Raw genomic sequence first — 57671 nt, 5'->3', positions numbered from 1 at the left:
GCTCGGGCCGGTTCCAGTAGCCGAGCGTGACGAATGCGCCGCGATGCACGAGTTCGCCGGGCTCGTCGGCCGCGCATTCGCTGCCGTCCGCGCGCAGCACGAGGATTTCCGCGTTCGGCACGGCCTTGCCGATCGACGTCGGGCGCAGCGCCGCATCCGCGGGCGGCAGGTAGGTCGAGCGGAATGCCTCGGTCAGCCCGTACATCAGGTACGGCGACGCGTGCGTGAACAGCGCCTGCAGACGGTGCAGCAGCGGCGTCGCGAGATGGCCGCCGGTGTTCGCGAAGCGGCGGATCCGCGTGCGCGCGGCGTCGCTCCAGCCGGCCGATGCGAGCTGCATCCACAGCGGCGGCACGCCGGTGATCGACGTGACGCCGAACGCGTCGCAATGGCGCGGCACTTCGGCCGGCTGCAGGAAGTCGAGCGGCGTGTAGCACGCGCCGGACGCCAGCGCGGTCGTCAGCTGGCTCAGGCCCGCATCGAAGCTGAGCGGCAGCACGCCGAGCACGACGTCGTCGTCGGCGAGCTGCTGGTATGCGGCGACGCTGAACGCGCCCGACACCAGGTTGCGGTGCGATACGACGACGCCTTTCGGCTTGCCGGTCGAGCCGGACGTGTAGAGCAGCGCGGCCGGATCGTCGTCGACCGGGCGGCCGGCGGGGGCCGCTGCCGACGCCGGCGTGTCGGTGCCGGGCGAATCGATCGCATCGGCCAGTTCCTCGATCAGCAGCGTGCGCGTGCCGACGAGCGCGGCGAGCGCCGGCAGGCGCTTGAGCCGCTGCGCACCGGTCACGAACAGCGCGGCGCCGCTGTCGGCGACGATGTGTTCGATCTGCGCTTCCTTCAACTGCGGGTTGACCGGCACGAAGATCGCGCCGAGCGCGTTGGCCGCGAGCATCGCGACCACGGTTTCGATGCGCTTCGGCGCGTAGATCGCGACGCGTTCGCCGGGCTGCACGCCGCGCGCCGCGAGTACGGCGGCGGCGCGCCGGACCGCGCGGGCGAGCTGGTCGTACGTCAGCGTGCGGCCGCCGTCGGCATACGCCGGACGATGCGGCCAGCGCGCGGCGCCATGTTCGAGCAGGTCGGCAATGCTGATCAATGCGTTCATGATCGGCTCCTCTGGTTCAGGCAGGCCGCACGTACACGTGCGCGGCTTCGTGGGACAGGAAATGCGCCATCGAGTACGTGCGGTGATACGCGCCGCAGCGTGCGAACACCGCGATGTCGCCGACTTGCGGCGGCGCGCCCGTGTCGTCGCGGCCGATCACGTCCGCGCGGCTGCAGGTGCTGCCGACGTAGAGCGTCGGTACGCCACGCGACGGCGGCGCGGGCGCGCGGCGCACGAGCGACGGCGCGGCCAGGCGGCGCATCACCGATTCGGTCTGCGCGAGCAGGAACGCATGGGACAGCCCGCCGTCGCAGACGGCGATCGTGCGGTCCTGCCACGCCTTCACCGCGACGACGCGCGTCGCGAACACGCCCGCATCGGCGAAGATCGCGCGGCCGGATTCATGGGCGAGCGAATACTGGCCGGCCAGCGGCGCGAGCGCCGCGGCATAGCGCTCGAACGCGGCATCGCCCGGATGATCGTCGGCGAAGCCGCCGCCGAGGCTCAACGAGCCGAGCGGCGCGCCGTTGGCCGGCGCGAGATCGCGGGCGAGCGCCGCGAGCAGTTCGGGCAGCACGAGCGTGTCGGGCTGCGCCGGGTCCTGGCGGATGAACGAATGCGGGCCGGAGAACACGTGCAGCCCGGCCACGGGCAAGCCGGCGGCCGCGAGCGTGCGCACCGCGTCGTGCGCCTCGTTCGGCGTCATCCCGAAGTGGTCGTGCCACTGCGCCCGCGCATGAACGCCGGCCAGCGCGCCGGCGTTCACGCGCAGCAGCACGGCGCCCGGCGTGCTGCCGCCGGCCGCCGCTTCGCGCGCGAGCGGCACGAAACGCGCGACCGCGTCCGGGTTGTCGAGCACGAAATGGCAGCGCGACGCGAGCCCCGCACGCATGAACATCTCGTCCATCGACGGATTGTTCAGGTAGCGCGGCGTCCTGATCCGGCCGATTACCGCATCGAGTTCGCCGCGGCTCGCGAGTTCGACGCCGTCCTCGTACGCATGCGCGCAGCGCGCGAGCATGTCCTGGTTCGGGTTCGCCTTCAGCGACACGATCAGCCGCGTGCCGAGCCGCGCCTTCAGCGACCGGTAGCGGGCGATCGCGACCTCCGGCTCGTACACGTAGCACGGCGTACGCAGGTCGGCGATCCACGCGTGATCGGCGGCGGGCGGAAGCGGGCGTTCAGGCGTCATGGCGGCCCACCGGATGAAGCGTGGCGGCCGCATACGCGCCGCAGTTCGACTGCATCACGCCGAGCACGCGCTTGCCGTGCGCGAGCGCATCGAGCCCGACGTCGGCCAGGTTGATCGGGAAATCCGAACAGCATGCGTGGCCGCGCGCATGGATGTTGTCCGCATAGAGCCGCTCGGCCGGCACGCGCATCGCGCGGCACAGCGCGTTCCAGCCGGGCAGGTCGGCGTTGTGCGGCAGCACGAGGTCGTACGCGTCGAGCGCGTGCGGCTCGAGCGCGACGGCCGCGTCGATCGCCCGGCGCGTGTACGGCCACTCCATCATGATCAGATCGGCCTCGTTCGCGGCGACCGTGTCCGACCCGCGATGCCATTTCGCGTGCGTTTCGATCGCGATGCCGCCGAGCCGGTTCTTCGTGCTGTTGCGCACGATCAGCATCGCGGCCGCGCCGTCGCACTGCACGCCCGTCATCTGCCGCATCCGGTAATCCTCGCCGTACACGCGGTCGGACGACACGACGAGCGCCGCGTCGAGCCGCGGATGGCGGCGCATCAGCGCGCGCACGGTTTCGATGCCGGCCGCGACCGACACGCAGTTCAGTTGCGCGACGGAGCCGAGCCACAGCGGCTCGATGCCGAACCGCGCGGCCACTTCGTGCGGCAGGCTGCGCGGCGCCGGCGGCACGCTGAATTGCTGCGTATGCACGTGCACGATCGCGCCGACGTCGGACGGATGCACGCGCGCGGTGTCGAGCAGCCGGCCGACCGCCGCGATCGCGAGATCGGTCTCGCTCGTGTCGAGCGCCATGTGGAAATAGCGGCTGCCCGACTGCGCGATCGCGGCCGCCCGCTGGGCCGGATAGTCGCGCTCGGCGGCCCAGGCCTCGATGTCGACGGGCGGGCCCGGCAGCTCGTAGGCCACCGCGTCGATGCCGATCCAGAAGCCGGCGTCGCGGGATGCGTGGGAAGAGGGCATCGTCATGTCAGTTGAGCGGCATCGCCGCGTAGTCGAGGACGTCGAGCTTTTCGAAGGTCGCCTGCACGGTCGGCGTGAGCAGGCCCATTTCGCGGATCGTCGGCACGAGGCGCCGGAAGATCGAGCGGCGGATCGAGCTCGACACCGGCGATTCGCGCACCATCGCGCTGCATTCGCGCTTGGACAGCCCCATCGGTTCCCAGATGTCGTCCGCGCACAGGTGCTCGTACAGCACGGCCGCGCCTTCGCAGATGAACTCCTCGCGCTCGCGCAGTTCGTGCGAACTCATTTCCGCGTACACGCGGCACAGCGTGATCCGGCCGACCGCGAAGTGGCGCGCTTCGTCGCGCTGGATCCGCAGGAACAAGTCCTTGATGAACGGGTCGGTGCTGTATGCGACGACGCTCTGGAAGATCGACAGCGCGATGCCTTCGACGAGCACCTGCATCCCGAGGTTCGTCATGTCGAGCGCGCTGCTGGTGATCGTGTCGTGCAGCAGCCCCTTCAGCGAGCGGCTCATCGGGTAGCTGACGTCGAGCTTCTCGTTGACGAGCTTCGCGTACGCCTCGACGTGGCGTGCTTCGTCCATCATCTGCGCGGCCGCGCACAGCCGCGCGCTCAGGCCGCTCTCGGCCGACGCGAGCTTCGACGCGCAGATCAGCGCGGCCTGCTCGCCGTGCAGAATCTGCGACAGCAGCCAGCCCTGCGCGTGATGGCGCACCTCGCGCTTGTCGGCGTCGGCGAGCTTGCCCCACAGCTCGGTGCCGTAGATCAGGAGCGTCGGGTCGGGCATGCCGAGCGGGTTGGCCGGATCGAGGTCGTGGCGCCAGTCGACGTCGGTCGCGACGTCCCACTGCGCGGCCTTCGCCTTCTCGTACAGCCGGTTCAGCGCCTCTTCGCGCAGTGCGTAGTCGTTCGACATCAGCGCGTCGACGGGCATCGACCAGCGGATATCGGCCGTGTCCTGCATCACGGTAAGCGTGTCATTCATGTCAGGGTCTCCCCGGCCGCGCGGCGGCGCCGGAATGATGGGCGGAATCGGTGAGCGGGGCGGCGGCGCGCGACGCGCCCGGATGCGGTTCGAGCCGGATCGCGAACGACGGCCACGCGCCGCGCAGTTGCGCGTCGAACGCGTCGGCGAGCCGCGCGGGCCAGATCGCGCAGCACACGCGGTTGTCGCCGGCGAATTCCGCATCGCGCAGGATGCGGTCGCCGATCCACACGACCGGTGCGCCGCGTGCGGCGTCGCGCAACGCTTCGTCGTACAGGTGCACGCCGAGCAGCACGTGCGGCGCGAGCAGTTCGGCCGGCAGCGCGCCGAAATACGGCGCGCACACGTCGATGAACACGCGGGCTTCCGGATGCACGGCGTCGCGGATCCGCGCGGTGACTTCCGCGAGGAATCCGAAATACTGCACGTGGTCGAGCAGCACGCGGCGCTCGCCGCCGGCCGCGTCGTACGCATTGCCCGCGTCGTACGCGTCGCCGGCCGCTTCCGCGAGCGCGGCGCGCGCATAGTCGGCCGGCGTGCCGAGCGGCATCCGGTACGCGCTGGCCGCGACCGCGACCGGCTGCCGCGCGTCGCGCTCGATCCGGTAGGTGAAATGAACGGGACGCACCATGTCATGCCTCGCCGTCGAGAGAGAACGTCGCGTCCGGCGCGAACGCGACGTCCGCGATCGCGTAATAGCCGTTCAGCGCGAGCGAGCAGACGGCCGCGCGGCGCGGCGTGTCGCCGTCGCGGTGCGCGAGCAGCACCGACAGCCACGGGTCGCTGCCGAACGCATGCCCGAACACGCCGTGGCCGTCCGGCAGCAGCGGTGTCTTGCCGACCGACGCGAGCAGCGCGCGACGCGACGTGGCCGGGAAGAACGGCAGCGCCGCGTGCAGCCCGGGGCGCGCCGCGCAGAACGTGCGGATGTCGCGGCCGAGCCGCACGACCGCGCTGGCCGGCGGCGCGGCGTCGGCGATCACCGACTGCGCCGGTTCGCGGCCGACGTCGACGAGCAGCGTGCAGACGCCGAAGCCCGAGCGTCCCCACGCGGGATTGCCGTGCCAGTACGTATAGCCGTGCACGTCGATGTCGACGATCTGCAGCAGCAGCGTGCGCGGCCCCGTCTCGGCCGCGGTCGCGAGCGTGCGGCGCAGCACGTAGCCCCAGCCCGCGCATTCGTACGAGCAGGTCATCCAGTCGGGCGTGTAGTCGTTCGCGCCGGCCAGCGCCTGCGCGAACACGCGATGCTGCGGCGAATCGTTCATCAGCAACATCGACAGGATCGTCGAGCTGACCACGTAGTCGTCCGCGCCGACCGCGCCGCACAGCCGCTCGCGTTCGGCGCACGCGAGCGTGCCGATCGCGCGGGCCGTGTCGTCGAGCGGCGCGGCCACGCCGTCGCGCGACGGCGCGACGCGCCGGTACGCGAGCGCCTGCACGGTCAGCGCAGTGGCCGGGGCCGGCTGGACGGCGGCGGCCGCCATGGGGGCGAGGGGCGCGAGCATCGCCGTGTCAGGCCGCGTGCTGCTGGCTGCGCAGTTGCGCGTCGAGCTGCTGCAGCGTCGTGTACTGCGTGATGTTCAGCGCTTCCGGATCGATCGAACCGTAAAGCTGTTCGCAGAACACGATCAGCTCGACGATGTTCAGCGAATCGATGCCGAGTTCGCCGATGCCGGCGTCCGTGTCGACGGTTTCGACGTTGAGGATCTTCGCGACTTCGCGGGACAGGATGTCGAGCGCGTCGGCCGGAACGTTCTGGGTCGTCATGAGAGGAGCTCCTGGAGTTGAGTGGGTTCGATCGGGATCGATCGGCCTGTCGCGTGGGTCAACTGCCGGCTTCGCAGCGCAGGCTCTTGCGAAGCTCGTGATAACAACGGTACGAACTGCCTTCCATCTTCGAAAACGCCAGCAGGTCGCGCTGGTCGTCGAACAGCTGCACCTTGCCGTCGCGCACGAGCGCGGTCAGGAACTCGTTCGACAGCAGCTTGATCGCGAGCACGCGCTGCACCTTGCCGAAGCTGTAGTGCGCGTCGTCGGTCTGGGCGCGCGCGGCGTCCGCGATGAAGCGATGCACGGCGCGCGCGTCGGCATCGAGCTCGATGCGGCCGGTCCGTTCGAGCCAGCCGACGTGCGCCATCAGCGCGCGAACGAAGTACGGCCGCACGACGGTCAGGTATTTGTTGAACACGGTCGGGCCGCCGATGCGCAGGCGATCCTCGGCGGCGACGCGCACCTGGCCGCCGACGTTCGCAAGCTGCAGGTTGCCCGCGAGGAACGGCGCGCCGCAGGTCGCGCGTTTCAGTTTTCGATACTCGTCGGGCCACACGAGATAGGCGGCCGGGAACATCACGCCCGGCAGGCGTGCCGCGACGACGGCCATGCAGTCGCGGTGCGCCTCGATGCCCCACACCTTGTCGACGGTCAGCGCGAGCCCGTTGTCGTCGCTGCGCACGACCGTGCGCCAGGCGGCGAGCGTCGGGCCGCCGCCGTCGCTCATCAGGAACGCGAAGTGATGGCCGGCGTCGATGCACTCGCATGCGCGGCGGTTCTGGTCGTCGGAGAAGAACAGCCCGAACATGATGCGGATGAACGCGCGCATGAACGGCTTGAACAGGTGATGAAATCCTTCGCGGCCGATCTGTTCGAGCAGCGCTTCGGTGAGCGGCGCCTCGTCGTGCCGCAGCGGTGTCGACGCGGACGCATCCGGCAGCACGTCCGGTGCGGCGGTGCGCAGCGCGATCACCATCTCGCTGTCGAGCAGCCGCACGGCGGCGGCTTCGACGAGCCGGGCCGCCGCGTGCGGCGGCGTGCCGATCGCGTCGAGGTGGCGCAGCACCGGATACGCGGCCTGGTCGGCCACGCGCAGGCGCAGCGGCGGTGCGATCGGGTTGGGGGCGGAAAGCGTGGACATGGCAGGGTTCCAGTCAGAAACGCACGCGCACGGCGGCGTCGATGCGGGTGCCGAGACCGACCATCCGGTACTCGGAATTGCTGTCGGAAAACGCGTGCGACACGGCGACATCGACGCTCACGCGCTTGTTCACGTCGGCGACGATCTGCGCGATCGCGAGCAGGCCCTTGTCCTGCGGCGAATAGACGCCGCGCAGCGAATACTCGACGCGGCCGATCTTCTTGCCGAGCCGCGCGAACAGGTAGTCGCGCAGGTTGCCGTCGACGCTCACGAAGTTGGCCGTGCCGCCGAGGCCGGCCAGCGCGACGCCGGGCGCGACGGGCAGCAGCGCGTTGTTCGCCTGCGCCGCGCCGACCATCCGGCGCCACTGGCTTGCGTCGTAACGCGCTTCGTCGTGCGACCACTCGACGATCAGCGACAGGTTGCCGGGCAGCGCGCTCTGCATGCCGACCGCGCTGCGCCACATGTACTGGCGGTCGTTGCGGCGATCGACGGCGTCGTAGGCCGCCGCCGAATCGAGCGGCGTACCGTTCGCGATGAAGGCCGGCAGCGGCCGCGTCGTGCCGCGTTCGACCCACGCGCTCGCGTAGACGGTGTTCGAGCGCGCGACGTCGAACGACAGCGTCGCGCCGACGCCGCCGCGGCCCGCGTGACGGCCGGCGAGCAGCGCGGCCGAGCCGCCCGACCCATTGTAGGCGCCGCGCACGAGCTGCGTCGCGCCGGCTACGTCGCGGTTGTCGACGTCGTTGCGCAGAGTGCGGTTCTCGCCGGCAATGAACTGCAGCGTGGTCTGCTCGCCCGCCCATTTCGCTTCGACGAGCGGCGTGCCTTCGACGTCGCCGTAGCGATCGTAGATGTCGGCCGTCGCGGCCCGTTTCTGAAAGAAGCCGAGCGGAAAGAACGCCTGCGACGTGTCGAGCGCGTCGATCCGCTTGCCGGCCGTGAGCGTGATGCCGTTGTCGAACGCGTAGCGCACGCCGGCTTCGTTGAAGCGGCTTGCCTGCGCGCCGAGCGAATGGTTGCTCGCGACGACGCGCGCATTCGCGAACAGGTTCTCGCCGTCGATGCGCGCGAGCAGCCCGGCTTCCTGCTGGTCGCGCGGCGAGTCGCCGATCAGGCGGCCGAGCAATGCGCGGCCGTCCATGCTGTCGACGGAGCGCGCGTAGCCGATGCCGTTGAGCGTGCCGAGCTGGTCCATCAGCGATTCTCCATGCGCGAGCGTGCAGCCGAGCGCGAGCGGGATCGCGAGCGCGACACCGGGCCAGCCGCGGCGGGCGCGATCGGGTGATGAGCGGAGGCGGTCACGATGAGCATCGGCATCGGCGTCGTACTCACTGGCCATCGGCGAGCGTGTCGGGGTTGAACCAGCCCGACGGAATCTTGCGCGGCTGACCGTCGAGGATGTCGACGACGCTCGCGCGCTGCTTCTCGACCTCGTTGCGATAGGTGATCTTGCGGATCACCTTGCGGCCGTTCGCGTCGACCGGCGCGGAGAAATCGGCGCTGCGAAACAGCAGGCCGCTCGCGAGGAAGAACTGCGCGCGCACCGGCACGTCGGTGTCGGGCGTGACCCACAGCTTGATCGTCGGATAGACGTTGTCGGGATCGGTCGCGCTCAGGTCGAGCTCGGTGGCCGGCTTGCCGGCGATCGTGGTCGTGCCGGGGGCGGCCGTCGCGCGATAGCTGTCCGCCCAGTGCGTGCGCGTGATGTCGCTGATCACGACTTCGCCCTGCAGCCGCTGCATCCCGTTGATGCGCACCGCGCTGCGCGTGTTCGGCACGTAGAACCAGTGCCCGCGCGTCGTCGCGAGGTACTTCTGGCCGTCGTTCTCGCCGCTGCGCGTCAGCGCGAGCGTGTCGCCGTTGCCGCGCGTGTAGACGAGATAGCGCGTCGCGTCGCCGGACTGTCCGCCGACCTCGTTGGTGATCTCGATGTTGGTCTGCGTATCGGCGGCCGTGCTGCGGTACGCGTCGGCACGGGCGAGCATGGTCTGGGCCGTCGGCGTGTCGGCCGCCTGCGCGGCGAGCGGCGCGCACGCGACGAGCGCGGCGAACGTCAGGCGAATGCGATTCATGGGGCGAGTCCTTCGAGGATGTTGCGTTTCGCGAGACCGAGCGTCGCGAGCAGCGCCGCGGCCACGCCGAGCACGACGAACGCGGCTTCGACGGCGGCCACGGCGGCGGGCGACACCGTGAATTCGAGCAGGATCGGCTTCACGCGGCCGGGCGGCGCGGGCAGGTGGATCTGCGCGTGATTGAGCGCGACCATCGTCAGCAGCGCGAGCGCGATGCCGGCGGCCGCGCCGAGCAGGCCGAGCAGCGCGGTTTCCTGGATCAGCACGCCGCGCACCGTCGCGGCCGGCACGCCGAGCGCGCGCAGCGTCGAGATCTCGCGGCGGCGTTCGACGATGCTCATCAAGATCCAGTTGCTCATCGACAGCAGGATCGTCACGCACAGGATCGCGCCGAACACCGAGAACTGGTTCTTGTACAGCGCGACGACCTGGTGATAGAGCGACACGAGCTGATCCCAGGTCCGCACGTCGAGCGTCGGCAGCGCGGCGCGCAGCGTCGCGGCGGCGGCCGGCGTGCCGGCGGTGTCGTCGAGGAACACCGCGATGCGCGACGCGCGGTCGGTGCGCAGCAGCGCCTGCGCGGCCGTGAACGTCACGTCGACGATCCGTTCGTCGACGTCCTTGTTGCCGGTGCTCATCACGCCGACGATCTGCGCGTCGGTCGCGTTGATGCCGCCGTGCGCGGTCGACGCCATCAACTGCACGACCGAGCCGACGTGCACGCCGAGCTTGCGCGCGAGTTCCGCGCCGACGACGACTTCGGTGCCGGCATTCGTCGGCGACAGGTAGCGGCCCGACAGCACCGTGTGATAGTCGAAGAAGCCGGGCGGCTCGCGGTTCGGCTCGATGCCTTCGCCGACGAAACCGTAGCTGAGGTCGCCGTTCGACACGAGGCCGTCGAAGTCGATGCCGCGTGCGGTCGTCGCGACGCCGCGCAGCTTTGCGATCGCCTGCGTGGCGGCGGCCTGCTCGTCGGCGGTCAGCCCGTACTGCAGCGGCCGCTCGCCGATCAGGTCGAGATAGCCGTGGTGCAGCACCTGCACATGGCCGACGCCGCTGTCGATCGACCCTTCGCGCACCGCGTCGAAGGTCGCGATCACGTAGCCGAGCGCGAGGCTCGACGCGAACGCGGCGACGCCGATCATCGCCATCGTCAGCACGGTGCGGCGCTTGTTGCGCCAGAGGTTACGCCACGCAAACGTCGACCAGTTCACGATTCACTCCCGGTACGCCGTCGCGCATCTCGATGCGGCGCGGCAGGTGCGCACACAGACGATCGTCGTGCGACGCAATCAGAAAGGCGGTGCCCAGTGTGCGGTTGGTGTCGAGGATCAACTCGGCGACCGCCCGCGCGTTGGCGCTGTCGAGGCTCGCGGTCGGCTCGTCCGCGATCACGATCGCCGGCTCCTTGGCGAGCGCGCGGGCCAGCGCGACGCGCTGCTGCTCGCCGCCGGACAGCTCGCCTGGGCGATGCCGTTCGCGCGCGGCGAGCCCCACCGCGTCGAGCATCGCGCGCGCGCGTTCGCGCCGCGTGCGCGGCGTGCCCCACGCGAAGCAGCCGAGCTCGACGTTCTCGAGCGCCGACATCACCGGAATCAGGTTGAATTGCTGGAACACGAAGCCGATGCGTTCGCGGCGAATCCGTTCGAGCGTGCCCGGCGCGTCGTCGATCCGGCGGCCTTCGAGCCAGCGTTCGCCGCTGTTCGGCACGTCGAGAAAGCCTGCGAGGTTCAGCAGCGTGCTCTTGCCGCTGCCCGACGGGCCGATGAGCGCGACGACGTCGCGCGGGGCGATCGAGATCGTCGCGCCGCGCACCGCGACGACACGGCCCGCGCCCTCGTACACGCGCGTGACGTCGCGTAGCTCGAGCACCGGCGAAAGCGACGCGGGCGTCATGCGAACGCTCCCTGGCCGGCTTCGGCGACGGCGGCCGATGCGGCGATCACGGGCAACGCGCCGTTCGCATAGAGATCGCGGCATTTCAGGCGTTGCAGCTTGCCGCTCGTCGTGCGCGGCAGCGAGCCGGGCTCGACGAAACACAAATCCTGCGCGGCGAAGCCGATGCGCGACGCGAGCAACTGCTGGCACTCGGTACGCGTTTGCGGCGTCGCGTCGACGGGCCGTGCCTCGATCGCGACCACCAGCCGCTCGGTGCCGGTTTCGGGGTCGGGCAGGCCGAACGCGATGCACGTGCTCTTGCGCAGCGCGCTGTGCGACGCGAGCGCTTCCTCGATCTCGTGCGGGAAATAGTTGCTGCCGCGAATGATGATGACTTCCTTCTTGCGGCCGAGGATATGCAGCTGGCCGTCCGCGACGTAGCCGATGTCGCCGGTGCGGAACCAGCCGTCGGCCGTCAGCGGCGCGGCGATCGTGCCGTCGTCGGGATTCAGGTAGCCGAGCATCACCGACGTGCCGCGGATCGCGACTTCGCCGACCGCGCGGTTGCCCAGCGCATGGTCGCCGTCGTCGAGGATGCAGAACGCCATCCCGTCGATCGGCGTGCCCATCGCGAGCACCGTTTCGGTCTCCGTCTCGCGCCCGTCGTTCGCGGCGGCAGGCTGCGCGTCGCGGCGCTCGATCAGCGCGCGCCGGTCGAGCGTATCGGTGATCACGTACGGTGCGCCTTCAACCGCGCCTTCGTGCCATGCACGATGCATCGATACCGCGAGCGTCGATTCGGCCATCCCGTAGCACGGTTGCAGCGCCGACGCCGCCAGCCCGTACGGCGCGAACGTCGCGGCGAAATCGCGCAGCGTCGCGTCGTCCACGCGTTCGCCGCCGATGAAGATGTTGCGGCACGCGGACAGATCGACGCCGTCCATCGCGGCGGCATTGAAGCGGCGCACGCAGTAGCGCAGCGCGAAGGTCGGCACGGACGTCGTCGTCGCGCGTGCCGATGCGATGCGCTTCAGCCAGCCGAGCGGATTCCGGATGAAGCTGTTCGGCTGCATCATCAGCAGCGGCGCACGGTAATGCAGATTGGACAGCAGCGTGAGCAGCCCCATGTCGTGATAGAGCGGCAGCCACGACGCGGTGCCGTCGCCGGCCGCGATATCGAAGCGCACCGACCCGCCGATGCCGAGCACGTTCGCGATCACGTTCTCGTGGCTCAGCACCGCGGCTTTCGGATGCGACGTCGAACCCGACGTGAGCTGGACATGATGCGGATCGTGGCCGCTCTTCGCGCTGATTGGGGCGCGCGCGCCGGCATCCGCGGCGCTCGACAGCGTCGCGAGATCGACGACGCGCGTGGCGGTCGCCGGAAACGCGTCGTCGCGCCAGGCCGCGGCCTGCGCATCCGCGGCGATGACGAGGCGCGGCCGGTACAGCTCGCACGCGACGTCCGCCACCTGCCGCGCGGCCGTTGGCCGCCGCACGGGAACCGGCACGGTGCAGGGCAGTGCGCCCGTCATCACGCAGGCCATCATCACGGCAGCGTGCTCGACCGACGCGGGCAGCGCCAGCATCACGAGATCGTTCTCGCGCACGCCGAGCTCGCGCAGCGCGCCGGCCTGGCGAAACACCTCTTGCGCGAAGTGCCGGTACGTGATGCCCGCTTCGCGGCCCGCATCGTCGACGAACGTCATGCGATGCATGGCGCCCGCGACGTCCTCGAGCGATTCGATCAGGCGATGAATGGTGGATGCGTACTTCGTCACGAGGGTTCTCCCCTTGAGGAACACGGCCGCTCCCGCCGCGGTGCCGGCGGCGCCGTTCGTCGAGTGAGGAGGATTCTTGCCGGATCGATCGGCGGCGACAAACGGAATCTATGCAGGCTATGCATGAGCGGCACGCATCCACGAGGTGACTGGTCGGTCTCATTCGACCGGTCGTCTAGTTCACGATGTGGTGCGCTCATGCGCGGGCGTCATGCAATGCGTTCGGAAAATTCGTTTGTCCGAAACATCGACTCACAGAAGAATGGCAACCCGGCAGCGCGCCAGCGTCGCCGCGTCATCGTGCCGGGCAGCCCGGCCCAAGGAGAGCGTCTTGTCCGTCACCTCATCGCTTGTCGCCCGGCCGAAACCGGTTACAGACATGAAGAGCCGCCCGAGCGGCGTGGTCTTCTCGCTGAAGCTGGTTGTATACGTTGCGCTCGTCGCGCACGGGATGATGTTCGCGCTGTCGGCGCTCGTGATCCTGAAGGCGATCGGCATCCTGCTGATCGGTGCGATGTATGCGCACGGCGTCGAGCTGCAGCACCAGGCGCTGCATTACCAGGGATTCCGCAGCAAGCGCCTGAACATGGTGTTCGGCGTGCTGCTCGGCATGCCGATGCTCGTGTCGTTCCACGCATACCAGGACAGCCACCTGCGCCATCACCGGCTGCTCGGCACGCCGGAGAACAAGGAGTTCTTCGACTACGGCGACCAGTACGGCGCGAGCCCCGTCGTCAATGTCGGGCTGTGGATGTGGCGGCTGTCGATGGCCGCGCACTATATCCAGTTCGCGAGGAACGTCGTGAAGCTCGTCGTGCCGGGCGCGCGCTTCGGCGACAATGCGCTCGTGTCGCGCGCGATCCGCCGCGACTACCTGCTGATGGCGGCCGCGATCGCGCTGCTCGCGGTGCTGTCGTCCGTGCTGCACACGTGGTTCGTCGTCTGGGTGTGGGTCGTCCCGCTCGTGTTCGTCGCGGCGCCCGTGCACGCGCTGGTCGAGATGCCCGAGCACTACCGCTGCGACCTGACGAGCACCGACCCGTTCCGCAACACGCGGACGATCGAGAGCAACGCGTTCATGACGTGGTTCACGAACGGCAACAACTATCACGTCGAGCATCACATGATGCCGAACCTGCCGATCGAGCGGTTGCACGACCTGCATGGCGCGATCGCGCCGCGCATCCGCTATTACCACCGCTCGTATCGGCAGTTCTACCATGCGTTGCTGCGCGGCCGGCTCGCGCCGCGTTCGGTGGACGACGATCGGGACGATCGCGAGCCCGATGCGGAAGCCGCCGCGCCGGCGTCGACGCAGTCGGCATGAGCGCCGGTGCGGATTGCATGGCGACGACGGTGACGACGATGCTCTATCCGGAACTTTTCAGGTCGCTCGAAGCTGTCCGCTGGGACATGGAGAAGGACATTCCGTGGGACAGGTTCGACGCTTCGCTGCTCACCGACGAGCAGGCGAAGACGATCAAGATGAACGCGATCACCGAATGGTCGGCGCTGCCCGCGACGGAAATGTTCCTGCGCGACAACCAGCACGACAGCGACTTTTCCGCGTTCATGAGCGTGTGGTTCTTCGAGGAGCAGAAGCATTCGCTCGTGCTGATGGAATATCTGCGCCGCTTCAAGCCGGAGCTGGTGCCGACCGAGGAGGAACTGCACGCGGTGCGCTTCCAGTTCGATCCGGCGCCGCCGCTCGAGACACTGATGCTGCACTTCTGCGGCGAGATCCGCTTGAACCACTGGTACCGCTGCGCGGCCGACTGGCACACCGAGCCCGTCATCAAGCAGATCTACGAAACGATTTCGCGCGACGAGGCGCGTCATGGCGGCGCGTACCTGCGCTACATGAAGAAGGCGCTGAACAACTGCGGCGACGTCGCACGTGCGGCCTTCGCGAAGATCGGCGTGCTGATGGCGTCGGCGCGCCGCACCGAGAAGCCGCTGCACCCGACCAACCTGCACGTGAACCAGGCGCTGTTCCCGCGCGACACCGTGCAATCGCGCCTGCCGGATCCGGAATGGCTCGAGCGCTGGCTCGACGACCAGATCCGTTTCGACGGCGAGTGGGAGAAGAAGGTGGTCGAGCGGATCCTGCACAACCTGTCGATCCTGTTCGAGCGCACGTTCGCCACCGCGCAGGAGCTGAACCGCTATCGCCGCGAAGTGACGGCGCGGGCGAATGGGGTGCCGGGCAACGCGTAGTGAATCGGTCCTCGCGCGGCACGGCGACCCCCGGCCCCCGGATTCCGGCCGACAGGCGAACCCGATGCACGCTGACCGGCATTGCCGGCCGGCGGGTTATTCGTATCCGGAAATAATCGGCTCATCAGTTTCTTGAACCCGCATGGCAAGCTTGAATGTCGTGTGTTTAGTATTTTTCAATAAACGTTGAATTCCGGATTTAAAAGGCATTTTGTTCGTCCGTTGCGGGCGGTTTGTTTTTTCGCAATCCGGAAAACAAAATGAATAGTCGGCTGATTGAAATTGAATTGTATGCGTCGGGGGCCAGCTTTTCCGGTGTGAAGCAATCGCCGCGGCAGCGGCGGATTTCGCCGGTAAATGCCTGTTTTGGCGAGAGTTTTACCGCTGTTTTTGAGCCTTCCATTCACTTGCATATCGATTTACAAAATCACTACCCGATAATATTTGTGTAAGAAAATATCGATGCAACGAAATTCGATAGATAAATACAAGTGTCACGATTGAAAATAAGAATGGAATGCATCCGTGCTTTCACTATAAAATCGTTTCAGAATCCAAATAGGAGAGACGATTCAGGGAGACGAACGGCAACTTGCCTGTCGGTGGGTGCAACTTTGAGGCGGCGGTATGGCTAATGTGAGATTGGCAAAGAGATTGAGAAGTTTGCCTTCGCTGGATTTCCTGAGAGGCTTCGAATGCGCGGCGCGCCATTTGAGCTTCACGCGTGCGGGGCAGGAACTGAACGTCACGCAGTCGGCCGTGAGCCGCCAGGTCAAGGCGCTCGAGGAGCAGCTCCGGATCGAGCTCTTTCATCGGCACATTCGTTCGCTGACGTTGACCGACAAGGGGCGCGAGTTGTACGACGCGATCTCGTTCGCGTTGTCCGATCTCGAATCCGTGGTCGGCAAGCTGTCGTCGAGTGTCGGCCAGCGCGCCATCTCGTTGTCGACCACCGTCTCGTTCGCCGCGCTGTGGCTGATTCCGCGTCTCGGTTCGTTCCGCGCAAGCTATCCGGACATCGACGTGCGCGTGTCGGCCACGAGCGAAATCGAAGATCTCAAGCGCAAACGTTTGCATCTGGCCGTGCGCTATGCCGGCCCGTATACGTCGACCGACGATACGGACGTGCTGTTTCGCGAGCGTGTCGTGGCCGTATGCAGCCCGAGCCTGATGACGGCGGCGGGCGACGCCGCGTCGATGAAGCCGGCCGACCTCGACAAGCACGTGCTGCTGCATCTCGACGACCCGCGCGGCGAATGGCCGTGGCACGGGTGGAGCCAATTGCTGAAGGAACTCGGCGTGCCGCGGCTGCGGCCGGCCGGCGCGCTGCACTTCAGCCAGTACGATCAACTGATCCAGGCGGCGGTCGACGGGCACGGCATCGCGATCGGAAGGCGGCCGCTGGTCGACGGGCTGTTGAAGCAGGGGCGGCTCGTCGAGCTGTTCCCGCATTGCACCGTTGCATCGGGCAGCTATGTGCTCGTGCAGAACCCCGATGCTTGCAACGAATTCGATATCGCGGTGCTGACCAACTGGCTGCTCGAACAAGCGTGCCATCCGCTCGTGTCGGAGCACGACACGGCCGGCAGCAACGTGCTGCCGATGTATCGCGTCGGATAGCGCGGCACGGCGAATGCGCGGTGCGCGGCGTCATGCGCAGCCGCTGCAAATTGTGCGATGATGCGCCGCTTCGCGTTCGTCACAGAACGCCGCCATCGCGGCGCCCGTTTCCGGGCTGCCGCCGAGCCCTGACACTCCGGAGGCAGCATGCCCGCACAGCGCATTCAAGGCAGTACCCTGCATTACCACGATCATGGCACCGGGTTTCCGGTGCTGCTCGGGCACAGCTATCTGTGGGACGCCACGATGTGGGCGCCGCAGATCGATGCGCTGTCGAGCCGGTATCGCGTGATCGTGCCGGACCTGTGGGGGCACGGCGAATCGGGCGCGCTGCCGCAAGGCACGCACACGCTCGACGACCTCGCCGCGCACGCGAGCGCGCTGCTCGACGCGCTGGACATCGAACAGTGCGCGGTCGTCGGGCTCAGCGTCGGCGGCATGTGGGGCGCGCGGCTCGCATTGCGCGAGCCGCGGCGCGTGCGCTCGCTCGTGATCATGGACGCGTCGCTCGAAGCCGAGCCCGATGCGACGCGCACCCGCTATTTCGCGATGCTCGATGCGATCGAGGCCGCGGGCCGCATCGCGCCGCCGTTGCTCGACGCGATCGTGCCGCTGTTCTTCCGGCCGGACGTCAATCTGGAGGGCCCGGTGCCGGCCGCGTTTCGCCAAGCGCTCGCGAACCTGCCCGCCGACCGGCTGCGGCAATCGATCGCGCCGCTCGGCCGGCTGATTTTCGGCCGGCCCGACACGCTCGCGGCACTCGCCGAACTCGATGCCGCGCGCACGCTGCTGATGTGCGGCGCGGGCGACATGGCGCGCCCGCCGTCGGAAACCGTGAAGATGGCGAACGTGATCGGCTGTGCGCATACGCTGGTGCCCGACGCCGGCCATATCTCGAACCTGGAAAATCCCGCGTTCGTCACGCGCGCGCTGCTCGACTGGTTCGACGCGCAGCAACTGCAGGCGAACTGACGATCGCGCGAACGGCGACGCCCGCGCAGGCCGCGCGGCGTCGCATCGATCCGCGTCACGCGCGCTCGCTGACCGGCGTGAACTTGCGATCGCGCACACGCGCTTCGTCGGCCCCGCCGCGCACGAGGCTCAACGCTTCCGCGCGGCTCGCGACGCACGGCCCGGAACCGGGCAGCGGCTGGCGCGCGGTCTCGCGCAGCGCGAGCACCGACACGATGCCGATGAACGACGCGCCCATCAGGTAGTACGCGGGCATCATCAGGTCGCCGGTGCGATCGACGAGCCATGCGGTGACGAGCGGCGTCGTGCCGCCGAACAGCGACACCGACACGTTGAAGCCGATCGCGAGCGCGCCGTAGCGGATCCGCGTCGGGAACAGCGCGGGCAGCGCCGACGGCATCACGCCGGTGAACGTCGACAGCAGGATGCCGTAGATCAGCATCCCGCCAAAGATCGGCAGCATGCCGCCGGTGCGGATCAGCATCAGCGCCGGCACCGACAGCGCGAGCAGGCCCACGCAGCCCGCCATCATCACCGGCTTGCGGCCGACCTTGTCCGACAGATGCCCGGCGTAGAGCGTCATCGGCATCATCAGCACCATCACGAGCAGCACCATGAAGAGCCCGAGCGATTCGCGCACGTGCAGCGTCGCCGACAGGTAGCTCGGCAGATACGACAGCGCCATGTAGTCGGTCACGTTGAAGATCAGCACGAGGCCGACGCATTGCAGCAGCGGCTTCCACTGTTCGACGAGCAGCGTCGCGAAGCGCTGCTTCGGCCGCGCGCGCTCGTCCGCCTCGCGTGCTTCGGCTTCCTTTTTGAATGCCGGCGTTTCCTCCAGCCTGAGCCGCACGTAGAGGCCGACGAGGCCGAGCGGGCCGGCGATGAAGAACGGTACGCGCCAGCCCCACGACAGCAGCGCTTCCTGCGACAGCGTGGCCGTCAACAGCGCGACCGTGGCCGCGCCGAGCGTATAGCCGATCAGCGTGCCGAACTCGAGGAAGCTGCCCATGAAGCCGCGGCGCTTGTCGGTCGAGAACTCGGCGATGAAGGTGGCGGCGCCGCCGTATTCGCCGCCGGTCGAGAAGCCCTGCACGAGGCGGGCGACGAGCAGCAGGATCGGGGCCATGATGCCGATCGACGCATAGCTCGGGATCAGGCCGATCGCGAAGGTGCCGACGGCCATCATGATCATCGTGGCGGCGAGCACGCGCTGGCGGCCGATGCGGTCGCCGAGCGGGCCGAACACCATGCCGCCGAGCGGGCGCACGAGGAACGCGGCCGCGAACGTGCCGAAGGTGGCGAGCAACTGCGCGGACGGGCTGCTGGACGGGAAGAACACCTTGCCGAGCGTGACGGCGATATAGCTGTAGACGCCGAAGTCGAACCATTCCATCGCATTGCCGAACGCCATCGCGCCAACCGCGCGCTTGAGGACGGCCGGGTCGACGATCGTGACGTCATCCAGCTTGAGGGCCTTGCGCGAAGACCGGGCTTTCGCGGGGTGCGCTTGCGATGAACTCAATGAACGCTCCTGGAATTGCCTTGGCAACCGGCAGGCGCGCAGCGGGGCCGTGCGGGCCGACGGACAGCGAAGGCGGATATCTCGGGGATGCCTCGATGCCGGTGGCGTGACGCGCGCAGCGGGCGACACCGGGCAGGCGTGTTGTGCGAACCAGTTTAGAGAAACGCGCGCGAGCGGCTATCGGTCATGCGCCCGGAACCCGGTGGTAAACGACACGCGGGCAGCCGCGCCGGTCGCGCGTGGTCGGGCCTCGGCCCGAAGTGCATGCTCATCTCGCCGCGCGCCTGCTGGCGGAAACCAGCAACGCGACGAACGCCGCTTCGTCCGCGCGCAGGCCGCGCGGCGTACGCCGGACCGCGAGCGTGGCGAGCGCGCCGGACTCGAACGCGTCGAGCACGGCCGGATGAATGTAGCAGCGCCGGCAGACGGCCGGCGTGTTGCGCAGCAGGTCAGCCACCGCGCGCACGGTCTCGACGATCTGCTTGCGCGCATGCGTGACGCCGCGATGCGGCGTGCGCCGCAACAATCCCAGCGCGTGCACGCTGCCGGCCCACGTCCGGTAATCCTTCGCGGTGAAATCGGCGCCGCCGGCCTCGCGCAGGTAGTCGTTCACGTCGGACGACCCGACCGGATGGCGTACGCCGTCGTCGTCCACATACTGGAACAGCTCGTGACCGGGCAGCTCCGCGCAGCGCCGCACGATCCGCGCGACCCGCGCGTCGTCGACCGTCACGTCGTGTTCGATCCCGCTCTTGCCGGCGAAGCGCAGGCGCACCCGGCCGGGCTGGATCTTCAAATGGCGCTTGCGCAGCGTCGTCAGCCCGTACGAGCCGTTTTCGCGCGCGTATTCCGCGTTGCCGATCCGCGCGAGCGTCGTGTCGAGCAAGCGGACGATCGTCGCGACGACCTTGTCGCGCGGCATGCCCGGCAACGCCAGATCGCGCGTGACGCGCGCGCGGATGCGCGGCAGCGCCCGCGCGAACGCGGCCATCCGCGCATACTTGTTCGCATCGCGGGTCGCGCGCCACTGCGGGTGATAGCGATACTGCTTGCGCCCGCGTGCGTCGCGGCCCGTCGCCTGCAGATGGCCGAGCGGATCCGCGCAGATCCACACGTCGGTATAGGCGGGCGGGATCGCGAGCGCGTCGATGCGGGCGATTTCCGCGGCATCGCGAATGCGCGTGCCGTCCTGCGCGTAGTACGCGAAGCCGTTGCGCAGCCGGCGGCGCGTGTAGCCGGGGTGGCGGTCGTCGACATGGCGCAGTGCGGCGACCGTGCCTGAAGCGTGCTGCTTCATGCCGCGGGGCGCCGACGGGAGCCGGCGGCGGTGCGCGGCGACCCGCGTTCACGTGCAGCGATCATGCTTGTCTCCTTGGGTTCGCGTGAAGGGCGGGCGTCCGGCATGGGGTGCGAACAGCCATGGCGAAGGAGCAAGAACCGTGCGCCGCTCCGCGCGGGGCGGCCAGCGCGGTTAGGTGTTTATACGTATGCCGATTCCGATATCAGCCCAATCCAACATTTCATTGGAAGGTTATCGGACTTGTTCCTAGACTGATGCGGGGCATGTATACCGCGCCGGCCGGACACGCCGGCCGGCGCAGCCCGATCCGCGCCAGCGCCACGCAGAAACACAACAGCGCCGCGGCACACAACGACATCATCGGAGACGGACCATGACATTCATCAGGAAGCTGGCGGCAGGCGCGATCGTCGCCGCGGCGACGGTGCTGGCAGGCGGCGCGCACGCGCAGCAAAAGCCGATCACGCTCGGGTTCTCGCAAGTCGGCGCTGAAAGCGCATGGCGCACCGCGAACACCGTGTCGGTGAAGAGTGCGGCGAAGGACGCCGGCATCAACCTGAAGTTTTCCGACGCACAGCAGAAGCAGGAGAACCAGATTCGCGCGATCCGCTCGTTCATCGCGCAGAAGGTCGACGTGATCGCGTTCTCGCCGGTCGTCGAATCGGGCTGGGAGCCCGTGCTGACCGAGGCGAAGGCCGCGCATATCCCGGTGATCCTGACCGATCGCGCGGTCGACGTGAAGGATCCGTCGCTGTTCGTGACGATGATCGGCTCCGACTTCCTCGAGGAAGGGCGGCGCGCGGGCCACTGGATGGAAGAGCGCTACAAGAACGATCCGGGCCCGGTCAACATCGTCGAGCTGCAGGGCACGGTCGGCTCCGCGCCGGCCAACGACCGCCGCGCGGGCCTGCTCGAAGTGATCAAGAACAATCCGAAATTCAAGGTGATCGCATCGCAGAGCGGCGACTTCACGCTCGCCGGCGGCAAGCAGGTAATGGAAGCGTTCGCGAAGACCTACGGCAAGCAGATCAACGTCGTCTACGCGCACAACGACGACATGGCGCTCGGCGCGATCCAGGCGATGGAGGAAGCCGGGATCAAGCCCGGCAAGGACGTGAGCGTCGTGTCGTTCGACGCGACCAAGGGCGGCTTCCAGGCGATGATCGCGGGCAAGATCAACGTCGACGTCGAATGCAGCCCGCTGCTCGGGCCGCAACTGATGAGCGCGGTGAAGGACGTCGTCGCCGGCAAGCCGGTGCCCAAGCGCATCGTGACCAACGAGACGGTGTTCCCGATGAACGTCGCGGCGCAGGTGCTGCCGACCCGGAAGTACTGACCTGTCCGCACGGGCGGCGGCCTGGCGGCCGCCGTCCGGCGACGCTTCGAGGGAGGCTGCATGCAGAGTCCGCCGGTGGTCGAGATGATCGGCATCGACAAGTCGTTTCCGGGTGTCAGCGCGCTGCAGCGCGTCGATTTCCGGCTGTTTCCGGGTGAGATCCACGCGTTGATGGGCCAGAACGGCGCGGGCAAGTCGACGCTGATCAACGTGCTCACCGGCGTGCATGCGCACGATGCGGGCGAGATTCGCGTCGGCGGCGCGCCGGTGAATTTCGCCGCGCCGCGCGAGGCGGAGGCGGCCGGGATCCAGACGCTCTACCAGGAAGTCAACCTGTGCGCGAACCTGTCGGTCGCGGAGAACATCTTCGCGGGCCGGCAGCCGATGCGGCGCGGCGCGATCGACTGGAACACGATTCACGCGCGTGCGCGGGCGGCGCTCGCCGAACTCGACCTGTCGCTCGACGTCACGCGCTCGCTCGACGCGTATCCGATCGCCGTGCAGCAGATGGTCGCGATCGCGCGCGCGGTGTCGGTCGACGCACGCGTGCTGATTCTCGACGAGCCGACCTCGAGCCTCGACGACGGCGAGGTCGCGCGGCTGTTCGACGTGCTGCGGCGGCTGAAGGCGTCCGGCATCGCGATCCTGTTCGTCACGCATTTTCTCGAGCAGACCTATGCGGTGTCCGACCGGATCACCGTGATGCGCAACGGCGAGCGCGAAGGCGAATACCTCGCGCGCGACCTGCCGGTCGACGTGCTGGTCGCGAAGATGACCGGCCGCGAACGCATGTCCGATACGCTGCAGGCGGGCGCGGCGGCGGTCGAGCGTGACGCCGCGGCCGCCGCGCCGTTCCTGTCGATGCGGCAGGTCGGCCGGCGCGGGATGATGAGCGCGCTCGATCTCGACGTGCGCCCCGGCGAGATCGTCGGGCTGGCCGGGCTGCTCGGCTCGGGCCGCACCGAAACCGCGCAACTGGCGTTCGCCGCGGCGCGCCCGGATACCGGCGCGATCGAGATCGACGGCGCGCGCAAGCGGCTCGCGTCGCCGCACGACGCGGTGCGCAACGGCATCGCGTACTGCCCGGAAGACCGCAAGAAGGAGGGCATCGTCGCCGCGCTGTCGATCCGCGAGAACATCGTGCTCGCGCTGCAGGCGCGGCGCGGCTGGTGGCGGCTGATCGGGCGGGCGCGCCAGCGCGAGATCGCCGACACGTATATCGCGCGGCTCGGCATCAAGGCGCGCGACGCGGAGCAGCCGATCGGGCTGCTGTCGGGCGGCAACCAGCAGAAGGTGCTGCTCGCGCGCTGGCTCGCGACGGACCCGAAGCTGCTGATTCTCGACGAGCCGACGCGCGGCATCGACGTCGCCGCGAAGTTCGACATCATGGAGCGCGTGCTGGCGTTGTGCGCGCAGGGGCTGGCGATCCTGTTCATCTCGTCGGAGATCGGCGAGGTCGTGCGCGTGAGCCACCGGATCGCGGTGCTGCGCGACCGGCGCAAGGTCGCGGAATTGACGGGCGCCGATGCGTCCGAGGAGCAGGTTTACCGGTTGATCGCGGGAGGTCAGTCATGACGCGCTTGCGCACGCTGTTTCGTCATCCGCTCGCGTGGCCGGTGCTGACGCTCGCGCTGCTGTTCGCGCTGGACGTCGCGCATCGTCCGGGCTTCCTGTCGATCGTGCTGCTCGACGGCCACCTGTTCGGCGCGCCGATCGACATCCTGAATCGCGCGGCGCCGCTCGTGATCGTGTCGCTCGGGATGACGCTCGTGATCGCGACGCGCGGCATCGACATCTCGGTCGGCGCGATCGTCGCGATCGCAGGCGCCGCGGCCGCGACCGTGCTCGAGGCGGACCCGTCGCGGGTCGGCGCGGCGCTGGCCGCGGCGCTCGGCGTCGGGCTGCTGGCCGGCGCGTGGAACGGGCTGCTCGTCGCGTTCGTCGGGATGCAGCCGATCATCGCGACGCTGATCCTGATGGTGGCCGGGCGCGGCGTCGCGCAACTGCTGACGGGCGGCCAGATCATCCCGATCGGCGCGCCCGGCTATCTCGCGCTCGGCGGCGGCTATCTCGCGACCGTGCCGTGCGCGGTGTGGATCGCCGTCGCGACGATCGGCGCGATCGCGTTGCTCGTGAACCGCACGGCGCTCGGGCTGTTCATTCGCGCGATCGGCGTGAACCCGGTCGCGACGCGGCTCGTCGGGCTACGCTCGGGCGCGATCGTGTTCGGCGTGTATCTGTGCTCCGGCGTGATGTCGGCGCTCGCGGGCATTCTCGCGAGCTCGAACGTGCGCAGCGCCGACGGCAACAACGCCGGGCTGCTGCTCGAGCTCGACGCGATCCTCGCGGTCACGCTCGGCGGCACGTCGCTGCTCGGCGGCCGCTTCAGCCTCGCGGGCTCGGTGCTCGGCGCGCTGATCATCCAGACGCTGACCTACACGACCTATTCGATCGGCGTGCCGCCGGAGGCGACGCTCGTCGTCAAGGCGGTCGTCGTGATCGTCGTGACGCTGATCCAGTCGGACGCGGCGCGCGCGCTGCTGGTGCGGCACGCGTCGCGGCTGCTGCCTTTCGCGCGATCGCGCGCCACCACCACCGGAGCGACGCCGCGATGACCCGTATCCTTGGCCGCCTCGCCGATCCGCGCACGCTGCCGATCGTCGTGACGATCGTGCTGTTCGTCGCGCTGTTCGGCTTCGGGTCCGTGATGTACACGGGCTTTTTCTCGATGCAGGTGCTGACCGGGCTGCTCGTCGACAACGCGTTCCTGCTGATCGTCGCGATCGGCATGACGTTCGTGATCGTGTCGGGCGGCATCGACCTGTCGGTCGGCTCCGTCGTTGCGCTGACAACGATCTTCTGCGCGGTCGGCGCCGAACGGCTGCACTGGCCCGTGTGGGTGATCGTGCCGCTGGTGCTCGCGTTCGGCGCGCTGTATGGCGCGGCGATGGGCGCGCTGATCCACTATTTCCGGTTGCAGCCGTTCATCGTCACGCTCGCCGGGATGTTCCTCGCGCGCGGTGCGTGCTTCCTGATCACGACGCAGTCGATCACGATCAACGCGCCGGCGTTCCATGCGATCGCGGGCATCAGCGTGCCGGTCGGCGGCGGCACGCTGAGCGCCGGCGCGCTGATCGCGCTCGCGACGCTGGCCGTCGCGATCTACGTCGCGCATTTCACGCGCTTCGGCCGCAACGTGTATGCGGTCGGCGGCAACGAACGCTCGGCGCTGCTGATGGGCTTGCCGGTCGCGCGCACGAAGATCGGCGTCTATGCGCTGAGCGGCTTCTGTTCGGCGCTCGGCGGCGTGGTGTTCACGCTGTACGTGCTGTCGGGCTACGGGCTGCAGGCGCAGGGAATGGAGCTCGACGCGATCGCCGCGACCGTGATCGGCGGCACGCTGCTGACGGGCGGCGTGGGCTACGTGATCGGTTCGGTGTTCGGAGTCGGCATCCTCGGCACGATCCAGGTGCTGATCACGTTCGACGGCACGCTGAGTTCGTGGTGGACGCGGATCGTGATCGGTGCGCTGCTGTGTGTGTTCTGCGTGCTGCAGCGGGTCATCGAGCGGCACGCGACGCGGCGGCGCACCGGCGGCACCGGCCTCGGCGCGCGGCGGCCGGCGCGCGATGCCGCGCCCGCGCGGCCGGCGCCGCCCGAAGAGGACGTCGCGCTGGTCTCGACGATGCGGCGGTCGTAGCGCGCCCGGCCACCCTTGCGCGGAGAGTGCGAAATGAAGCGCGATGGTCCGGTGACGGGCGTGGCCGATGCGCGGCCGGCGAGCATGGCCGCCCGCGCCGTCAGGCCGGCCCGGTCGCGTCTGCCTCGGTGTCGAACGACGTATCCGCGACGCGCGTGCGCTTCAGCGAACCGGCCAGTTTTTCGATTGCGTGCAGATCCAGCGCATCGAGGTGCTCGCGCATTTCCTGCACGAACGGCGCATGATCCGGCTCGGCCACATACCGGCCGAGCCATTCCTCGATATCGGTCAGCCGGCCTTCGCCGGCGAGCACGATCAGTTCGGCGAGCGCATCGGCGGGCGGGCTGCGCATCGCGGGCGCGGCGCTGGCCGGCGCCGCTTCGTCGGCGGGATCGAACCGCCTGACGAGCCCCGACGCCGGCGCGAGCGCATGGCCGAGGGCCGGCGCGACGACCGCGAACGAGAACGTCGTGCCGACGCCCGGCTGGCTCGCGACGGCCAGCTCGCCGCCCATCGCGGCGACGATGCGCTGCGCGATGAACAGGCCGAGCCCGGTGCCGCCGTTCACGGCCTGCACCTGCTGGTACGCGCGGAAGATGTCGGCGGTCGCGCCGATGTCGATGCCGATGCCCGTATCGGCCACCTCGAACAGCAGGCGCCATGCATCGCCTTCGCGCGCCGCGTGAACCGACAGCGTGACCGTGCCGTTGCGCGTGAATTTCGATGCGTTCGACAACAGGTTCAGCAGCACCTGTTGCAGCCGGATACCGTCGATCAGCACCGTGCGCGGCAGCGGCGTGACGGGTTGGTAGACGAACCGGTTGTCCTGCTGCGCGCACAGCGCGACCGCGTAGTGGCCGATGTCGTCCAGCAGCCCGGGCAGGTCGGTGCGGTCGGGCGCGACGCCGAGCGGCTGGAGTTCGGCCTTCGTGAACGCGAGCAATTCGTCGATCAGCGTGAGCTGGTAGCGGATGCTGCGGTCGATCGACCGGATCAGCCGCGCCTGGCCGTGCGTCGCGCCTTCCAGCAGCAGCTTCGCATAGCCGTTGATCGTCGACAGCGGCGCGCGCAGGTCGTGGCTGACATAGCCGAGCGTCTCGATCTTCTGCTGCATGTGCGTCCTCGACTGCTGCAATGCATCGTTGAGCGCCACCGTGCGCCGCGCGACTTCGTCGCGCAGCCGGTCCTGCTCGGTGAGCTGCCAGTGCTCGAGCCGCTTGCGCGCCTCGGTGCGCTGCCGGCCCACGTGGTGGATCCACGCGGCCAGCACCAGCAGGTGCGTCGCGAGCCCGATGATCGCGATGACGGGGTTCGGAAAGACGTCGGACCGGATCCACGACAGCAGCGGCGGCAGCGCATCGCGGCCGTCGAGCATGCGGATCAGCATGTTGAACGTCGCGAACGCCACCGCGATCAACATCACGCGGGCCGTCGGCGTGCGCCGGATCACGAGCGTCAGCGCCAGGCTGATGTTCACGATCGCGAGCACGGTGTTCAGCCACAGGCAGAACCGGGCGAAGGTCGCCAGATCGCCGAACGCCGCGCCGGCGATTCCCGCGCATTCGAGCGCGAGAAACACCACGTACACCGCGCGCATCGGCATCCTCGCCTTCTCGCGATGCGCGACCATCAGGATGAACACGATGAAGCACGCGACCGACAGGTACACGAAGATCGTTTCGCCGCGCGTCGACCACTCGCGCGCGCCGGGCGACAGGGCCATCGCGAGATAGCCGCGATACGCGGCCTCGAACAGCGCGGTGTTCAGGGTCAGCACGGCCAGCACGAGGAACACGCCGCTGCGCGAGAAAAAGCCGATCAGCAGCGCACACCAGACGAGGGCGAGCAACCCGCCGAAGAAGCCGAAGTTCCACATCGACGCGTGTAATTCCTGCGCGGTCCACGCGTCGCGGGTGAACGCGACCGGCGCGAGCCGCATTTCCTTGCGCGACGTGATGCGGATCAGCACGGGAAGCCGTTCGCCCGCGCGCAGCGTGACGTCGAGGGTCGGGTAGCGCGACGGCGCGTCGCGCGCATCGCCGCGATCGGCCGGGAAGCTGCGCTCGAGCATCCATTGGCCGTGCGGCGCGACATAGAAGTCGGCCCGGTCGACGCGCGCATCGCGAATCGCGAGCACCAGCGGGCGCGTCTCGCTGTCGCGGTTGACCAGCGTCGCGCGCACCCACCATGCCGAGCGCGAAAACGTCACGTTGAACGAGGGCGCGGTTGCCGTGGCTGCGTGGCGGGCCGGGTCGGCGAGCCGGGCGGCGACCGCGTCGACGGACAGCGTCGCGGCGGCGTCCTCGAAAACCGATACGGCTTCGAGTCCCGCGGCGTTCGGCGTCGTCGCGGCGCGGGCCGTCGCGCATGTGACGGCCAGCGCCGCGAGCAGCAGGAGCACCGCGCGACACCCGGCCGTCCATGCCGCGTATTGCCTACGCATCGCCGTGGCGCCCCGCCGGTGCGGCCGGCGCGTCGACCGCGTGGCGCTGGCGCCGCCAGTCGGACGGCGTGATGCCGAAGCGTTCGCGGAACGCCGTCGCGAAATTGCCGGGCGTGGAAAAGCCGATTTCCTCGGCGATGTCGCCGATCCCCATCGACGTTTCCGCCAGGAAGTGCATCGCGGCGCGCAGGCGCGTGTCGCGCAGGTACTCGAATACGGTCTGGCCGAGATGATCGCGGAATACGCGGGACAGCCGCTTCTCGTGCGTGCCCACCTGTTTCGCGAGATCCTCGAGCGCCGGCGGATGGCGCAGGTTGCGCAGCAGCACGTCGCTCGCCGCGCGCACGAGCGCCGCATCGGGGTTGTCGGGCAATTCGGGCAGGTGCGCGAACGGCTGGCTGCGTCGCACGCGCTTCAGGTGATTGCGAACCCGCGCGATGACTTCCGCCGGCTCGAACGGCTTGACGATGTAGTCGATCGCACCCGTTTCGAGCCCCGCGATCCGATCCTCGAGGTCGCCCGCGGCCGTCAGGATGATGACCGGAATGGATTGCGTGGACGGTGTGGACGCCAGCAGCCGGCTCGCGGCGAAACCGTCCATGCGCGGCATGCGCACGTCCATCAGGATCAGGTCGGGCGCGATCGCTTGCGCGCGGTGATAGGCCTGCAGCCCGTCGAACGCGACGCTGATCCGGCACTGCGCGGTGCGCAGGATTTCGGTCAGGAGCCGCAGGTCGTTCGGCCGATCGTCGACGATGAGGATATGCGCGCCAGCGAGATCCGGCGTGATGCGAGGCGATGCCGGACTGGGCAGGCGGGATGGCATGGTTGCGAACGCGTGGGAAGGAGTGGCCTGTCAGGTCGGGGGCAGTGCTATCTGCACGATTGTTGCAAAAAATTATATGCCGACGGCAACCTCGATTGTGAGGATTCCGTGCGGCGCGTGTGGGCTTGTCGCCCGGGCGTAGTGACGGCTGCGCGGCGGTGTTGTCCGCACTCGACAAAACGGAGCGGAAAAATGTGCCGAGCCGATTTCGCGGGTTTCGGACTTTATTTCCGATTTAATGATTTGAAGAGCCGGAGTGGCCCGGGCGATGAATTCGCGCGCGAGATATCGAAATTCGCTGTATCGGTGTAAATCGAATCCGCTCGTTTCTCGTCATCCCGGTTGAGTTTTCGTTGATATCGGTTCGATATTCTTGTTGGCGGAAAATCGCGTTTGCCGAAAATATGTATGAATGTAAATGCCGTCCGCTCCGGAAAAGGGTTTTTCCGCTGCGGAAAAGGTTTGTTTGGACGAATGCCTGCACACTAGCCCCGGTGCGGCTGGAATCGGTTCTTTCGCTGCTTCGGATTGCCGGGAGGATTGCTGTCGTCGCCGCCGCTTTCATGGCAGCCGACATTCGATGGCGCATTGAATGATGGCATTCCCGGATGTTGGGAATGCCGGTAACAAAAGAATAACGGGCACGAGGGTAATGAAAACGTCATGATTCGCGAGATTTTTCGACATACAGGACGAATCGAGAAATGACGGGTTGGGCTGGGTGCAAGGCATCGAGCGAGAAGAAAATCGTCAAGTAAATTCGATCGATTAATTCGATGCCGGGGTCGTGCGGTGAGTAGCCGGCTTTTCCGGATTTCCCGGAAAAGCCGGTCGCCCGCCGGACGGAAAAGGGGTGAGCGACTTCGTGTGAGCCGCCGGGCGCTGTATCGATCCCGGGGGCCACGCGCGGCGCTCTTCGAATCAGGCGGATACGAAAAACATGAATACGACAAGCATGGCAGGTCAGCGCGCCGGGTCGACCGATCCGGTGCGGGCTGTCAGCGTCGGCGATCCGGCGGCGCGTGCGTCAGATCCGGGGACTGCATGGCGCCTTTCACCGCCTGAATGACATATGACGGGCCGCCCGCGATGCGGGCCGGCATCGGTTCGTCCAGCGTCCGAGCGACGCTTTTCCAATGAGCTTCGAAGTCGCCCTTCGGCGGGTACGGCGGTGCGCGCGCGTGCGGATTCGCGGCGCGTCGTGCGCCGTGTCGCCGCCGGGCGGGCGATGTCGACTTCCGTGAATCGATAACCGGCGATCGTCATCGCGCATCGTGCCGAACGGGCATGCGCGGCGGGCGGTCGCACACTCGCGATATGGGGCGAGCGTGTCGGGCAACGCTGTTCGTAGTTTTTATTAGTGATGCGAAGTAAGAAGCGAGGCGTCGCGAGACAGGCGCAAGCGGATGAGGTCCGCGCCGCGCCTGGCGCCGCGTTCGCTGTTGTGTCATCCAGCACATGAGAACCGAGGGAACACAAGATGAACAAGTCGTTCAAGTCGATCTGGAACGAAGCACTGGGCGCCTGGGTTGCGGCGTCGGAGCTCGATCGTGCGCGCGGCAAGCGGGTTGCGTCGTCGAGAAGCGCGTCCGCGCATGCGGCAGACGCGGGCATCGCGACGAAGCCGACGCTCTCGCCCAGACGGCTCGTCGTGATGATGACGGCCGCGTATCTCGGGCTGTTCCAGGCCGGTGCGCATGCGCAATATTCGGCGGGTGGCGGCTCCGCGACCGGGGGCGCCAGTTCGACGGCGATCGGCAACGGTTCCGTGGCGTCGCAGGTGAATGCGACCTCGTACGGCAATCTGTCGACGGCGGCTGGCCAGTCGTCCACGGCGATCGGCCCCGGCGCGCATGCAATGGCCGATGGCGGGACGGCCATCGGCATCAATTCGCAAGTGACCGGCTTCAACGGCGTGGCGCTGGGCGTGCAGTCGATTGGCAGCGGCACTTTTTCGGTTGCCGTCGGCAATCTCTCGAGCGCGACCCAAAACGGCGCGGTGGCGATGGGCAGCGGCGCGGCTGCGACCGGCGTTTCGGCCATCGGGCTCGGCAACAACGCGCTGGCGTCCGGCCAGTATGCGGCCGCGCTCGGTCTCGGCGCGAGTGCGGTGGGCGCTCAAAGCGTCTCGCTCGGCTATGCGTCGAACGCAACCGATACGGGCTCGGTCGCGCTCGGCAATCAGTCGACGAGTTCGGGAGCGGCCGGCGTCGCGGTGGGCAGCGGCGCGCTGGCTTCCGGTAATTCCGGCGTCGCGATGGGCGTCAACAGCGGCGCGAAGGGCACGTCGTCGATCGCGATCGGCTGGGGCGGCACCGCGGGTGTGCCCGGCTCGGGCACGCAGTCGCTCGGCACGAGCTCGATCGCGATGGGCTCGAATACGACGGCCAGCGCCAACAATGCGCTTGCGTTCGGCCTGAACGCGAATGCGTCGGGCCTCAGTTCGATCGCGATGGGCGTACAGTCGAGCGCGACGCAGCAGTTCGCGACCGCGCTCGGTAATCTGTCGCTTGCAACCGGCGTGTCCGCCAGCGCGCTGGGGCCTGGTGCGACGGCGTCGGCCACGAACGCGACAGCGGTCGGCATCAACAGCGTCGCGGCGGCTACGTCGACCGTCGCGATCGGCGATTCCAACTCGGTTGCCGCGGCGGCGGGTGCGGGTTCGGTCGCGGGCGGTTACGGCTCGAAGGTGCTGGGTGGCACCGGCGCCGTCGCGCTCGGCTTCGGCCAGACGGTGAGCGGCAACGGCGCGGTTGCAATCGGCGATCCGAGCACCGCGATCGGCACCGGCGCGGTGACGATGGGGTCGAACAACACCGCGAACGGCGACGGTGCAGTGGCGATCGGCAATACCAACAATGCGCAGGGCACGGGGTCCCTGGCGCTGGGCAATACGTCGACGGCGGCCGCCGCCGGTGCGGTCGCATTCGGCGCGTCGGCCGTGGCGAACAACGCAAACGACGTCGCGCTCGGCTCCGGGTCGGTGACGGCCGCGCCGAATCCGACGGCCAGCGCGGTCATCGGCGGCGTCACGTACAACTTCAACGGCATCAACCCGACCAGCGTCGTCAGCGTGGGTAAAGCGGGCAGCGAGCGCCAGATCACCAACGTCGCGGCCGGGCGAATCAGTTCGTCGAGCACGGACGCGATCAACGGATCGCAACTCGCCGCGACGAACACCGCGCTCGATTCGCTGTCGACGTCGACGGCGTCGAGCATCACGTCGCTGTCCACGTCTACGTCCACCGGCATCGGTTCGTTGTCCACCGGGTTGAGTTCGACCATTAGCTCGGTGGCGTCGCTGTCCACGTCGACGTCGACGGGCATCAGTTCGCTGTCCACCGGCCTGAGCTCGACCAACAGCACGATCACGTCGCTGTCGACTTCGACCTCGACCGTCGTCGGCTCGCTGTCCACGGGCCTGAGCTCGACGAACAGCAACCTGACGTCGCTGTCGACTTCGACGTCGACCGTCGCCGGCTCGCTGTCCACCGGCTTGAGCTCGACCAACAGCACGATCACGTCGCTGTCGACTTCGACGTCGACGGTCGTCGGTTCGCTGTCCACCGGCCTGAGCTCGACGAACAGCAGCCTGACCTCGCTGTCCACGGCCACGTCGACCGGCATCGGCTCGCTGTCCACCAGCCTGAGCTCGATCACGAACAACAACACGAACCTCGGCAACAGCACGGCCGGCGCGATCGGCGGCGGCGCCACCTACGATCCGACCACCGGCACGATCTCGGCGCCGTCGTACGTGACGTACAACAGCGACGGCTCCACGACGATCAACAACAACGTCGGCTCGGCGATCGACAACATCAACGCGAACGGCATCAAGTACTTCCACGCGAATTCGACCGCGCCGGACAGCCAGGCGCTCGGCGTCGACAGCGTCGCGATCGGCCCGAACGCGATCTCGCGCGTGGACGGCAGCATCGCGCTCGGCTCGGGCTCGGTCGCCGACCGTGCGACGGCGCCGTCGTCCGGCATCATCCGCAATGGCAGCGCGTCGATCCCGTTCGACACGACCGACCAGACGCTGCTCGGCGCGGTATCGGTCGGCGACGCGACGAACAGGACCTACCGCCAGATCACCAACGTCGCCGACGGCACCGGCCAGCAGGATGCGGTAACGGTGCGGCAGTTGACCGGCGCGCTGCAATCGTTCGCGGTGACGGGCCAGAAGTACTTCCACGCGAATTCGACGGCGGGCGATTCGCTGGCCGTCGGCGCGGAATCGATCGCGGTCGGGCCGACGACGGTCGTCAACGGCGACAACGGCGTGGGTATCGGCAACGGTGCGATCGTCGACCAGACCGCGCCGGGCGGGGTCGCGATCGGCCAGGCGGCGAGTTCCGCGCAGGCCGACGCGATCGCGCTGGGCAGCGGCGCGACGGCGACCGGCGCGCAGTCGGTCGCGCAGGGCGCGAATGCGGTGGCGGTCAGCGTGGGCAGCGTCGCGCTCGGCTCGGGGGCCCGCGGCAGCGCGACCGATGCGCTCGCGCTCGGCGCCGGCGCATCGGCGACGTTCGCGAACAGCGTCGCGCTGGGCGCCGGTTCGCTGACCACGGTCGGCGCGCTGACGAACTACGTCGCGTACGGGCTGAGCAGCCCGCAGTCGTCGGCCGGCGAAGTAAACATCGGCAATCGCCAGATCACCGGGCTCGCGGCCGGCAAGAACGGCACCGACGCGGTGAACGTGTCGCAGCTCGATTCGGTGGCGAACCAGTTGACGACGCTGATCGACCAGCGCACGACCAACCTCGGCGGGCAGTACACGACGAATCCGACCGGCGGCAACGTGCCGCCGGGGGCGAGCGGCTCGAATTCGTCGGCGGGCGGCTCGGGCGCGGTCGCGTCGGGCTCCAACAGCACGGCGGTCGGCAACGGTTCGACGGCGTCGGGCAACGGCTCGACGGCGATCGGCGTCGGCTCGACCGCGTCGGGCAATAACTCGACGGCGATCGGCACGGGCAGCAACGACGGCGGGCGCTCGAACGTGGTCGCGGTCGGCTCGGCGGATTCGGCGCGGCAGGTCGTGAACGTCGCGGCGGGCACGCAGGGCACCGACGCGGTGAACGTGAACCAGTTGAACGCGGTATCGAACCAGTTCACGCAGTCGCTGAACACGGTCAACAACCAGCTCACGCAGATGCAGCAGCAGATCCAGCAGACCGATTCGATGGCCCGCGAGGGGATCGCCGCGACCGCCGCGATGGCGTCGATCCCGCACATGGACCGCGATTCGAACTTCGCGATGGGGGTCGGCACGGCGACGTTCCAGGGCCAGAAGGCCATGGCGGTCGGTGTGCAGGCGCGCGTCACGGAGAACCTGAAGGCGACGCTGAACGGCGGCTTCGCCGGCAGCCAGCGTGTGGTCGGCGCGGGCATGCTGTATCAGTGGAAGTGATCGCGCGCAGCGGTTCGTTCCGGCACGCGTTGCCGGAGCGGGCCGCGCCGAACGCAAACACGCGCGGATGCGTCGCGACATCGCGCCGCACGCGCCGTGCTCATCGCATTCTCGGAGTCATCAAGTGAAAAACATCCATCTTGCCCTGCTGGCGTCCGTCGTTTCCCTCGCGGCCTGTTCGAGTGCGTCGGGGCCGACGTACAACGCGTACGAACTGCAGCCGCGAAACGGCATCCGGACGTTCCAGGTCGACTGCCACGGCATCCTGTCGAGCGCGAAGACCTGCATGAAGGTCGCGACGCGCATGTGCGGCAACGAGGCCGTGCGCCTCGTCGACACCACCACGCCGTACCGCGACGGCGCCGATGCGCATTCGATCGTGTTCCAGTGCGGCGCGGCGCCCGCGCCGGCCGCCGAGGCCGTTACGCCGGCGCCCGTGCCGGCCGAAAAAGTGAGCCTGACCGGCGATGCATACTTCGCGACCGACTCGGCCGTGCTGACGCCTGCCGCCACCGCCGCGCTCGACACGCTGCTGAGCCGGCAGGGCGACAAGCATTTCGCGCGCGTGGAAGTGGACGGCTATACCGACGCGACCGGCTCGGATGCGCACAATCAGGCGCTGTCGAAGCGCCGGGCGGATGCGGTCGCCGGCTATCTGCGCGAGCACGGGCTGAAGGCCGATGCGTTTGCCGCGGTCGGCCACGGGGAGGCGAACCCGGCGGCATCGAACGATACCGCCGAAGGACGCGCGCGCAATCGTCGCGTGGAAATCTCGCTGCAGAAGTAGGACGCTGCAAGCCGGTTGCCGCAAGCGTGGCCGTCGAAGCCGGACGGCTCGCTTGCGGCAATGATGCTCGGCGTGGACGACGCGTGGCGCGAACCGCCCGTCCGCGGCGTGCGAACGCCGGGTCCGTCGCATCGACGCCGCCGACGCGCGGCGACTGGCGTCCGGCACGCGGATCGCCCTGCGCACCGGGCCGCGGATCGGCGCTCAGTGCCTGATCATGCAGACGGCCACGATCTCGTACCCGGGGTCGGCATGCGCGCTCGCGGCTTTCTCCGCTTCGTCGTACGAACCGAAGGAGGCCGCGTCTTCGATGGCCGGCGCCATGCCGATATCGCCGTCCCCGGCGGTGCAGAGGAACTGCTCGCCGGTCTTCACGACATAGATGGACATCATGATTCCCTCCATGGTTTGCAGGGGGAAGTTCCAGTCTAGCAGGCGCGAAGCAAGCCGGCGGCCGACGTGAATCCCGATTGTCAATCGGGGCCGGTTGGTTGATTCATCCCGCCGCGAAGGGTCGGATTCGCGGCCTTGGGCCGCAGCCGGGCCGTGACGCGCGCGGCTGCGCAAAGCCGTGCACAATACGCGCATGCGCACCCCAGATCTTGAATCCCTCGTCGCCGTCACCATGCCCTTCGGAAAATACAAAGGGCGACTCCTTGCCGACCTGCCCGGGCCTTACCTCAACTGGCTGGCGCGTGAAGGCTTCCCGCGCGGCGAAATCGGCCGGCAGCTCGCGCTGATGCACGAGATCGACCATAACGGCCTGAGGCACCTGCTCGAGCCGCTGCGCAAACCCGCGTAGCGCGACCGCGGGTCGCACGCCCGACAACGCCGGCAGTCGCGCTTCGGGCGGCCGTCAAACCGCCTGATCCTGCACGGTCGCCGCTTCTTTCCGGCGCGCCGCCGCATTCGTGGGCATCACCACCGCCGTGCCCTCCACGACGACGAGGCCGTCGACTTCGCAGCGCGTTTCCAGCACGACCCGACGCCGGCTCGCGAGAATCTCCTTGACCGTCACCGTCGCGCAGACCGTTTCGCCCAGCTTGACCGGGCGGCGGAATTGCAGATCCTGCGACAGATAGATCGAGCCGGGCCCTGGCAGATGCGTCGCGATCGCCGCCGATATCACGGAGGCGGACAACATGCCGTGCGCGATGCGGCCGCCGAAAAATGTTCGCTGCGCATAGGCCTCGTCGAGATGCACGGGGTTCCGGTCGCCGGTCGCGTTCGCGAACAGCAGCACGTCGTGCTCGGAAAGGGTTTTCGAAAAGCACGCGTTCATGCCGGGCATGAGATCCTCGAGATCGTATCCGCCTTCGTCGTTCATCGTCGTTTCCTGTGTCGTTCGTGCCGCATGGTGTGGGAGAGAGGTGGAACGCGGTCGTCTTCATGCCTGCACGTCGTCGTGCTCGCGCGCCGCATGCGGAGCCGCCGAGGCGAACGAACGGCTCGCCTCGGCGAGCGCCCATTGCACGGCCAGCACGCCGGCATGAGGCAACGCGGCGACGATGGCCTCGACGATCTCGGGTCGCGATGCGCCCGACCGGCGTGCGTCGCGGATGTGCGCGGCGAGCGCGTCGGCGTCGGCATTGCGCGCGAGGCAGGTCAGGCACGCGATTGCCGTCAGGTGGCGCGCCTTCGCCTGCTCGACCGGCTCATCGCCCGATGCCGCGCTGGCCAGCCGATCGATGCCACGCTCGATCGCGGACGACATGTCCACAAAGCCGCCTACCGCGTCCGACGGATACAGGTCGCGTTGCAGCGCATGCCGCTCGGCCGGTGCATCGGCCTGGATTCCCGCCGAGTCGTCCGGCGCCCCATTGAGCGCACTGAACGCATCGAACGCGTCGAGCACGATGCGCGACACGGGCAGTACGAGCGGCCAGCCGATGTAGCCGGTCAGTTGAATCAATACCTCCGTCAGTTCGCCGCGCGTCCAGCCCGCGTGGAGGCAGTCGTTCACGTGTACGCGAACCGCATCGTGCCGGTTTTCGCGCGCGATGACGATGGCAAGCGCGGCGAGCCGGCGCTCTTTCGGCGTCAGCGCATCGAACGGCCGTTGCCGGCGCTCAAGCAACGTGGCGATCGTCGCTTCGGGATCCTCTAAAAAATCGACGTCGACGTCGATATCGATGGCACGTTCGCGCAACAACCCGGCGATGTGGCGTATCGCGGCCGCGGCCACCGGCACGCCTGCGTAATGGAGCGTCTCGAACGCCGTGTCGAGCACCGCGTGCGGCGTCCAGCCGGTATTCAACATGCCGCCCGCATGGTATTTCAGTGCGCCATCCGCATTGCCCATCGTCGCGAGTACCGCGACCGTCACGAGTTCCCGGTGCTTCAGCGAGAGGTTGGGGCGGGCGATGATGTCGGCATATGCGCCCTCGACGAGCAATCGCTTGAAATCGGGGTCGAGACGGTCGAGTGCCGCGCTCAGCCCGACGAAGCCTTCGTCGCCGATCGCGTGTATGACGGACATGCCGAGTTCATGCCGGGAGATCGTATTCGTACGCATGGAAGGCCGATGGTTGAACGCGGAGTGTCGTGATGTCAGCGATGATATTCGTCCGTTCGACAATCAAATTTGAACTTTTTTCACTTTTCATCGGCGCACGCTTTTCGCCGTCTAGAATCCATCCGGTCAAGAACCGACGATTCATTTTCGATCTGAAAAATCGGGATGGTGATGACGGGGCCTGCATATCAATGCGACTGGAGAATACGATGCTGAAGCTTCATGAAAAAGTCGCCCTCGTGACCGGGGGAAGTTCGGGTATCGGCCGCACCACGGCGTTGTTGTTTGCCCGGGAAGGCGCACGGGTCGCGATCGCGTCGCGCCGCATCGACGAAGGTCTGGCCGTTGTCGAGGAGATCCGCCGCGCGGGCGGCGAAGCGCTGTTCGTGAAGACCGATGTATCGAGCGCGGAGGATTGCGCGCGGATGGTCGCGCAGACCGTGCACGAATTCGGCAGGCTCGATATTGCGTTCAACAACGCCGGCGTGGAGGCATTCGGCAAAGCCGTGGCCGATACCGACGAGGCGAGCTGGGATTACGTGATGAATATCAATCTGAAAGGGATGTTCCTTTCGATGAAATACGAAATTCCCGAAATGCTGAAAGCGGGCAGCGGTGCGATCGTCAATATGTCGTCCACTTATGGCCTCGTGGCGTCTGCATTCGGCGGCTGCAGTTATCACGCGTCGAAGGCCGGGATTCTCGGGCTGACGAAAGCGGCCGCGCTCGAATACGCGAAGCAGAATATCCGTGTCAATGCGATCTGCCCGGCGTTCGTGGCGACGGCGATGGTGGAGAAGTTTCTCGATGAAACCGGCATGACCGACCAGATCAAGGCGTTTCATCCGGTCGGCCGGCTGGGCACCGAACAGGAAATCGCCGAGGCGGTCACGTTCCTCGCGAGCGACGCGTCTTCGTTCATGACCGGTACCGCACTGTCGGTGGACGGCGGGATGGCCGCGGCCTAGCACGAGTGCAACTTATCCCGGATCAACTCTTTCACGAGTATTGTTATGGATACCAAAACGATCGATTTCGCTGTCGAAACGAGAAGGAACCCGCCGGAACTGTTCGACATCGGCAGCGCGATTCCGCTGGGCGTCGTGCCGAGGAAAATGCACGCGTGGACGATTCGTCGCGAGAACCACGGGGAGCCGCAGCACGCGTTCACGAACGAAATCGTCGACGTGCCCTCGCTCGGCCCGGACGACGTGCTGATTCTCGTGATGGCGGCCGGCGTCAACTACAACGGCGTGTGGGCGGCGCTCGGCCAGCCGTTCTCGGTGCTGGACCTGCATGACGATCCGTATCACATCACGGGCTCGGATGCGGCCGGCATCGTATGGGCCGTCGGCTCGAACGTGAAGAAATGGAAGGTCGGCGACGAGGTGGTCGCACACTGCTCCCAGGTCGATGGCGACGACGAGGAATGCAACGGCGGCGATCCGATGCTGTCCCCGTCGCAGCGGATCTGGGGTTATGAAACGTCGCATGGCTCGTTCGCGCAGTTCGCGCGCGTGCAGTCGACGCAGTTGATGCCGCGCCCGAAGCACCTCACGTGGGCCGCCAGCGCCTGCTATACGCTCACGCTCGCGACCGCATACCGGATGCTGTTCGGCCACAAGCCACACGTGCTTTCCGCCGGGCAATCGGTGCTCGTGTGGGGCGCGGCGGGCGGGCTCGGAACGATGGCGATCCAGCTCGCGGCGCTCGCGGGCGCGCGCCCCGTCGCCGTGGTCTCCGACGCGTCGAAGGCCGAATTCGTCAAACGGCTCGGCGCGGTGGGCGTGATCAACCGTTCGGATTTCTCGTGCTGGGGCGCGCCGCCGCCCGTCGATGCGAAGGTCGAGTACGCGGCCTACGTCGATGAAGTCAAGCGGTTCGGAAAGGCGATCTGGGGTGCGCTCGGCGAAAAGCGCGACGTCGACATGGTGTTCGAGCACCCGGGCCGCAATACGTTCGCCCCGTCCTGCTACGTCGTGAAGCGCGGCGGCATGGTCGTGTTCTGCGCGGCGACGAGCGGCTACGACCTGACCTGCGATGCGCGCTACGTGTGGATGCGCCAGAAACGCATTCAGGGCAGCCACTTCGCCAACCTCAAGGAAGCGTCGCAGGCGAACCGGCTCGTGATGAGCGGCAAGATCGACCCGTGCCTGTCGGAAGTGTTTCCGTGGAGCCGCCTGCCGGACGCGCACGCGAAGATCCGCGAGAACCGGCACCTGCCCGGCAACATGGCCGTGCTCGTCCAGGCGAGCAGCAGCGACGATCTCGCCGCGGCGAGCCGCCACTAGGCCGGATGAACGCTTTCCGCCGCGAGGACGGTATGAACCAGTCAAACACGCAAGCGCAGCGCGTCGCCATCATCGGCATGTCGTGCCGGTTCCCCGGCGGCGCGTCCTGTGCGTCGAGCTATTGGACGCTGCTGAATTCCGGGCGCACGGCGATCCGCGAAACGCCGCGCGAACGCTTCGATATCGACGCGTTCTACTCGCCGGATACCGACGAGCCCGGCACCACGTATTCGCGCGTGGCCGGCTATGTCGAAGATCCGTTCCGCTTCGACCGCAAGCTGTTCCGGACCTCGGCGGCCGAGGCGATGGAGATGGATCCGCAGCAGCGCTGGATGCTCGAACTCGCATGGGCGGCGCTCGAGAACGCGGGCATCGCGCCGGGCCGGCTGCGCGGCAGGAACGTCGGGGTCTTCATGACGATCGGCGAGGCGGACTATGGCCGGCGCACCGTCTGGTCCGGCGATCCGTCGCGCATCACCACCTATTCGAAGCTCGGCAACCTGCGCGCGATGGCCCCCGGGCGCGTCGCGCACATACTCGGTTTGAGCGGGCCCGCGATCTTCGTCGATACGACCTGTTCGTCGTCGCTGGTCGCGATCCATCTTGCCGCGCAGAGCCTGCAGGCCGGCGAGTGCGACGTCGCGATCGCCGGCGGCGTGAACCTGATCCTCGGGCCGGAGGAAACGATCGGCATCGCGCGGCTCCAGGCGATGTCCGCCTCCGGGCAATGCCGTCCTTTCGACGCGAGCGCCGACGGCTATATTCGCGGCGAAGGCGGCGGCGTGATCGTGATGAAGCGGCACGACGACGCGCTCGCGCACGGCGATCGCATCGATGCGGTGCTGATCGGGTCGGCCGTCAACAGCGACGGCGCGAGCAACGGTCTCACCGCGCCCAACGGCGCGGCGCAGGAAGCCGTCATTCGCCGGGCAATGATGCGCGCCGGCGTTCGGCCGGACGCAGTCGCCTACGTGGAAGCGCATGGCACGGGCACGGCGCTCGGCGATCCGATCGAGCTTTCCGCGTTGCGTAACGTCTATACACGCGCCGTCGCACGCGACAAGCCGATCCTCGTGGGCTCCGTGAAGTCCCAGCTCGGGCATCTGGAGGGCGCCGCGGGCATGGCCGGCTTCATCAAGGCGATGCTGATCCTGCGGCACCGCCACGTACCCGCGCAGGTGAACTTCGAGACGCCGAACCCGCGCTTTCACTGGGAAGGCGCGCAACTCGCCGTTCCACGCGAGGGTACGCCGCTCGACGAAGGCGAGACGCTGGTCGGCGTGAGCGGTTTCGGCATCACCGGGACCAACGTCCACCTGATTCTGTCCGCGCCGGCGCCCGTGCCGGACACCGGTGCGCCGATCGACCGCGAACGCGTATTGACGCTTTCCGGGCGCTCGCCGGACGCACGGCGGCGTGTCGCGTCGGCATGGCGGGCCTGGCTCGCGGGCACGTCCGTGCCGCTGCGCGATGCGTGTCATACGTCGAACGTGCGACGCGATCATTTCGATCATCGCGTCGCGCTGGTCGGCACGACGAAAGCGGATTTCATCGACGCGCTCGACGCGTTTCTCGCGGACAATCCGTCCGGCAACTGGCATGCGGGCGAGCCGCCGCGCAAGCCCCGCGTCGCGTTTCTCGTGCCAGGGCAAGGGGCGTGGCAGCCGGGCGTCGGCGGAAACCTCTACCACGGCAACGGCCTGTTCCGCAAACACGCGGACGCGTGTCTGCGCCTGCTGGGTAGCGAAACGGCCCGCGACGTGCTCGATGCGATCGTCGGCCGTGGCGCGCAAGCGGTGCGCCATCATCCGGGGCAACTGGCTCACTTCGTCGTGTGCTACGCACTTTCACGTACCTGGATGGAGCTCGGCGTGCAGCCGGATCTGCTGATCGGGCATTCGCTCGGCGAGCACGTGGCCGCCGTGATCGGCGGCGTGATGTCGCTCGGCGACGGTCTCAAGGCGGTGGAGGCGCGCGGCCGACTGTTCGATACCGCGACGCCGGCCGGCGCGATGCTCGCGGTGGCCGCCGCGGCCGACGAACTCGCCGCGCGGTTCGCGTTCGGCGAGGATCTGTTCGTCGCCGGCATCAACGGGCCGGGGCAGACCGTCGTCAGCGGCACGCCGGAAGCGGTGGCGCGCGTGCACGACGCGATGGTCGCGGCGGGCAAGCGTGTGTCGCTGCTCAAGACCTACGGCACGCCGGGCCATTCGCCGATGTTACGTTCGATGCGCGAAGCGTTCCGGCGCGCGCTCGAACCGCTGACGTTCGCGCCGCCGTCGATTCCGATCGTCTCCACCCTCACGGGCGCCGTCGCGACCGATGCGATCGCCGGCGTCGAGCACTGGCTCGATCTCGTCGAGCAGCCGGTGCGTTTTCATGACGCGTTGCTGGCGGTGTCGGACGGCAAGACGCTCTTCGTCGAAGTGGGGCCCGGCGCGGCGCTCGCCAAGCTCGCGCGCGCCGCCGCCGGCGGCGACTGGACGTGCGCGATCGCGTCGCTCGCCGACGGCCCGGAAGGCGATGAGGAAACCGAATCGACAGGCTTCGCCCACGGCTGCGCACGCCTTTACGGCGAAGGGCAGAAGATCGCGTGGCACAAGCTGTACGGCAATGCGCCGCGGCCTGCCGAAGCGCCGGGCTACGCGTTCGACACCGAGCGTTTCGAGCTGCCGTTTCCCGATCTCGCCGAAGCGGCGCATGGTGCGGTGCGCCAACGAAGCGATGGCGCATCGAATGCGGAAGCCCGGCCGCCGCGCTCGATCGAGGTGGATCGCGCCGACGTGGCACCGGCGGGCGCGGCGCAGATGCTCGCGACGTTGCGCACGATCGCGGCAGCGGTCGCGCCGGATACCGTCGTGCTCGACGATGGGCTGTCGCTCGTCGGCCAGGGGCTCGACTCGCTGGCGTTGACGGAGCTGCGGGTGCGGTTGCATCAGCGGCTCGGCAAGATGCCGCCGATCGCCATGCTGGCGCGCGGCGCGTCGCTCCAGACGCTGGCCGCGTGGTTCGGCACGACGAACGGTGACGCGTCCGTTCGCGAAGTCGTGGCGGCCGATCCCCGGCAACCGGCCGAAACGGGCGGCGACGTCGGCCTGGTCGTGACGCTGCGCGACGGGGCCGGGCCGCTCGTTGCGCTCGTGCATCCGGTCGGCGGAAACGTGCTGTGTTATCAGGAACTGGCCGCGGCATGGCCGGGCGACCCGACGGTCGTCGCGATCCGTCATCCGTACGCGGATCAGGGCCACGCGCCCGCGTATCTTTCGATCGCGCAACTGGCGTCGCGCTACTGCGCGGCGCTGCTCGCGACGCACGGCAGGCAGCCCGACCTGCTCGGCGGCTGGTCGTTCGGCGGGATCGTCGCGCACGAAATGGCCGCGCAGTGGGAGTCGGAGGGCGGGAGCGCGCCGCCGTTGATGATCGTCGACAGCCCGCTCCACGACGGCGAATTCGCCACGCGGTTGCGCGCACTGGCCGCTGATCTCGCGCCGGATGACGGTATGCAGGCAGTCGAGCGATGGCTGGCCGACCCGCGTTTCGATGCGATGCTCGATCAGGACTTCTATCTCGCCGACGTGCGCCGCCGCGCCCAGCCTGAGATGTTCGACCACATCGCGCGGCTGCATGCCGCGAGCGCGGTGGCACTCGCCTGTCACCAGCCGCGGCAGGTGCAAACGCACATCGGATACGCGCTCGCCGCGCGCGACAAGCGCGGGATGTCGAGCGTGCTGGCGGAGCAGCAATTGCGCCGTTTCGGGCGCGGCGGCATCACGGTCGACGTGTTCGACGACGACCACAACTCCATCGTGCGTGCACCTTCCGTGCGGCGTCTCGCGCACTTTCTCGGCGGACGCGCTGCCGATGCACCGCACGCCGATCCGGAACCGCTGATGCGCGCGACACCCGCATAGGCGCTGCCTTTCCGTTTCCCGGGCGCGGCGTCGCCGCCGCGCCTTCACCGTCCTCAATCCGACTTCAAGGAATCGATGCCATGAACGATCAACTTCAAGCTGCAGCCGTCAACGGGCCGACGGTCACCGCGGAAACCATTCTTGCGTGGATCCAGGAGTGGACCGAAGCGAACAACCTGAAGGTGCCGACCGATCTCGAACAGACCTTCGCCGACGCCGGCTTCGACTCGATGCATTCCGTCGAACTCGCGTTCTTCCTCGAAGAGCGGCTCAACATCAAGATCGACGATACGGTCCTTTACGACTATCCGACCTTCAATGCGCTGGCCGAGCATCTCGTCTCGCTGCAACCGCAGGGCACGAGCGCCGCCGCGGAGCCGGGCCAGGACGCGGGCGTCGGAAGCTGGTAACGCCAGGGCGCCGGTTCGAGACATCGGGCGGCCGGCGCGTCATCGACTTTGATCGGAGTACCGAAGATGGTGGAAATCAATCGCGTGGACCACTGGATGTCGCGCGTCGTCGGCTGCGGTTCCGCGTTGCCCGAGCACCGCATGACGAATCATGACATCGCACTGAAGGTCGACACCACGGACGAGTGGATCACGCAGCGCACCGGCATCAAGGAGCGCAGGATCGCGGCGCCCGGCGAGAACACGTCCGATCTCGCGATCGGCGCGGCCCGGGCCGCGCTGAGTCACGCAGGGATCGCCGCGGCCGACGTCGATCTCATCGTGCTCGCGACCTGCACGCCCGATCGCACGATGCCCGCGACGGCCGTCCGCGTTCAGGAAGCGATCGGCATGCCGCGCGGCGCCGCGTTCGACGTGCAGGCCGTCTGTTCGGGCTTCGTGTTCGCGCTCTCGGTCGCCGACAACATGATCCGGCTCGGGCAGGCGCGCACCGCGCTGGTGATCGGCGCGGAAACGATGTCGCGTATCGTGGACTGGCAGGACCGCAATAGCTGCGTGCTGTTCGGCGACGGCGCGGGCGCGCTGGTGCTGCGCGGCGAACGGCGCGAAGGCGACAGGCCGCGCGGTGTGCTGTCCACGCATCTGCATTCGGATGGACGGTACTGGGACAAGATTCACACGGACGGCGGGGTATCGTCGACGCAAAGCGCCGGCAAGATGCATCTGGAGGGCCGCGACGTATTTCTGCATGCGGTCGTCAATCTCGCCGACGCGTCGCAGGAAGCGCTCGATGCGCACGGGCTGACCCGGGACGACGTCGACTGGATCGTTCCGCATCAGGCAAACCAGCGCATCGTGCAAACCGTCGGCACGAAGTTGAATCTGCCGATGGAGAAGGTCGTGCTCACCGTCGGCAAACACGGCAACACGTCGGCGGCGTCGATTCCGCTCGCGCTCGGCGAAGCCGTATCCGACGGACGCATCAAGGAGAACGATCTCGTCCTGACGCCTGCAATGGGCTCGGGCTTCACGTGGGGCTCGGCGTTGATTCGCTGGTAATTCACGGGCGAGGCACCGGCGCACGTCGGTGCCCGACGGATCGGCATTTTCCCGGAATGTGGGAGCCCTGTGGAAATGCTCGTGAAAGTGACAAAAGTTCACTTTGAGCGCTCGGGCCGCCGTTCTATGCTGGCTGCACGTCGCACACGGCGGCGTGAACAAACAGCCCGATCGGAGCGTAGATGGCACCCGATATTCCGGATGAATCCTGGGATGCGGCGGCGTCCGGCATGCCGACCCGACGCATGAAGCACGCGGCCTCGCGCTTGAAGCACGGATGGCGCCTACTCGCCTACGGCGCGCGCGGGGCTACGACAGGATCCGCGCATGGCAATCGGCGATGAACGTCTGGACCGCCGCTTCGCGCAGCGGCTCGCCGAGATAGAAACCCTGGCCGTCGACGTCCGGCAGCGTGCTGGCCCATTCGAACTGCGCGGCGGTTTCGATGCCCGTCATCACGATGTGCTTGCCATGGCTTTGCGCGATGTGCACCAGGGTCTCAACGACCCGCATGGATTCGTTGTTTTGCAGGACATCGCGGATCAGCGAGCGATCGAACTTGACGATATCCACCGGCAACTGTTGCAACAGCGTCAGCGAATTGAAGCCTGCACCGAAGTCGTCCAATGCGACGCGCACGCCGATTGCCTGCGTCGCATGGATGGCCTCCACCAGCCAGTCGAGCCGGGCAGGCGGAACGACATCGGTCAGCTCGATTTCGACGCGAGCCGGCTCGAGCCCGAGCGACGTCAGCAGTGCGGAAAGCTGCGCCGGAAAATCCGCGTGCCCCAGCTCCGACGGAGACAGATTGATCGCGAGAGACAGCTTGCCGTAACCGGCCGCCTTCCACTGCGCCAGCATGTGCGCCGCTCTTCGGGTGAGCAGTTCGGTGAAGCGCGTGGCCAGAGATGAATCCTCGATCAGGCTGATGAACGACGCGGGCTCCAGGATGCCGCGCGCCGGATGGCGCCAGCGCATCAGACATTCGAAACCGGCCAGACGGATTCCCTGGAGCGCGAACTTGGGTTGCAGGAGGAAAAAGAACTCGCCCTGACGCAGTCCGCGTTCGGCATCGTCGAGCGGATCGTTTGATGCAAAGGGGAAATTCATGAATGTCCGGGTACGCCGATTAAATGTCGGCTGCATGTTGCTGATCGATCGATTCTATTGAGTGGAATGCAAAATTTCAACTCATGGAAAATAAACAAATGTAAATTTGTTTATTGTTTTGTATATTGGGGCTCGATTTTTGAGAATGAGATTCATGGGAGTCGTATTGTGATATCGGGACTGCATATTGAAAGCTGAATTGATTTTCGTTTTGTGTGATGATTCGGATTTTAATGCGCCGGTTTTTTGGTGGAGCGAACGGTGCGCGTGCTTTGGATGAGGGACGATGTCGCCTGGAAGTGATGGCTTATTATGGAAAGTATCAGAATAGATCTTGAATTAAATGTTAATTTAATTGTAATTAAATTGGATGGTTAATTCCGGTGAAAATTGAAGTATAATTAACGCATATTAAATTACGGATCGCTGCTTGGAGGTCGTTTGGCCGGGTACGTCCGCGCGCGTATGTACAGGGCGGGCGATCGGCACGTGAAGGGGGTGTGACCGGGCTGCTGCGTCACCGGTCAATGCTGCTTGAAGTGGGGTGCGGTGTTTGATGCAGGCATGTCAGATGCCGATCAATGCGATATCGATGGAGCATCATCTGATCGACATGTTCGGAAGATTTTTGGGGCTGGGGCGGCGCCGTTCATGTGATGAAGGCAGGCAGATGGCCGGGAGCGCGTCCTCGTATTGCGCCACGGAGTGGATACGGGTGGCGTTTGCGCTGGTGCTGGTCTGTGCGGTGCTCACGACGACACATGCGCTGCAACGCGTCGACCGCGCGTGGTTCGGGTTCGTGTCGCGGTCGGCCCACGGCGGGCCCGTCAAGCCGCTGGCGATGATCGTGGTCGACGAACGTACGACCGCGCGTCTGGGCAACTGGCCGTTCAGCATCGAAACCCGTGAGCGGATGATGGAGCGGCTTGCCGGAAGCGGCGTCGCAGTCGTCAGTATCGACCTGACCGGCTTGCGGGACGTCGCGCGCGCACGTGCCGGGCACCGCGGTGGCGAGGCGGCAAGTCGCGGCGGCGCACGAACGGAGGCCGGGAGCGGCAACCTCGGCAATTCCGGCAACGCCGATCAAGCCTGCGCGCGCGACGCTGCGTTTCACTGGAACGGACCTTGCGAGCGCTACTCGTACGTCAACGTGCTGGACGGCGCGGTGCCGTCGAACCGGCTGAGCGGCCGCGCGGTCCTGATTCGCGCGGCGGCCGACCTCGGGCATGGCCGGCCCGGCGTGTCGTCGGCCGGCGTGCGGCCGATCGGAGACGATGCCGCGGCAATCGTTGCATCGCCTGCGCCGGCCGCGGCGGCACCGCTTCAACAGGCCGGTCTTGCGTGGGCGCTGCTGTTCAACGAGGCCGTCGTGTGCGTGATCTGTGCGTTGCTCTACCGGTTCGGTCCTGGTGCCGGCCTCGTTGCATCGTTCGTCGTCGCAGGAGCGGTTGCTGCGATCGCGTATGCCGTGTTCGTGGTCGGCGGCGAGGCGCTGCCGCCCGCCACCGGCATGCTGATGTGCGTGCTCGCCTGCGTGCTGGTGTTCTGGCGGCGTACCGAAGTGTTGCTGCGCTTCATCGGTCTCCTCGGCGACCGCATGGCGACCGACCCGTTGCTGCATGCGGAGTCGGCGAGCGTCGTGCGACACGTCGACCCGGTTCGGCGGCAACTGGACAGGACTGCGAATCTGGATGCGCGAGTACGTCGCTATCGTGCGCTCATCGACGCATGGGTCGACAGTCTGCCGGAAGCGACGCTGATTGCGTCGGCCGACGGTGTCGTGCTGCTGGCGAACCGGCGGATCGCCGCGTGGTGCGCGGAGCCCGACGAGCATCCGGATGCCGGGCGGGCGCCGGTGGGCCGGCCGGTTTCGGACGTGCTGTTTCAGATCACCGCATCGCATCGGGCGAATGAATTCGTCGCGCAGGCGTTGACGTCGCTCGATCACTGGCCTGACGGCGACGCGCTGTCGGCACAGACGAAATCGCAGCTCGACCAGGGAATCGAGATCGCCAATGCACGGTGCGGTCGTTCGCTGCTGATCAAGTGCGCACCGATCCGCCCGTCCGTCTATGGCGAGCGCGCGCTGGTCTTTCATGTCGCGGACGTCTCGTCCGTGCGGATGGCCGAGCGGCAGCGGGACATGGCGCTGCGATTCCTGTCGCACGACATGCGGTCGCCGCAGGCGTCGATTCTCGCGCTCGTTTCGCAGATCCGGCGGGATCCGTCGCGGTACACGCCGCAGCGCTTCGCCGAACTGGTATCACAGTATGCGACGCGCGCGCTGACCCTCTCCGACGATTTCCTCTTTCTTGCCAGGGCCGAGAATCTGCCGCCGAAGCTGGCCGCGGTCGATCCCGCACTGGTGCTCGGCGATGCCGTCGACGATCTGCTGCCGCAGGCGAGTGCGAAATCGACGATCGTCAACCTGACGGCGGAGCCCGGGCTCAGTACGATCGCCGATGTGCAATTGCTGCGGCGGGCATTCGTCAATCTGATCGGCAACGCGATCAAGTTCGGTCGCGAAGCCTCCACGGTCGACGTGGAGTTGTCGGCCACGGATCGGCACGTGAAGATCGCCGTGACCGATTACGGAACCGGCATATCCGAGCGCGACCAGGAAAAGCTGTTTCGCGAATTCACGCAACTGGACGGCGGCGCGTCGATGTCCGGGCATGGTTTGGGCCTGGCATTCGTCAAGACGGTCGTCGATTCGCTCGGCGGAAAGCTGCAGGTCCGCTCGAAGCTGGGGGAAGGGACGACCTTCCTCATGTTCCTGTCGAAGCACGATCACGACGCGGCGCTCGGGCGCTGATCGGGCTGCCGCGATGCCTTGATGGCTAGGCGCTGGAAACGACCTGAATCCGGCGCGCCTCAGGGGCGCCCGTGTGTTTCGCGGGCATCGCGAGGTCGAATTCGAGAATCGTGCTTCGAGACGGCAACCGCGCGACGATCGACGGATCCTGCAAACTGCTGCCGCGAAAGTAGGCGGGGCTCGTCTCGGCCGCCGCGAGCAGCGGCGTATCGGGCAACGCGGCCCAGAACGCGATGAAGCCATATCCGTCGTCCGGCTCGAACCGGTTGCACACGCCGCGCACGCGTGAGCCGACCTGGCCCCAGGCAGGCGAGCCGGAGGCCGCATCGCGAACCGGCAGCAGGCCCGGCACCAGATAGCCGCTGATGAACTGGTCGGCCGCATCGCGTAATTCGAGCGGCACGTTGTCGAACCCGAGGACTTCGACCCGGCATCCCTTCTTCTGCAACGCTCGTACGACTTCGACGAAATCGCCGTCGCTGGTGGCGACGAGCACGGTGTCGAGCCGGTCCGATTCGGACAGCGCGTCGATGGCCATGCCCAGATCCGAATTCGATTTGACGGTTTCGGTGCCATCCTCGTCGGCGATGTGTCTGAGCGGCTTGACCGTGACGCGGAATCCCTTGTCGCGCAGTGCCGCCTGATAGCCCTTGATCCGCGCGTCGTAATCGGCGGAGCGTGCCGCGCGGCGTGCGTCGAAACTCAGATACGCGTGCAGCCGCTGAATCGTGGCGCCGGCCCGACCGGCGAGCGCGCGCAGCACGTCGTATCGCATCAGATGGCCGCCATTCGCGTCGATGCTGCTGCCATCCACATACACCCCGACCCTTCTCATCGTCGTCATCCGGATTGCTGGTAGCTGGTCGCTCAGGCGTTCGAATCAAGCGCCGTCGTGCCGCGTCGCGCGCTTTCCGCACGGGTAGGGCGCGGCGCGGGCGCTCGGTCGTTCCGGCCCGGCGCCGATACGGCGGCAAACGCGATGCCGCCGGCGATGCCGGCAAGCCCGAGGCGCGCGTTACCGCCCACAGGGGCGCGATGCCGGTTTGCCGGTCGTTCGATGTGGCGCCCGCCACGCGGGCGAAGCGTGAATGACGCCACCGGCGTCGCGGCAGGTCAGTCGCGGCCGCTGAGCGCGATCGAGACCCGGCGATCGGGCTGCAGGCGCGCGATCACGGCGCGGCTCTGGCCGGGCGGGCAATGCGCGACGGGCTCGCGCGATCCCACGCCGTCCGCCTCGATGACGTTTCCGTCCAGGCCATGCGCGATCAGATAGCGGCGGACCGTTTGCGCCCGCGCGCGCGACAGCGGGTCGTTCACCGCGGGGGTGCCGATCCGGTCGGTGTGCCCGACGACGACGATTCGCGTGATCGTCTTGTGGCGCTTGATCCGCTCGACCGCATCGTCGAGCTGCGCCTTGCCGCCCGGCTGCATCGATTCGAGGCTCGATTGGCCGAACGCGAACAGCGCGTCGCTTTGCAGCGTGAATTGCTCGATCGGCGCGGCCGGCGACTCTGCCGCGGCCGCCGGCGCGGCGGATTGCGTGCGCACGAAGTCCGCGCATGCGGGGTCGCGCCAGTACGTATTGCTCACTTTCATGTGCTCGTCGTAGCGCACCTGGTACTGGCATGCGACGACTTCGTTGCCGCGGCGGAAGTCGAACAGGTAGTTCCACACGTGGCTGCCGACGAACCACTCGTTGAAGTGAGGAGGACCGAGCAGATCGTACATCTGGTCCTTGTTCAGGCCGGGCCCGACGTTACGCAGGTTGGCCACGTTCACAAATGTGCCGCCCTTCGGGCTGGCGGATTGCGGGTCCGGGAAGCGGGGCGGCCCGTCGGCCGCACAGCCTGCCAGGGATGCAACGGAAAGCACACTGACGGACAGCGCAAGTGCCCATTGGATTTTCATGATCAGTCTCTCATCGTATAAGGAGCCGCGTATCCGGCGCCGCGGCAACGATCGATCGTTGCGCGCGGCCGCCGCGTGTCGCTGCAGGACAGCCGTTTTTCCGCCGTCACCACTGGTAACCCGCGCCGATCACGGCGCCGTAGTCGTTGCGCGTGTTGGTCGTGATGGCGGCCTTATAGATCCAGTGATTGTTCTCGGAGATCGTCGAGATGCCGATCGCCTGCCCCGACTGGCTGCGATAGACGCTGCCGGCGATCGCCACCATGCTCTTGCCGGGGCCGGACGGTTGCGGCAGGCCCGCGACGGCCATCGCACTGGCGGTGCCGCCGTCCGCGTCGCGTCGCAGCGACTGGATCTTCGCGTCGGTGTACGCGTTCGCGTTGCCCACCGCGGCATTCAGTTGCTGGACATTGACGCCATCGGTGGGCGCGGTGCCGGCGGCGACGTTCGTGAGTTGCCGCGTCGAAGTCGCCGTGCCGATCGACACGACGTTGTTGCGCCCGCCGTCGTTGCTGCCCGAGCCGATCGCCACGGAGCCGTTGCCGGACGACGTCGCGCCCGAGCCGATCGTCGTCGAGCCGGTACCCGATGCGGTCGAGCCGTTGCCGACCGCCGTGCTGTTCGAGCCGGACGCCACCGCGCCGTTGCCGCCTGCCGACGAGTTCGAGCCCGTCGATGCGGGCGGCGTCGACGAGCCCGGGGTCGAAGGGAAGCCGCCGTTACCGTTGGTACTGCTGATGTTCTGGATCAGCGTCGTCAGGTTCTGGTTGACGGCCTCGAGCTGGCTGACGTTGACCGCGTCGGTGCCGGCCGAGCCGGCGGCGAGACCGGTGATTTTGCGGTTGCCGACGTTGATTTCGCCGGCAGACGACTGCGGGCTGCTCAAGCCGTACGCAATGTAGTTCGACTGCGCGCCGACCGTCGTGACCGAGCCGGCGCCGAGCGCGATGCTGTTCGCGAAGCTCGCGCTGGCGCCCGAGCCCAACGCGATGGCGTCGGCTGCGCTGCTGTTCGCGCCGGAGCCGATCGCGATGCCGCCCGACGTGCCGGCAACGGCGTTCGCGCCTTGTGCGATCGATTGCGGCCCCGTCGCATTCGCGCCGCTGCCCAGCGCGATGGCATCGGCCTGCCCCGAGTTCGCGGCCTGGCCGATGGCCACGCCGCCGGGCGCCGTCTGCTGCACGATCGCACCGTTGCCGATCCCGACGCCGTTGTCTCCATTGACGACGGTGGTCGGCCCCACCGCGATCGATTCGGCGCCTACCGCGAGCGAATCGGCGGCGGTCGAGTTGGCGTGGAAGTACATCGTCGGCGTGACGGCGAACGATTGCAGGGCGCCGGTCAACTGCCGGACCGTGACCGCATCGTGCGCGTCGGTCCCGTCGGCGACGTTGATCAGTTGCCGGTACGTGTTGCCCGATGCACTGCCGAACGACACGGCGCCCAGCAGGGTCGCGTCGGACGTATTGAACGGTACGGTGTGGCTGCCGGCCGGGATCGTGCCGCTGCCGGCCGCGATGGCGCGATCCGATACGGCGCCCGAGCCGATCGCGACGCCGCCGGCTATCGAAACGGCCGTCTGCGCACCGAGCGCCACGCCGCTCGCCGCGCTCGATTGCGCGCCGGTGCCGGCGGCCAGGCTGCCGGCCGCGCTCGCGACTGCCTGAGGGCCGACGGCAATGCTGTCCGTCCCGGTCGCCTGACTGTCGGCCAACGTCGAGTTCGCGTGGAAGTATTTGATGCCGGCGCCATTGTTGATGTTCGAGATGGCCGTCGTGTTGGCCGTCACCTGCTCGTTGGTCGCGAACAATTGCGAACCGTTGACCGCATCGGTGCTGGTGCCGCTCAACTGGCCGGCCGCGACGTTCTGGATCTGGCGTTCCGCGCCAGGTGCGCCGACGCTCACGACGCCGGCGGGGGCCGCGCCCGCGAAGTTGTAGGTTACGCCGCCGATGACCGCGCTCGAGGTTGGGGTGGCCGCGGTGGTGGTCGCGTTCGCGCCGAGCGCGACAGAATTCGCGACCGTCGCTTGCGCGTTTCCGCCGATCGCGACGGCATCGGCGCCGGTCGCCGACGAATCGGGCGCAGTCGAATTCGCGTGGAAGTACTTGATGCCCGCGCCGTTGTTGATGTTCGATATCGCGGTCGTGTTTGCCGTTACTTGCTGGTTGGTCGCGAACAACTGCGACCCGTTGACCGCGTCGGTGCTGGCGCCGCTCAACTGGCCGGCCGCAACGTTCTGGATCTGGCGCTCCGTGCCCGGCGCACCGACGCTCACGACGCCGGCCGGTGCCGCGCCCGCGAAGTTGTAGGTCACGCCGCCAATGACCGCGCTCGAAGTCGGCGTGGCGGCGACCGTCGCTGAATTCGCGCCGAGCGCGACGCTGTTGGCCACGCTCGCAGTCGCACCCGAGCCGAGCGCGACGCCACCGGTGGCAGCGGCCTGGACGTTGGCCGCATCGCCGATCGCGATCGCGCCCGCGACATTGGCCTGCGACGCGTTGCCGAGCGCGACGGAACCCTGCCCGGTCGCGACGTTCGTATTGCCCAGCGCGACCGCGCCATTGCCGTTCGCAGTGTTGTTGGCGCCCATGGCCACGGCGCCGTTGCCGGTAGCCGTGTTCGGATCGCCGATCGCCACCGCGCCGTTGCCGTTCGCGGTTTGGCCTTCGCCGAGTGCGATCGCACCGGTGCCGCCGGTCACCTGCGAGTTGTGACCGCCGGCGATCGAACCCGCGCCCGCGGCTGCGGCCACCGTGCTGGTGTCGCCGAATGCGACCGTCGAGCCGGCCAGCGCTTGCGAGCCGGTGCCGATCGCGACGCCGCCGTATGCCGATACCCCGGCATTCACGCCAAGCGCCACCGAGTTGTCGGCGCCTGCGGTAGCACCCGCGCCCAGCGCGACGCCGGAAATGCCGGATGCGGTCGCCAGGTTGCCGAGGGCGATGCCGAACAGGGTGGACGCCGTGGCGGTGTTGCCGATGGCGATCGAGCTCGTGCCGCTCGCCGTCGCCTGGCTGCCGAATGCCTGCGCGTAGGTATTGCTGGCGAGCGCGTTGTAGCCGATGGACACGGCCTGCGCGCCCGTCGCCTGCGTGCCGGAACCGGGGACGCCCGCCGTGCCGCCCGGGCCGAGCGCGACCGCGTTGACACCCGACGCCCCGCTGTTGACGCCGATCGCGACGCCGGAGGCGCCGCTGACCGATGCGCCGGAACCCAGCGCGATGCCGGCGTCGGCGGTGTTGGTGGTGATCGACTTGAAGCCCGCGGCGATCGAGTAGCTGCCGGCCGCGGTCGCGAGCGTCGCCAGCGCGGTCGAGTGGTCGCCCGATGCGGTACCGCCGGCGCCGAGCGTCGTCGCGGAATTGTTGGAGGCAACCGACGCGTTGCCGAGGGAAATCGATGAAACGCCGGACGCCGCTGCATTCAATCCACCGGACAGCGCGTTGTCTGCGCTCGACCGTGCACCCGCACCCAACGCCGTGCTGCCGATTCCGGATGCCGTGGAGAAATCGCCGAGCGCACTGGCGTTCTCGGCGGTCGCGGCGGCAGAGGCGCCGAACGAGGAAGCGTTGGTGCCGGTCGCGAGTGCCTGATGGCCGATCGCGCTCGCACCGATTCCGCTGGCTGTCGTGTTGCCGCCGATGGCAGTCGAACTGCTACTGGAGGCTGTGGCGGCTTGCCCGAAAGCGCTGGCGCCGGTGTCGCTCGCGACGGCGCTCGAGCCGATCGCCGTCGCCGCGGTGTTGGTTGCAGACGCCAAGACGCCCAAGGCAACAGAGTTTGCAGCGGTTGCCAATGAATTGGGGCCGACCGCAGTTGACGTGATGCCCAACGCAAGGGCTGCGGGACCGAGAGCGGTGCTGGTTTGCCCGGACGCAGTCGCGTTCACGCCGATCGAGAGCGCATTCCCTCCGGTAGCGAGTGCATTTGCTCCCATCGAGATTGCGCCGGCGGCGGACGAATGGGCATTCGTGCCCAGCGCTACTGCATTCAGTCCGGAGGTAGATGCTTGGCTGCCGATGGCAATTCCAAGTCCACCGCTTGCGGTTGCGGCTACGCCGCCGGCGCCTGAGATCGCGACATCTCCGGTCCCCGTGGCACTGCCGTTGCCAGCGGAATACTGGGCGTGTGCGATCTGGTAAGACGCGCCGAGGCAAACCGGGATCGCCAAGCCGAGAAGGATTCGAATGGTCCGTTGCTGTCCGATCACCGAGTGTGATCCCGCCAGCCGGTCGTCGCACGAGACGTCCGAGCCGGAGTCGCCCTTGCCGCGCGCCTTGCCGAGCTCCGATGCTGCGACGAACGTGCCGCGAGACTTGCTCCATATGACCTTGTACACTCTATTCATCTTGATCACCCCTATGAAGGAATAAATCTTTATCGGATACGATTGGGTAGTGGTGCTAAATGCCTTGTGACAATAAAATTTGCGTCATGGGCGGTTGATCGAGATCTTGCGCTGTCCATGGAGGACGATGCGAGGTGTCGTCCATGGCGCTGCAAGCGGGTCTTGAGCGGGAGCGTCGCTCGGCGACTTCGACGGCGCACGGCCGTCGAAATATCGGAATGGAATGATCGGGTGCGACCACGACAGTGTGTCGGGTCTCGAATGGGATTGGGGCGGGGCGGGTAAGTCGATCGCGTGACAACGCCGCGCGGTCGCGGTGATCACCGATCGCTTCATGAGGTTTTCCATTTCTGTATCTCGGCATGAAAAAATCGTGCTCGACGGCAGGCCGCCGTTACTGTAAATGGGATAGTCGGAACAACTGCCAATTCAATATGCGATCTTGATTTTTGGACGAGTAAATTCGTCTTCGAGAATAGTTCTGGTCGGGTACTTTGCGATGACTTTTATAGATTGGTGAATGCCGATTTCCGTGCGGAGAATCGATCATTTTAAAAATGATATAAACGTATTTAATTGCATGATCCTTGTGATGCTAGATATTAGGGGAGAACATTCGAATCAGAAAGCAAACATTTGTCACGCATTGAATGATTGTTAACGTGTGACGACGCTGCCATCATTGCGATGGATCGGATGGGGCGCACGTAGACGGTTCGGGCTGACTTGCACCACGCGTCGGTGTCAAAACGTCGAGAGGCATCGGAGATCCGATGGTCAGGTGTTCCGAAATGAATAGGAGTTCAAAGCGAACGCGGGGCGGTCATTACGTCGGCGTGCGGCGCAAGGGAATCCGGCGCGTCGGCCGGCGCATATCAGGCGCCGTGCGGATGCGGTTCGTCGTGGTGCAGAATGCGACGATCAGTATCGGCAATGCCGTTGCGGCGCCCGCGCGAGATTCGAGATTGCCATTGCCGCGGAAGCCCGCCTTGTTGCGTGACGAAGCGCCGGCGCATGTCGTCGGCGCATGCCGGGAGCCGCGCCTGCTGCCCGAGACACGGCTACCTACCTGCAACGAAACTCACGCGCGGCTTTCCATCAGCATGCCTACGTCGCGACGAACGTCGGTGGAAGCTTCGGCGGCGGGCTTGATCTGATCGAGTCGATAACCGAGCGTATAGATGGCGGAAAGGCGCAAGCCGTTCTCGATCCCGAGTTTCAGTTTCTGCCGAATCCGGTAGATATGCGTATCGAGCGAACGCGACTCCGTTCCCAGTTCCCGCCCCCACGCCGTGGTCGCCAGCAACTCGCGCGACATGATCTTGCCGAGATTGTGAAACAGGCACGCGACGAGTTGAAATTCCTTCGTCGTCAATTCGATCTTGGTATCGCGAAGCCGGACCGCGCGCTCCACCGGGTCCAGCACGTACGCGCCCGCCCGGATCGGCTCGTCGCGCTTCACGTTGCGCGCAACGCGGCGCAACAGCGCGTTGACCCGCGCGGCGAGCTCCTCGGCGCGGAACGGCTTGCTCAGATAGTCGTCGGCGCCGGCCTCCAGCGCCCTGACGACATCGAGTTCCTCGACGCGGCTGGTGAGGAACAGCACGCCGTATTCGACATCCGCACGTGTCCGGATCCAGTTCAGGACTTCGATGCCGGTCAGGCTGGGCAAGTGCCAGTCGAGCACGACGGCGTCGACGGATTCGGACCGCAGGTAGCGCAGCGCCTGCTCTCCATCGACGACGACCTTGATCGTGTGGCAATAAGGGGAAAGTGCGCTTTGCACTTCCTCCGCCTGAACGGGATCGTCCTCCACAACCAATATGCGCATTCGTGCCCCCGGGTATCGTGATCGGCCTGCTCGACTGAAACGGAAAACATGGCTGTGCGAGCAGGCAAACGTTTGCTTTTTGATGCAATTGAAACAAACGGTTAAGGAATATAAATCATCGGTAATGAGCAAGATTGTGACATTTTGTGAATTCGTCGTATGAATGACGCGGCCAGTAAAAAGAGACGGAACCCATCTTTTTCGAAGGAATTTTTTACTTGCCCGGGGAGCGCGCCGATAAATGGAATCGCGATTTCGGGCCATCGGCGCGCGCGGTGTCGTGGCCAGGCGGCGGTCGTGCGGATGGCAGCAGCCGTCAATGGAAAAGTCGGGTAGCGACGACGCATTGCTGCGCCGCCGCCCCCTAAGAACCGTACGTGCGAGTTTCCCCGCATACGGCTCAAGCCTCTATAAGG

The 57671-nt window shown here is 67.4% G+C and carries 44 protein-coding genes (1 of these 44 only partly in view); 17 read left to right on the top strand and 27 right to left on the bottom strand.

What is annotated here, in order from left to right; translation table 11 throughout:
• The 13 genes in view from KPB06_RS10010 to KPB06_RS09950 are tightly spaced (at most 58 nt apart) and all read right to left on the bottom strand, a layout consistent with a single transcriptional unit that may run on beyond the window.
• Positions 1-1111, bottom strand: the 5' portion of a protein-coding gene (locus KPB06_RS10010; RefSeq protein WP_275905491.1) for an acyl-CoA ligase (AMP-forming), exosortase A system-associated. 473 nt of this gene lie to the left of the window's left edge; the window shows 1111 of its 1584 coding nt (coding positions 1-1111); its start codon is at positions 1109-1111; the stop codon falls past the left edge of the window.
• A 16-nt stretch (positions 1112-1127) separates the two neighbouring features.
• Positions 1128-2303, bottom strand: a complete 1176-nt coding sequence (locus KPB06_RS10005; RefSeq protein WP_099318231.1) for a PLP-dependent decarboxylase — start codon at positions 2301-2303, stop codon at positions 1128-1130.
• Positions 2293-3282: a beta-ketoacyl-[acyl-carrier-protein] synthase family protein gene (locus KPB06_RS10000; protein WP_060967177.1), complete on the bottom strand. Its 990-nt coding sequence runs from the start codon at positions 3280-3282 to the stop codon at positions 2293-2295. The genes KPB06_RS10005 and KPB06_RS10000 overlap by 11 nt, the downstream gene beginning before the upstream one ends.
• A 1-nt stretch (position 3283) precedes the next feature.
• Entirely contained in the window at positions 3284-4267 is a 984-nt protein-coding gene (locus KPB06_RS09995) for a ferritin-like domain-containing protein (protein ID WP_059579151.1), read from the bottom strand.
• Between the two features lies 1 nt (position 4268).
• Complete coding sequence (locus KPB06_RS09990) at positions 4269-4898, bottom strand: hypothetical protein (protein ID WP_275905492.1); 630 nt, start codon at positions 4896-4898, stop codon at positions 4269-4271.
• Position 4899: 1 nt separating this feature from the next.
• The gene (locus tag KPB06_RS09985) at positions 4900-5775 is read right to left on the bottom strand and encodes a hypothetical protein (protein WP_060967175.1); all 876 of its coding nucleotides are present in this window, start codon (positions 5773-5775) and stop codon (positions 4900-4902) included.
• 7 nt (positions 5776-5782) lie between these two features.
• The gene (locus tag KPB06_RS09980; RefSeq protein ID WP_006481176.1) at positions 5783-6037 is read right to left on the bottom strand and encodes an acyl carrier protein; all 255 of its coding nucleotides are present in this window, start codon (positions 6035-6037) and stop codon (positions 5783-5785) included.
• Between the two features lie 58 nt (positions 6038-6095).
• Positions 6096-7181, bottom strand: coding sequence for a hypothetical protein (locus KPB06_RS09975; protein ID WP_275905493.1), 1086 nt, complete (start codon positions 7179-7181; stop codon positions 6096-6098).
• A 13-nt stretch (positions 7182-7194) separates the two neighbouring features.
• Positions 7195-8523 carry a hypothetical protein gene (locus KPB06_RS09970; protein ID WP_275905494.1) on the bottom strand — a complete coding sequence of 443 codons (1329 nt, stop codon included), beginning with the start codon at positions 8521-8523 and terminating at the stop codon, positions 7195-7197.
• Positions 8513-9256, bottom strand: a complete 744-nt coding sequence (locus KPB06_RS09965) for an outer membrane lipoprotein-sorting protein (protein ID WP_124861355.1) — start codon at positions 9254-9256, stop codon at positions 8513-8515. The genes KPB06_RS09970 and KPB06_RS09965 overlap by 11 nt, the downstream gene beginning before the upstream one ends.
• Entirely contained in the window at positions 9253-10470 is a 1218-nt protein-coding gene (locus tag KPB06_RS09960; protein WP_275905495.1) for an ABC transporter permease, read from the bottom strand. The genes KPB06_RS09965 and KPB06_RS09960 overlap by 4 nt, the downstream gene beginning before the upstream one ends.
• Positions 10442-11152, bottom strand: a complete 711-nt coding sequence (locus KPB06_RS09955; protein WP_089465921.1) for an ABC transporter ATP-binding protein — start codon at positions 11150-11152, stop codon at positions 10442-10444. Before KPB06_RS09955 ends, KPB06_RS09960 begins: the two co-directional genes overlap by 29 nt.
• On the bottom strand, positions 11149-12915 hold the full coding sequence (locus KPB06_RS09950; RefSeq protein WP_275905496.1) for a fatty acyl-AMP ligase: 1767 nt from the start codon (positions 12913-12915) through the stop codon (positions 11149-11151). The genes KPB06_RS09955 and KPB06_RS09950 overlap by 4 nt, the downstream gene beginning before the upstream one ends.
• 379 nt (positions 12916-13294) lie before the next feature.
• Between KPB06_RS09950 and KPB06_RS09945 the strand changes: the two genes are divergently transcribed.
• Positions 13295-14242, top strand: coding sequence for a fatty acid desaturase family protein (locus KPB06_RS09945; RefSeq protein ID WP_275905497.1), 948 nt, complete (start codon positions 13295-13297; stop codon positions 14240-14242).
• Positions 14243-14271: 29 nt separating this feature from the next.
• Complete coding sequence (locus tag KPB06_RS09940; RefSeq protein WP_060967486.1) at positions 14272-15132, top strand: ferritin family protein; 861 nt, start codon at positions 14272-14274, stop codon at positions 15130-15132.
• 199 nt (positions 15133-15331) lie between these two features.
• Here KPB06_RS09940 and KPB06_RS09935 read toward each other — a convergent pair whose 3' ends face one another.
• The gene (locus KPB06_RS09935; protein WP_146075244.1) at positions 15332-15535 is read right to left on the bottom strand and encodes a hypothetical protein; all 204 of its coding nucleotides are present in this window, start codon (positions 15533-15535) and stop codon (positions 15332-15334) included.
• Positions 15536-15759: 224 nt separating this feature from the next.
• Here KPB06_RS09935 and KPB06_RS09930 point away from each other — a divergent pair, with 224 nt between their 5' ends.
• Positions 15760-16752: a LysR substrate-binding domain-containing protein gene (locus KPB06_RS09930; RefSeq protein ID WP_059583808.1), complete on the top strand. Its 993-nt coding sequence runs from the start codon at positions 15760-15762 to the stop codon at positions 16750-16752.
• A 147-nt stretch (positions 16753-16899) separates the two neighbouring features.
• Positions 16900-17724 carry an alpha/beta fold hydrolase gene (locus tag KPB06_RS09925; protein WP_060010738.1) on the top strand — a complete coding sequence of 275 codons (825 nt, stop codon included), beginning with the start codon at positions 16900-16902 and terminating at the stop codon, positions 17722-17724.
• A 55-nt stretch (positions 17725-17779) separates the two neighbouring features.
• Here KPB06_RS09925 and proP read toward each other — a convergent pair whose 3' ends face one another.
• Positions 17780-19249, bottom strand: a complete 1470-nt coding sequence (proP, locus tag KPB06_RS09920; protein ID WP_089466232.1) for a glycine betaine/L-proline transporter ProP — start codon at positions 19247-19249, stop codon at positions 17780-17782.
• A 268-nt stretch (positions 19250-19517) separates the two neighbouring features.
• The gene (locus tag KPB06_RS09915) at positions 19518-20546 is read right to left on the bottom strand and encodes a DNA topoisomerase IB (RefSeq protein ID WP_124657561.1); all 1029 of its coding nucleotides are present in this window, start codon (positions 20544-20546) and stop codon (positions 19518-19520) included.
• Between the two features lie 376 nt (positions 20547-20922).
• Here KPB06_RS09915 and KPB06_RS09910 point away from each other — a divergent pair, with 376 nt between their 5' ends.
• The 4 genes from KPB06_RS09910 to yjfF are packed head-to-tail and all read left to right on the top strand — an operon-like array spanning position 20923 to position 25585.
• Entirely contained in the window at positions 20923-21885 is a 963-nt protein-coding gene (locus KPB06_RS09910) for an ABC transporter substrate-binding protein (RefSeq protein WP_275905498.1), read from the top strand.
• 60 nt (positions 21886-21945) lie between these two features.
• Complete coding sequence (locus KPB06_RS09905; RefSeq protein ID WP_059637831.1) at positions 21946-23460, top strand: sugar ABC transporter ATP-binding protein; 1515 nt, start codon at positions 21946-21948, stop codon at positions 23458-23460.
• Positions 23457-24500 carry an ABC transporter permease gene (locus KPB06_RS09900; protein WP_059583798.1) on the top strand — a complete coding sequence of 348 codons (1044 nt, stop codon included), beginning with the start codon at positions 23457-23459 and terminating at the stop codon, positions 24498-24500. Before KPB06_RS09905 ends, KPB06_RS09900 begins: the two co-directional genes overlap by 4 nt.
• Positions 24497-25585: a galactofuranose ABC transporter, permease protein YjfF gene (gene yjfF / locus KPB06_RS09895; protein ID WP_059637829.1), complete on the top strand. Its 1089-nt coding sequence runs from the start codon at positions 24497-24499 to the stop codon at positions 25583-25585. The genes KPB06_RS09900 and yjfF overlap by 4 nt, the downstream gene beginning before the upstream one ends.
• A 100-nt stretch (positions 25586-25685) precedes the next feature.
• On the opposite strand, the gene KPB06_RS09890 is transcribed toward yjfF, so the two are convergent.
• Both KPB06_RS09890 and KPB06_RS09885 read right to left on the bottom strand, forming a co-directional pair.
• Complete coding sequence (locus tag KPB06_RS09890; protein WP_275905499.1) at positions 25686-28028, bottom strand: sensor histidine kinase; 2343 nt, start codon at positions 28026-28028, stop codon at positions 25686-25688.
• Positions 28021-28854 (bottom strand): response regulator transcription factor, encoded by an 834-nt coding sequence (locus KPB06_RS09885; protein ID WP_059583794.1) that lies wholly within the window; start codon positions 28852-28854, stop codon positions 28021-28023. Before KPB06_RS09885 ends, KPB06_RS09890 begins: the two co-directional genes overlap by 8 nt.
• A gap of 1480 nt (positions 28855-30334) precedes the next feature.
• Between KPB06_RS09885 and KPB06_RS09880 the strand changes: the two genes are divergently transcribed.
• Together KPB06_RS09880 and KPB06_RS09870 are read left to right on the top strand one after the other, a co-directional pair.
• A complete protein-coding gene (locus tag KPB06_RS09880) occupies positions 30335-34267 on the top strand; it encodes a YadA-like family protein (protein WP_275905500.1) in 3933 nt (1310 codons plus the stop codon).
• A gap of 124 nt (positions 34268-34391) precedes the next feature.
• Complete coding sequence (locus KPB06_RS09870; protein ID WP_060313971.1) at positions 34392-35054, top strand: OmpA family protein; 663 nt, start codon at positions 34392-34394, stop codon at positions 35052-35054.
• Between the two features lie 204 nt (positions 35055-35258).
• Here the strand turns inward: KPB06_RS09870 and KPB06_RS09865 are convergent, their stop codons facing one another.
• On the bottom strand, positions 35259-35447 hold the full coding sequence (locus KPB06_RS09865) for a hypothetical protein (protein ID WP_275905530.1): 189 nt from the start codon (positions 35445-35447) through the stop codon (positions 35259-35261).
• Positions 35448-35640: 193 nt separating this feature from the next.
• Between KPB06_RS09865 and KPB06_RS09860 the strand changes: the two genes are divergently transcribed.
• Entirely contained in the window at positions 35641-35856 is a 216-nt protein-coding gene (locus tag KPB06_RS09860) for a DUF3820 family protein (protein ID WP_059583788.1), read from the top strand.
• Between the two features lie 54 nt (positions 35857-35910).
• On the opposite strand, the gene KPB06_RS09855 is transcribed toward KPB06_RS09860, so the two are convergent.
• Together KPB06_RS09855 and KPB06_RS09850 are read right to left on the bottom strand one after the other, a co-directional pair.
• Positions 35911-36381 carry a MaoC family dehydratase gene (locus KPB06_RS09855; RefSeq protein ID WP_059583787.1) on the bottom strand — a complete coding sequence of 157 codons (471 nt, stop codon included), beginning with the start codon at positions 36379-36381 and terminating at the stop codon, positions 35911-35913.
• A 60-nt stretch (positions 36382-36441) separates the two neighbouring features.
• The gene (locus tag KPB06_RS09850) at positions 36442-37533 is read right to left on the bottom strand and encodes a carboxymuconolactone decarboxylase family protein (RefSeq protein WP_226224353.1); all 1092 of its coding nucleotides are present in this window, start codon (positions 37531-37533) and stop codon (positions 36442-36444) included.
• Between the two features lie 245 nt (positions 37534-37778).
• Between KPB06_RS09850 and KPB06_RS09845 the strand changes: the two genes are divergently transcribed.
• From KPB06_RS09845 to KPB06_RS09825, 5 genes are all read left to right on the top strand, one after another.
• Positions 37779-38537 carry an SDR family NAD(P)-dependent oxidoreductase gene (locus KPB06_RS09845; RefSeq protein WP_060010714.1) on the top strand — a complete coding sequence of 253 codons (759 nt, stop codon included), beginning with the start codon at positions 37779-37781 and terminating at the stop codon, positions 38535-38537.
• 45 nt (positions 38538-38582) lie between these two features.
• Complete coding sequence (gene ccrA / locus KPB06_RS09840) at positions 38583-39860, top strand: crotonyl-CoA carboxylase/reductase (protein WP_099318577.1); 1278 nt, start codon at positions 38583-38585, stop codon at positions 39858-39860.
• A 32-nt stretch (positions 39861-39892) separates the two neighbouring features.
• Positions 39893-43771, top strand: a complete 3879-nt coding sequence (locus tag KPB06_RS09835) for a type I polyketide synthase (protein ID WP_275905501.1) — start codon at positions 39893-39895, stop codon at positions 43769-43771.
• Positions 43772-43851: 80 nt separating this feature from the next.
• Complete coding sequence (locus KPB06_RS09830; protein ID WP_060010709.1) at positions 43852-44181, top strand: acyl carrier protein; 330 nt, start codon at positions 43852-43854, stop codon at positions 44179-44181.
• 66 nt (positions 44182-44247) lie between these two features.
• Positions 44248-45240 carry a beta-ketoacyl-ACP synthase III gene (locus KPB06_RS09825; protein WP_089466225.1) on the top strand — a complete coding sequence of 331 codons (993 nt, stop codon included), beginning with the start codon at positions 44248-44250 and terminating at the stop codon, positions 45238-45240.
• A gap of 309 nt (positions 45241-45549) precedes the next feature.
• On the opposite strand, the gene KPB06_RS09820 is transcribed toward KPB06_RS09825, so the two are convergent.
• A complete protein-coding gene (locus KPB06_RS09820; protein WP_275920439.1) occupies positions 45550-46386 on the bottom strand; it encodes an EAL domain-containing protein in 837 nt (278 codons plus the stop codon).
• A gap of 679 nt (positions 46387-47065) precedes the next feature.
• Here KPB06_RS09820 and KPB06_RS09815 point away from each other — a divergent pair.
• Positions 47066-49165 carry a sensor histidine kinase gene (locus KPB06_RS09815; protein WP_060010703.1) on the top strand — a complete coding sequence of 700 codons (2100 nt, stop codon included), beginning with the start codon at positions 47066-47068 and terminating at the stop codon, positions 49163-49165.
• 25 nt (positions 49166-49190) lie between these two features.
• Here KPB06_RS09815 and KPB06_RS09810 read toward each other — a convergent pair whose 3' ends face one another.
• The 5 genes from KPB06_RS09810 to KPB06_RS09790 all read right to left on the bottom strand — a co-directional run.
• Positions 49191-50000 carry a LabA-like NYN domain-containing protein gene (locus tag KPB06_RS09810; protein WP_179231830.1) on the bottom strand — a complete coding sequence of 270 codons (810 nt, stop codon included), beginning with the start codon at positions 49998-50000 and terminating at the stop codon, positions 49191-49193.
• A 278-nt stretch (positions 50001-50278) separates the two neighbouring features.
• The gene (locus KPB06_RS09805) at positions 50279-51073 is read right to left on the bottom strand and encodes an OmpA family protein (RefSeq protein ID WP_275920438.1); all 795 of its coding nucleotides are present in this window, start codon (positions 51071-51073) and stop codon (positions 50279-50281) included.
• A 106-nt stretch (positions 51074-51179) separates the two neighbouring features.
• Positions 51180-55424: a YadA-like family protein gene (locus KPB06_RS09800; RefSeq protein ID WP_060010757.1), complete on the bottom strand. Its 4245-nt coding sequence runs from the start codon at positions 55422-55424 to the stop codon at positions 51180-51182.
• Between the two features lie 1081 nt (positions 55425-56505).
• Positions 56506-57387 (bottom strand): response regulator transcription factor, encoded by an 882-nt coding sequence (locus tag KPB06_RS09795; protein ID WP_230971896.1) that lies wholly within the window; start codon positions 57385-57387, stop codon positions 56506-56508.
• Positions 57357-57671: hypothetical protein (locus tag KPB06_RS09790; RefSeq protein WP_476695706.1), on the bottom strand; the 315-nt coding region annotated here is incomplete at its 5' end. The genes KPB06_RS09795 and KPB06_RS09790, both read right to left, overlap by 31 nt.

Origin of the sequence: Burkholderia semiarida, from assembly GCF_029268935.1 — a bacterium.
Taxonomy (GTDB): domain Bacteria; phylum Pseudomonadota; class Gammaproteobacteria; order Burkholderiales; family Burkholderiaceae; genus Burkholderia; species Burkholderia semiarida.
This window is presented reverse-complemented; position numbering and strand designations above follow the sequence as displayed.

What these genes read in the sequence shown, in the direction of transcription:
- KPB06_RS10005 (WP_099318231.1), bottom strand. Translation starts at nt 2,303, where the DNA reads ATGACGCCTGAACGCCCGCTTCCGCCCGCCGCCGATCACGCGTGGATC.
- KPB06_RS10000 (WP_060967177.1), bottom strand. Translation starts at nt 3,282, where the DNA reads ATGACGATGCCCTCTTCCCACGCATCCCGCGACGCCGGCTTCTGGATC.
- KPB06_RS09995 (WP_059579151.1), bottom strand. Translation starts at nt 4,267, where the DNA reads ATGAATGACACGCTTACCGTGATGCAGGACACGGCCGATATCCGCTGG.
- KPB06_RS09990 (WP_275905492.1), bottom strand. Translation starts at nt 4,898, where the DNA reads ATGGTGCGTCCCGTTCATTTCACCTACCGGATCGAGCGCGACGCGCGG.
- KPB06_RS09985 (WP_060967175.1), bottom strand. Translation starts at nt 5,775, where the DNA reads ATGCTCGCGCCCCTCGCCCCCATGGCGGCCGCCGCCGTCCAGCCGGCC.
- KPB06_RS09980 (WP_006481176.1), bottom strand. Translation starts at nt 6,037, where the DNA reads ATGACGACCCAGAACGTTCCGGCCGACGCGCTCGACATCCTGTCCCGC.
- KPB06_RS09975 (WP_275905493.1), bottom strand. Translation starts at nt 7,181, where the DNA reads ATGTCCACGCTTTCCGCCCCCAACCCGATCGCACCGCCGCTGCGCCTG.
- KPB06_RS09970 (WP_275905494.1), bottom strand. Translation starts at nt 8,523, where the DNA reads ATGGCCAGTGAGTACGACGCCGATGCCGATGCTCATCGTGACCGCCTC.
- KPB06_RS09965 (WP_124861355.1), bottom strand. Translation starts at nt 9,256, where the DNA reads ATGAATCGCATTCGCCTGACGTTCGCCGCGCTCGTCGCGTGCGCGCCG.
- KPB06_RS09955 (WP_089465921.1), bottom strand. Translation starts at nt 11,152, where the DNA reads ATGACGCCCGCGTCGCTTTCGCCGGTGCTCGAGCTACGCGACGTCACG.
- KPB06_RS09945 (WP_275905497.1), top strand. Translation starts at nt 13,295, where the DNA reads ATGAAGAGCCGCCCGAGCGGCGTGGTCTTCTCGCTGAAGCTGGTTGTA.
- KPB06_RS09935 (WP_146075244.1), bottom strand. Translation starts at nt 15,535, where the DNA reads ATGGAAGGCTCAAAAACAGCGGTAAAACTCTCGCCAAAACAGGCATTT.
- KPB06_RS09930 (WP_059583808.1), top strand. Translation starts at nt 15,760, where the DNA reads ATGGCTAATGTGAGATTGGCAAAGAGATTGAGAAGTTTGCCTTCGCTG.
- KPB06_RS09925 (WP_060010738.1), top strand. Translation starts at nt 16,900, where the DNA reads ATGCCCGCACAGCGCATTCAAGGCAGTACCCTGCATTACCACGATCAT.
- KPB06_RS09915 (WP_124657561.1), bottom strand. Translation starts at nt 20,546, where the DNA reads ATGAAGCAGCACGCTTCAGGCACGGTCGCCGCACTGCGCCATGTCGAC.
- KPB06_RS09910 (WP_275905498.1), top strand. Translation starts at nt 20,923, where the DNA reads ATGACATTCATCAGGAAGCTGGCGGCAGGCGCGATCGTCGCCGCGGCG.
- KPB06_RS09905 (WP_059637831.1), top strand. Translation starts at nt 21,946, where the DNA reads ATGCAGAGTCCGCCGGTGGTCGAGATGATCGGCATCGACAAGTCGTTT.
- KPB06_RS09900 (WP_059583798.1), top strand. Translation starts at nt 23,457, where the DNA reads ATGACGCGCTTGCGCACGCTGTTTCGTCATCCGCTCGCGTGGCCGGTG.
- yjfF (WP_059637829.1), top strand. Translation starts at nt 24,497, where the DNA reads ATGACCCGTATCCTTGGCCGCCTCGCCGATCCGCGCACGCTGCCGATC.
- KPB06_RS09890 (WP_275905499.1), bottom strand. Translation starts at nt 28,028, where the DNA reads ATGCGTAGGCAATACGCGGCATGGACGGCCGGGTGTCGCGCGGTGCTC.
- KPB06_RS09885 (WP_059583794.1), bottom strand. Translation starts at nt 28,854, where the DNA reads ATGCCATCCCGCCTGCCCAGTCCGGCATCGCCTCGCATCACGCCGGAT.
- KPB06_RS09880 (WP_275905500.1), top strand. Translation starts at nt 30,335, where the DNA reads ATGAACAAGTCGTTCAAGTCGATCTGGAACGAAGCACTGGGCGCCTGG.
- KPB06_RS09865 (WP_275905530.1), bottom strand. Translation starts at nt 35,447, where the DNA reads ATGATGTCCATCTATGTCGTGAAGACCGGCGAGCAGTTCCTCTGCACC.
- KPB06_RS09860 (WP_059583788.1), top strand. Translation starts at nt 35,641, where the DNA reads ATGCGCACCCCAGATCTTGAATCCCTCGTCGCCGTCACCATGCCCTTC.
- KPB06_RS09855 (WP_059583787.1), bottom strand. Translation starts at nt 36,381, where the DNA reads ATGAACGACGAAGGCGGATACGATCTCGAGGATCTCATGCCCGGCATG.
- KPB06_RS09850 (WP_226224353.1), bottom strand. Translation starts at nt 37,533, where the DNA reads ATGTCCGTCATACACGCGATCGGCGACGAAGGCTTCGTCGGGCTGAGC.
- KPB06_RS09845 (WP_060010714.1), top strand. Translation starts at nt 37,779, where the DNA reads ATGCTGAAGCTTCATGAAAAAGTCGCCCTCGTGACCGGGGGAAGTTCG.
- ccrA (WP_099318577.1), top strand. Translation starts at nt 38,583, where the DNA reads ATGGATACCAAAACGATCGATTTCGCTGTCGAAACGAGAAGGAACCCG.
- KPB06_RS09835 (WP_275905501.1), top strand. Translation starts at nt 39,893, where the DNA reads ATGAACCAGTCAAACACGCAAGCGCAGCGCGTCGCCATCATCGGCATG.
- KPB06_RS09830 (WP_060010709.1), top strand. Translation starts at nt 43,852, where the DNA reads ATGAACGATCAACTTCAAGCTGCAGCCGTCAACGGGCCGACGGTCACC.
- KPB06_RS09825 (WP_089466225.1), top strand. Translation starts at nt 44,248, where the DNA reads ATGGTGGAAATCAATCGCGTGGACCACTGGATGTCGCGCGTCGTCGGC.
- KPB06_RS09820 (WP_275920439.1), bottom strand. Translation starts at nt 46,386, where the DNA reads ATGCAGCCGACATTTAATCGGCGTACCCGGACATTCATGAATTTCCCC.
- KPB06_RS09810 (WP_179231830.1), bottom strand. Translation starts at nt 50,000, where the DNA reads ATGAGAAGGGTCGGGGTGTATGTGGATGGCAGCAGCATCGACGCGAAT.
- KPB06_RS09805 (WP_275920438.1), bottom strand. Translation starts at nt 51,073, where the DNA reads ATGAAAATCCAATGGGCACTTGCGCTGTCCGTCAGTGTGCTTTCCGTT.
- KPB06_RS09800 (WP_060010757.1), bottom strand. Translation starts at nt 55,424, where the DNA reads ATGAATAGAGTGTACAAGGTCATATGGAGCAAGTCTCGCGGCACGTTC.